Genomic DNA, 56,581 nt, shown 5'->3' with positions numbered 1-56,581 from the left:
TGTTCGATATACGCCGTGACGCAGTGATTGGCGTAAGTAATGCTACCACTGTTGGGGGATATCTGGTGGGTAAGTAACTTTAATAAAGTACTTTTACCACTGCCATTGTGGCCAATTAAACCGATGCGGTCGCCTTGTTGCAAGGTGAATGAAACATCTTTTAATAGCGTGTTGGTAGAAATGTCGTAATTTAATGATTTTACAGATAATAATGTGCTCATAGCTTACTCAAATTTTAGGCATAACAATGCCTTGGATAGTCATAACGACAACCCAGTAAGCTGAGGGAAGATCTCTTTGCGGCTTCGCTCAGGCAGGGTTATCGCAGTATAAAACTGTGAAAGCCTGAGCTCTGGCGATTACCAAAGAAGTGTGAGTATTCGATAAGATCACACAACAGCATAAATTAGCCTCCTTATTTTTCGTTAGGTTGAACAATGAGCGCATCATAACAAACTGAGTGGGGAGATCAAAACCCAGAAATGCGTTCTTTCATAATTCTTATCGTTATAAGTAAGAAAACAGGTATAAATCTCGCTTATATCATGTGGAGTCATATGAATTAAATTGCTAACTGTTGGGCGTTCAAGGTGCAAGGCATAATATTACCGCTCAAATAACAAGAGAGTCGCAAATGAACGTAGAAATAAAGCCAGCAACAGTGAAAGACGCTAAGTTGATTTTAGAGATGATAATTGAATTAGCAGAGTATGAAAAAGCCCGCCATGAAGTTAAGGCCAGCGTTACTGATATCGAAAATTCACTCTTTGGCGCAGATTCTAAAACAGAAGCCCTTATTTGTTATGTGGATGATAAACCCGCAGGGTATGCGGTTTTCTTTACTAGCTATTCAACTTGGTTAGGGAATAACGGTATTTATTTAGAAGATTTATATGTGTCTCCCGATTTTCGCGGTGCAGGTGCAGGAAAAAAACTGCTAAAACATATCGCTGTATTAGCCGTAGAAAGAAAATGCCAACGTCTTGAATGGAGTGTTTTAGACTGGAACCAACCCGCCATTGATTTTTATAAAAGTATCGGTGCGCAACCACAAGATGAGTGGGTTCGTTACCGTATGGATGAAAAAACCATCGCAGAGTTTGCTCGCTAATTGCAAATACAACGGATAGTTAAACGAATATAAATCTTATATGAAAAAAGTCAGTAATAAACTTACTGGCTTTGTTTTTATATTTTTTCATCTAAAGTTGTACAATTAATGCCTTATGGGAAATTTTGTTAATTTATTCTGTTTTTTTGTGATGCAAGGCAACTCCACTTAATCTAAATTTTGATAAACTTTTGTTAAATTAAATAGATAGCTAATGGTTGAACAGCAATTACACTGATTTAGCCTACTTTTAAAATATAATTTCCTTTTTTTGTATTTGGCCATATTTATTTCGCATATTAACAGTTATGTGGCTTTATTAATTTCATCAGGTTAATAAAAATAATTGTTGTTCATTGTTTTCTCATTTAATGGAAAAGGGATGGTATGAAAATAAATAAGCAGAAAATATCTTTTTACATCGTTTTAATATTCATTATTGTTGCTGGCGGCTTCTATTACTGGAGCGTGAATTCCGGTGGGTTACCCGCTGGATTTGCGCAAAGTAATGGGCGCATAGAAGCGACAGAGATTGATATTGCAACGAAAACTGCTGGTCGGATTGAAACCATTAATGTAAGAGAAGGGGATTTTGTTAAAGAAGGGCAAGAATTAGCCCGCATGGATACCCGGGCACTCCAAGAACAACTGCATGAAGTACAAGCTCAATTACGTCAAGCCATTAGTGCTGTGACCACCGCAGAGTCTGCACTTGCTCAACGTAAAAGTGAAAAAGTGGCAGCGCAAGCCGTGGTGCGCCAACGTGAAGCGGAGCTTGATGCCGCGCAAAAACGCCTTAATCGCTCAAGGGCATTGGTAAGAACCAAAGCTGTTTCTCAACAACAAGTTGATGATGATACTGCACAAATGCAGGGCTCACGTGCTGCGTTAGAAGCCTCAAAAGCACAAGTTGCAGCAGCAACATCTGCGATTGACTCGGCAAGTGCAGGTATTGTGCAAGCTAAAAACCGAGTTGATGCCGCAACTGCTACAGAGCGTCGCATCATGGCTGATTTAGATGACAGCATTTTAAAAGCACCTCGCAATGGGCGCATTCAATACCGCGTCGCAGAACCAGGTGAAGTCCTTGGGGCGGGCGGTCGTGTATTGAATATGGTGGATTTAAGCGATGTATACATGACTTTCTTCCTACCAACTGAAGATGCTGGGAAAGTGGCGCTGGGAAGCGATGTACATATTATTCTTGATGCCGCACCCAACATTGTTATTCCCGCAAAAACCACGTTTGTTGCCAGCGTTGCCCAGTTCACCCCCAAAACTGTTGAAACACAAAACGAACGCTTAAAACTGATGTTCCGCGTTCGTGCGCGTATCTCCCCTGAATTACTCGAGCAACACCTTGAATATGTGAAAACAGGTCTGCCAGGTAAAGCTTATGTGCGTTTAGACTCCAATGAATCTTGGCCAGCTGAACTTGAGGTGAGATTACCACAATGACCAATAAACTGATGGATGATGTGATCATTGATATACAGCATGTCAGCCAGCATTATGGTGATAATTGTGCATTGGATGACATTGTGCTTGCTATCCCAGCTCGCAAGATGGTGGGGTTGATAGGGCCAGATGGCGTGGGGAAATCCAGCTTAATTTCATTAATAGCGGGAGCGCGGGCTATTCAGCAAGGAAATGTGATTGTACTTGATGGTGATATGAATGATGTCGATCACCGCCGTGCGGTATGTCCTCGCATTGCCTACATGCCTCAAGGACTCGGTAAAAACCTCTACCATACGTTATCCGTTTATGAAAATGTGGACTTTTTTGGGCGCTTATTTGGGCAATCAAAGGCGGAAAGGGAGTATCGCATTCAAGATTTGCTCGAAAGCACGGGGTTAGCACCATTTAAAGATAGACCCGCAGGTAAGCTATCTGGTGGGATGAAACAAAAACTCGGGCTATGTTGTGCATTAATCCATGATCCTGATTTATTAATTCTTGATGAGCCCACTACAGGGGTTGACCCTTTATCTCGCGCCCAATTTTGGGACTTAATTGACCGTATTCGTCTGCGTCAAACCAACATGAGCGTACTGGTGGCAACCGCCTACATGGAAGAAGCGGAACGGTTTGATTGGCTAGTCGCGATGGATGATGGAAAAGTGCTAGCCACAGGCCATGCTTCGGAGTTAAAAGCGCAAACACAATGTGATGACCTTGAAGCGGCCTTTATCGAGTTACTACCAGAAGAAAAACGCAGTGGCCATAAGAAAGTTATCATTCCGCCGAGAGACACCTCGAAAGATGACGTTATCGCGATTGAAGCGCAGGATTTAACTATGCGTTTTGGTAACTTCGTTGCTGTTGATCACGTGAATTTTAAAATTCCAAAAGGGGAGATTTTTGGTTTCTTAGGCTCAAATGGATGTGGTAAATCAACAACCATGAAGATGCTGACCGGGCTGTTGCAGGCCAGTGAAGGTCAGGCTTGGTTATTTGGGCAGGAGATTGACCCGAAGGATATCGAAACGCGTAAACGTGTTGGATATATGTCACAAGCATTTTCACTGTACAGTGAATTAAGTGTGGAGCAAAACCTGGTGCTACACGCAAAACTGTTCCATATTCCAGAAAACAAAATTGCGCGTCGTGTTGATGACATGTGCCAACGGTTTGAGCTCGATGAAGTCAGGGATACCATGCCTGATGACTTACCATTAGGCATTCGCCAACGTTTATCCTTAGCGGTTGCCGTGATCCATGAACCTGAAATGCTGATACTGGATGAGCCAACATCGGGGGTTGACCCTGTTGCCAGAGACATGTTCTGGAATTTGATGGTGGATTTATCGAGACGTGACGGTGTCACAATTTTTATCTCCACACACTTTATGAACGAAGCGGAGCGTTGTGACCGGATATCGCTAATGCATGCAGGTAAAGTGCTAGATTGCGATACCCCTGCCAACCTCACCAAAAAGCGTGGTTTAGCGACACTTGAAGAAACGTTCATTGCTTATTTACAAGATGCAGTCGGTGATGCAGGGCAAGGAACGGAAACGGCGCCCGAGTTCCATGTTGATCCTGAACTCAAAGAGCAAGCCACGGAAGCATTAAAAAAACGTTTTAGTTTACGTCGCTTATTCAGTTATTCAATTCGTGAAGGGATGGAGTTACGGCGAGACCCTGTTCGTTCGACGCTTGCTTTACTGGGTACGGTGATCCTGATGTTTATTATGGGATACGGGATCAGTATGGACGTTGAAAACTTACGTTTTTCCGTGTTAGACCGTGACCAGACAGGTCTGAGCCAGGGTTATACGTTAAACCTTGCAGGCTCCCGTTATTTTATTGAACAACCACCTCTTCAAGATTATGACGAACTCGAAGAAGGTATGCGCAGCGGGCAAATTACGGTTGCTATTGAAATACCGCCGAATTTTGCTCGAGATATTGCCCGTGGTAATAATGTGAAAATCGGTGTTTGGATAGACGGCGCAATGCCAAACCGCGCAGAGACAGTTCGTGGTTATGTACAAGCAATGCACCTTGCATGGTTAAGTACCATGGCTGCGCGCCAACCTGTAGGTGTAGCAGGTATGCCTGCTATCGATATAGAAACACGGTACCGTTATAACCCTGATGTACGCAGCTTACCCGCGATTGTACCTGCTGTTATCCCATTGTTATTAATGATGATCCCAGCCATGTTAAGTGCACTAAGTGTGGTACGTGAAAAAGAGCTCGGTTCAATCATTAACCTTTATGTCACCCCGATCACCAAATTAGAGTTTTTACTGGGTAAACAGCTCCCCTATATTCTATTAGGGATGTTTAACTTCGTACTGCTTTGTATTTTGTCGGTGTATATTTTTGGCGTGGAATTCAAGGGCAGCTTTTTAACGTTAACCTTGGCTGCATTTTTGTACGTTAGTATTGCGACAGGGATTGGCTTGTTGATTTCTTGCTTTATGAAAAGCCAGATTGCCGCTATTTTTGGTACATCGATCATCACATTAATCCCTGCAACACAGTTTTCTGGAATGATTGACCCAGTGTCATCATTAGAGGGAATGGGGCGTTGGGTGGGCATGGTTTATCCGACCTCACACTTCCTCACTATTACGCGTGGGACCTTCTCTAAAGGCCTTAATTTGTTTGATTTACAGGCCTCATTTATCCCGTTGTTGATTACGGTTCCTCTCGTCATCGGGCTGAGCGTGTTGTTCCTGAAAAAACAGGAGTCCTAATGATGATACGTAAAATTCAAAATATCTTTAATTTAGGTGTCAAAGAGTTACGAAGTTTAGGGCGAGATAAAGCGATGCTGGCGTTGATTGTTTTCGCTTTTACGGTTTCGATTTATTCATCTGCAACGGTAACGCCAGGCTCATTGCACAATGCGCCGATTGCTATTGCAGACCAAGATAAATCGCAGTTATCCAACCGTATTATCAATAGCTTTTATGCTCCTTACTTTTTGCCACCTGCGGATATCACACCTGACCAAATAGATGGTTTGCTCAATCGGGGTTCATATACTTTTGCCTTAGATATTCCGCCTAATTTTCAACGGGATGTCTTGGCGGGTAGGAGCCCTGAAATTCAAGTGAATATTGATGCAACTCGCATGAGCCAAGCGTTTTTAGGGAACAGCTACATTCAAAATATTACCCTTGGTGAGGTTAATGAGTTCTTAGCAAAATACCGCAGCAATGCGAGCCTACCCGTTGATTTGGAAGTGCGGATGCGCTTTAACCCTAACTTAACGCAATCGTGGTTTGGTTCAGTGATGGCAATTATCAATAATATCACCATGTTATCGATTGTTTTAACTGGAGCTGCGTTGATCCGTGAACGAGAGCATGGCACGGTTGAGCACCTTATGGTGATGCCATTGACGCCTTTTGAGATCATGATGTCTAAAATATGGTCAATGGGATTGGTGGTGCTGATTGCTTCAGGGGTTTCATTGATGCTGGTGGTGAAAACACTGTTGCAAGTCCCAATCGAAGGCTCGATTTTGCTCTTTATGTGTGGTGTGGCATTAAGCCTTTTTGCGACAACGTCCATAGGTATTTTTATGGGGACAATCGCCCGTTCAATGCCACAGTTTGGGTTATTAATGATTTTAGTCTTATTGCCATTGAATATGCTTTCTGGTGGGATGACGGCGCGGGAAAGTATGCCACAATTAGTGCAAGATATTATGTTAACGATGCCGACTACCCACTTTGTGAGCCTTGCACAGGCTATTTTGTATCGTGGGGCAGGTTTTCAGATTGTTTGGTCCCAGTTTGCAATTTTACTGGTTATCGGAAGCGTGTTCTTTACCCTCGCCTTAATTCGTTTTCGCAAAACCATTGCCACAATGGCTTAATACCTTCCTAAATTGCTCGCTTAAAAATAAAACGCTTGCTGAATATCTCAGTAAGCGTTTTAATGCATCACCTATCAATTATTAATAAATGATTAGATTGTACCTATCAAATCGATAGCGCGTACTGATTGGATTAAGTCACTGCAAAACAGTAACTTAATAGGCAACCAAACAGGAGAACATCATATGTCATTAATTAATACTCAAATCAAACCATTTACAAACCAAGCATTTAAAGACGGCAAATTCATCGAAGTTTCTGAAAAAGACGTTGCAGGTAAATGGAGTGTTTTCTTCTTTTATCCAGCTGACTTTACGTTTGTTTGCCCAACTGAATTGGGTGACGTTGCAGACCATTACGAAGAATTCCAAAAATTAGGTGTTGAAATTTTCTCTGTTTCTACCGACACACATTTTACCCATAAAGCATGGCACGCAAGCTCAGACACTATCGGTAAAATCAAATATGCAATGATCGGTGACCCAACAGGCGCATTGACACGTAACTTTGAAAATATGCGTGAAGCTGAAGGCTTAGCAGACCGTGGTACATTCGTCGTTGACCCACAAGGCATCATCCAAGCGATTGAAATCACTGCTGAAGGTATCGGCCGTGATGCAGCAGATTTACTGCGTAAAGTGAAAGCTGCTCAATACGTTGCAAGCCACCCAGGTGAAGTTTGCCCAGCTAAATGGAAAGAAGGTGATGCAACATTGTCTCCATCTTTAGATTTAGTCGGCAAAATCTAATTAATCTTTTGATTGATTATTAGATGACTCGAGTTACAGGCGTTTAGTGCAATGATGCCTTGCCTGTAACTTGCAGTATGACGGGTATATGTACCCGATTTTATGATTAAAATTAAAGGGGATTACATGCTCGACAACAATTTACAGGCCCAATTAAAAGCCTATTTAGAACGTTTAACTAAACCCGTTGAATTAGTTGCCAATTTAGACGACAGCCAAAAATCAAACGAAATTAAGCAATTGCTCGACCAAATTGCATCGCTGTCTGACAAAGTGAGTGTGCGTGAAGAACGCAATAGTGCGATAAGAACGCCATCATTTTTAATTACTAACCCAGGTGTTGATAGCGGCTTGCGTTTTGCAGGGTCGCCACTGGGACACGAATTTACCTCTCTGGTGCTGGCGTTATTGCAAATTGGTGGTCATCCATCGAAAGAAGCGCAAGAGTTACTGGAACAAGTAAAAGGCCTAGAAGGCGAGTTCCAGTTCGAAACGTATTATTCATTATCTTGCCATAACTGCCCAGATGTTGTTCAGGCATTAAACTTAATGGCAGTTTTAAACCCTAACATCAGCCATACTGCAATTGATGGCGCGCTTTTCCAACATGAAATTGATGAGCGCAATGTGATGGGAGTTCCTGCGGTTTACTTAAATGGCAAAGAATTTGGCCAAGGCCGCATGACATTAAGTGAAATTGTTAGCAAAGTTGATACCAATGCCGATGCCCGTGCTGCTAAGTCATTAACGGAGCGCGAACCTTTTGAAGTATTAGTCATTGGTAGTGGGCCTGCGGGGGCATCCGCAGCAATTTACACTGCACGTAAAGGTATCCGCACTGGTGTTATCGGTGAACGCTTTGGTGGCCAAGTGATGGATACGGTTGATATTGAAAACTATATTTCCGTTATCAAAACAGAAGGTGCCATTTTTGCAGGTGCGTTGAAAAACCACGTTGATAGCTATGATGTTGATGTTATTGATGGCCAATCAGTTGCTAAATTAATTCCTGCCGCTGAAGCAGGGGGGTTACACCAAATCGAAACCGTTTCTGGTGGTATTTTAAAATCCCGCAGTATTATTATTTCGACAGGTGCGCGCTGGAGAAACATGGGCGTTCCGGGAGAGCAAGAGTATCGCACCAAAGGCGTCACATTCTGCCCACACTGTGACGGCCCATTATTTAAAGGTAAACGCGTTGCGGTTATTGGTGGCGGAAACTCAGGTATTGAAGCCGCGATTGATTTAGCGGGTGTGGTTGACCATGTAACGGTACTTGAATTTGCGCCAGAACTAAAAGCCGATTCTGTGTTACAGCAAAAAGCACGCAGCCTGAAAAATGTCGATATTATTGTGAATGCACAAACCCTTGAAGTTAAAGGGGATGGTAGCAAAATGACTAGTCTTGAATACAAAGACCGTACAGATGAAAGTGTGCATTCTTTAGAAGTTGCAGGTGCATTTGTACAAATCGGTTTATTGCCAAATACCAATTGGTTAGGCGATACAGTCGCAAGAAACCGTATGGGCGAGATTGAAATTGATGCACGTAATGAAACCAGCGTAAAAGGCATCTTTGCCGCAGGTGACTGTACAACAGTGCCTTACAAGCAAATTATCATTTCAGCCGGAGAAGGGGCCAAAGCCGCACTTAGCGCCTTTGATTACCTAATCCGCACAAGTACCAGAACCGCTGAATAGGTGTAATTTACTTTATATTCAGTGAGTTGTAGTCAAAAGGCACTCGGGGGCGAGTGCCTTTTTTTGTGCGTAAATTAAGTGTTATCCAAAGTGACTGGCCTTTAAAAACGAGCAATCCGCTAAACGTGCCGCCGCAGCCAAGTGGTCAAAATTACAAAGGGGCGTAGCAGAGTTTAATATCACTTTGGCTGAGGGGCGCGCAGACCTATACCCTGAAATTCCCGTCACGGTAACTGGCTTTAAACCGACCATTGATAGTCACCAGTGGGTGATTAGCCGAGTGACACACACCATTGATGGGAACGGGTTTATCACCCATTTGGAACTTGAAATAAAAATCAAAGACATTGATATGATGGATGAGGAGTAAAACAACGGATAATTGATTATAATAACGTCAGGTATACCCATAACCCAAGGTTATAAAATGGCGTTCAATTATCCAAAGTGTGGCGCTGTGACTTATACCAAAACCAGTAAATCCATGAGTAGTGAAACCCGTAGAAGCTATCACCAATGCCAAAATATGTTGTGTGGTTGTTCTTTTACGACAATAACCTCAGTGGAAATCTATCTAACAAAAACAATCCCACAAGAGTTGCCTGAGGGATTTGAAATCCCGATGGATAAGTTACCTAAATCACATCGGGGAGAGAAACAGATGGAGATGTTTCATAAGAATATTAATGAAAATCTAACTTAAGTTGTTTTTTAATTTTTAAACTATCTATATAATCAATAGGTAACTATAAAAATTAATTATATGTATTAAGAGGCTCCTGCAATAATAAATACAATATTGTTTTTTTCTCTATTGCATTCCTGATTATCTGGTGTATTTATATATAGATAATCAACAGTATGTTGAGGATGCTCTAAAGAGTTTTTAATACCCAAACAAAAATTTTTATTAACATCTAAAATGGAAGATTTTACCGCATATTTGCATGATTTATATTCCCCTATTTCAATTAATATTGAGTCAGTCCATTTCTTTTTTTTATTTTTATTTTCAATAAAGTCAACTAGTTTATTTTCATTTTCGCAAATTCCTTTTGTTTTACTTATTGTGAATATTGAATCAAGATACCCTGTTTTTTCTTCTTTCAGTGTGGATGTAATTGAGAAAAATTTATTTATTTTATGAGCTTGATTAAAAGCATCAATTGTTGAATCAGTAAGGCTAATATACTCTGTCCCCTTAAAAAAGGCATAGGTTATAAACACAGGATTTGCAAAAGTATTTATGGAAAATAACATGGAAGCTAATAGTAAAATCAATTTTTTCATAATATGTCCTTTAGTATTTAATACAACTTTATAAATCATTTATTTGGTCATTATCACAAAATATTTAAAACTTGACTTAAAATAGGGTTTTTATTGAGCAGTTATGATTTTCATGTGTTTTTAACTTATTAATGATAATGGTTTTTTTCCTGAGCTTTACTTGTTTTTGATTAAACATGGAAGTTTTGAAATCATCTCATGAGCTTTCATGAAAAACAAAATAATATTATATTTCATGTTAGTAGGTGATAACAAGGCATTATTTAAAATAATAAATTTTATAAAAATAAAAGTTTTCATCAAATGAAATAAAAAACCATTGAATATAACAAGTAAGCTATAATTAGTGGTTATAAAGTTAAATGCAGTATATTTGTTTGTTTGAGTTATTATTAAATTGTTTATAATTAACTGGTGTTATAGTTGATAGTAAAATCTTTAACCCCCAGTTTTAGTATAAGTGTGAATGTGAAAATATTTGAATGAGGAATGAAATGGAAAATTACGTTAGCCCAATTGAACAGCTTATACACAGTACTTTAAGAATTGAATCTTTAACTGATGAGGGAGTTTCCTCTGGAACTGGTTATTTTTTTGATTTTCTTGTGGATGGAGATTTTAGTGTCCCATGTATAGTGACAAATAAGCATGTTATTAATGGTTCAAAAGAAGGGAAATTTCATTTAACGTTGCAAAAAGATGATGGTTCAATAGATCTAGGTAACTATATGGCAATTTTGTTCAATAATTTTGAATCAATGTGGATTAAACATCCAGAGCTAGATGTTGACCTTGCTATTTTTCCTTTAGCACCTATTTTTCGCCAATTAGAAATGGATGGTAAAAAATTTTATAGTGTCCGCCTAAGAAAAGAGAATCTTGCAGATGATACTTTATTATCTACATTGAGTTCTATGGAAGATATAATTATGATTGGGTACCCTAATGGTATTTGGGACGAAAAACATAATTTACCAATAATCAGAAAAGGTATTACAGCAACCCACGCTAAGCTGCCATACAACGATAAATTTGAATTTATGATTGATGCCGCATGTTTCCCTGGTTCAAGTGGCTCTCCTGTATTTTTAGCTAATATAGGTAGTTTTATTGATAAAAATGGCAATCTTTGTGCAGGCTCAAGAATCGCTCTTTTAGGTACTCTCTATGCGGGGCCACAACATATAGCTACGGGAGAAGTCCGAGTTATAAATATTCCAATAGCAGATAAACCTATTGCGATTTCAACAATACCAAATAACTTAGGATTAGTGATTCAAGCTTCTAAACTAGAAGATTTCGAAGGTATTTTATTAGAAAAATTAGCTGAACAAAGATCGCATTGTTGAACCCTTGTTCTAACAATCTAAAAAACTCCTTCCACCCATTGAAAAATAAGCAAAATAAAAAGCCTCTCGTCAAAAGAGGCTTTATAAGTGTGGTCAATATGTGGACATTGACTATTGATTAAATCCTTTTATATCAATTATATAAATGCATTTTAGATCGCCGCACTTAGCGCCTTTGATTACCTAATCCGCACTAGTACCAGGACCGCTGAATAGGTGTAATTTACTTTATATTCAGTGAGTTGTAGTCAAAAGGCACTCGGGGGCGAGTGCCTTTTTTGGTGCATAAAATCTGAATACCGAAATATCAACCTAGGCTTCTTTGTCGCTAATCCTGACCAATAATTATGTTTAGCTCATCTTTTTGGCTTATACCTTTTTAATCTAAATTATGTGATACAGATCTAAATACCGCACAAAATCAGTCATACCAATGATCATGAATTTCATTCATGTTGTAGTGAAATTAAGTCGCTTTCACTCATTCAACAGCTCTGGCATAAATTAGATAACGCTAACAAATTAACTTATTTACAACATAAAGATTGATGAATGAGAAACAAAAACTTCTAAAAAATCAAGAAGTCAATTTAGTTTCCATCTTGGAACTTAGGGTGCGACAAGACGATGAACAAAAATTTTACATTTACGATTAAAAGTAGTCTTTTTGACGAAAATTATAATCCTTCTGAAAATACACGTATAACAACGAACTTTGCTAACTTAGCCAGAGGGAAAAATCGCCAAGAAAATTTGCGTAACACGCTTGTCATGATGAACAACCGTTTTAATACATTAGCCTATTGGGATAACCCGAAAAGTGACCGTTATTCAATCGAGTTGGAAATTATTTCTGTGGAAATGAGTGTTGAAAATAAAGCCAATACGTTCCCTGTGATTGAAATATTAAAAACGAACATTGTTGATAACAAAACGGGACAACGCACAGAGGGGATTGTTGGAAATAACTTTTCTTCTTATGTCCGAGACTATGATTTCAGTGTTTTATTGCTCGACCATAATAAAGACCAAGCAAACTTTAGTATTCCTGAAAAATTTGGCGATTTGCATGGGAATATCTTTAAATATTTTGTTAACTCGAACGAATACAAAGCGCACTTTAATAAGGCGCCAGTCATTTGTTTAAGTGTCTCAAATAAAGATGTTTATCATCGTACGGGTAATCAACACCCTGTATTAGGTATCGAATATCAGCAAAATGGGGCTTCATTAACGGATCAATACTTTAAAAAGATGGGGTTACAGGTCCGTTACTTTATGCCACAAAATAGTGTTGCGCCATTGGCCTTCTATTTTACAGGTGATTTACTGAGTGATTACAGCAATCTTGAACTGATTAGCACGATCAGTACGATGGAAACATTCCAAAAAATTTATCGCCCAGAAATTTATAATGCAAATTCTGTTGCAGGACAATGTTATCAACCAAGCTTAACGAATCAAGATTATTCGTTAACCAAAATTGTTTATGATCGCGAAGAACGTAGCCGATTGGCTATTGAGCAGGGGAAATATACAGAAGAGCATTTTATTGAGCCCTATAAACATATTCTAGAGCAATGGTCTGCTAGCTACGCACTCTAATTAATTATAAAAATTTAAGGTCAATTATTATGAAAACATTATTACCAACATCTACCGCTGGCAGTTTACCAAAGCCTTCTTGGCTGGCTCAGCCTGAGACCCTTTGGTCTCCTTGGAAGCTGCAAAATGAAGAATTAATTGAGGGAAAGCAAGATGCACTGCGTTTATCCCTCGAAGATCAGCTACGTGCTGGGATTGATATCGTGAGTGATGGCGAGCAAACCCGTCAACATTTTGTGACTACATTTATTGAACACCTCAGTGGTGTTGATTTTGAAAAACGTGAAGTGGTTAAAATCCGTGACCGTTATGATGCGAGCGTACCAACCGTCGTTGGAGCCGTTGAACGCCAACGACCTGTTTTTGTTGAAGATGCTAAATTTTTACGCAAGTTAACGAAACAGCCGATTAAATGGGCATTACCTGGCCCAATGACAATGATTGATACGCTGTATGATAACCATTATAAAAGCCGTGAAAAATTGGCATGGGAATTTGCGAAGATTTTGAATCAAGAAGCAAAAGAACTTGAAGCTGCCGGTGTTGATATCATTCAGTTTGATGAGCCGGCGTTTAATGTGTTTTTTGATGAGGTGAACGATTGGGGTGTGGCGGCGCTGGAAAGAGCGATTGAAGGCCTGAAATGTGAAACGGCAGTGCATATCTGTTATGGATACGGCATTAAAGCCAATACAGACTGGAAGAAGACGCTGGGTTCTGAGTGGCGCCAATATGAAGAAGCGTTCCCGAAACTGCAAACGTCGAATATCGATATTATTTCACTGGAATGTCATAACTCCCATGTTCCAATGGATTTGATTGAGCTTATCCGTGGCAAAAAAGTGATGGTTGGGGCGATTGATGTGGCAAGCAATATCATCGAAACGCCAGAAGAGGTCGCTAATACGTTACGTAAAGCACTACAATTTGTGGATGCAGATAAGCTGTACCCATCGACAAACTGTGGTATGGCACCATTGTCGCGCCAAGTTGCGACGGGCAAACTTAATGCCTTAAGTGCAGGGGCTGAGATTATTCGCAGAGAGTTGTTAAATAGGTAATATATCCAAATATTGGTAACCAAGAGAAACCCAGAATCAATATCTGGGTTTTTTATTGCCTTGAATTTCTTATTTCGTTCTAATGTGAGGTATATTAGGTGAATTATTATTAAATTACTTTTTTGAAATAGGAATGTCGGCAATGGCTCTGATCCCTAAAAACTATGCGCGCTTAGAAAGCGGCTATCGTGAAAAAGCCCTCAAAATTTATCCGTGGGTGTGTGGACGTTGCACTCGCGAGTTTGTGTACTCAAATTTACGCGAATTAACCGTTCACCATATCGACCATGATCATACCAATAACCCCGAAGATGGCAGCAATTGGGAACTATTATGTTTATTTTGCCATGACCATGAGCATTCAAAATACACAGAAGCAGACATGTATGGTACCAATGTAGTGGCAGGGGAAGATGCACAAGATGACATTGAAGCGGCAACGTATAACCCGTTTGCTGATTTGAAATCGATGTTAAACAAGAAAAAATAATCACAACATTAGCTTATCCAGAATACACTAAGCCACTTTGCGTATTAGTGGTGGCTCAGTGTATATTCTATTTCAGCGATTAATGAATATCTTCGTGGCTGCGGTAAATCAACGATAGTTCAGGGTGATTCCAAAGGCTTGCAGGAGTTACAGTGGTGCGCTCCCAAGGTATTTGTCCAATAAACCAGAGCTTCCAAAAATTTAACTTTGCATTCGGATTTTTTGTTAATAATTCTTCAAACGTTTCAATTTCGCCAATTTGTACTGATAAGGCAGATTGGTAGATATCAAAGACAAATTTAGAACAAAATTGCCTTGGTGAATCATAATTAAAGCCGGTGTGGTAAAACTTATTTAAACGCGCAGGGACTTGTGCAACTAAGGCATTTTTTTGATCTTGTGTTAATGTTTGAGCAAAACGGCGCACACTATAACGTTTATCTGCTGAACGAGCGATGAAACGCGAAAGTGTCGTGGTTGTCGATAAGGGCACACGGCTTTCAGCGATTAAATAATCGTCACCATCGTGCCCAATGATCATACCGACATGGTTGCTCCAACATAAAGAGGCTGAAGCAATTTGGCGAAATAATTCGGTACCAATACTAGTAAAAACAATATCACCCACTTCATATTCATAGGGGTAGTTTGTTTGCATCATTAAAATACCTCAACATAAATGAAAGAATGTCATTAAGGTATAGTTATAAAGCTTAACAAAAATCTGACTATCAGATAAAAGCGCAAAATCTTCTTTGTTTAGCTTGGGTATATCTTATTTATCTGCTCACTCAGTAACTTTACATTCTGCACAATATCGGTTTCTGTATGAGCGGCATAACCAAATAAAATGGCATTTTGTTTGTTGCTGTTAATGCAATATCGAGATAAAGGCTGAGCGCCAAAACCTAATAAGCGGCATTGTTCAAGTATGAGGTTAATATCGTATCCAGCTTTTATCCAACATACTGTGTGTATTCCCGAATCTGTCATTTGTACCTCAAATAAATGAGGAAGATACAGATTAACGGCATTGAAAAAAGCGTTCTGCCTATCATGGCATATTTTCCTGATTTTACGTACATGGCGAGCATAATGGCCTTCTTGAATAAATTGCGCTAAAGAGGCTTGCTCTAAGTATCCACAATGACTATCACTGTAATATTTCATCATGGTAAATGCCTCACTCAGAATTTCTGGCACAATTAAAAAACCTAAGCGAAACCCTGGGTACATCATTTTTGAAAATGTACCTGCATAAATGACACGTTGGTGATTATCTAACCCTTGCAAGGCTTGAATTGGCTTAGATAAAAAGCGAAATTCACTGTTATAGTCATCTTCAAAAATCCATGCGTTATTTTGCTGAGCCCAATCAAGTAATGCTAAACGACGCGCAAGGCTTAAGGTCGTACCAAGAGGAAATTGATGAGAAGGTGCTGTGTAGACTAATTTGGCATCTCCATGGTGTTTCGCACCATAGGCGATATCCATTCCTTCATGATCCGATGGAATTGGGGAAATTTCAGCTCCTGCTGCGGTTAAAATAGCGCGAGCACTGTCATATCCAGGATCATCCAGCCAAACTTTATCTCCTTGTTGCAACAGCACCTTCGCTGCTAAGTTAATTGCCTGTTGGGTTCCATTGACAATAATAATTTGTTTTTCTTTGCAGTGAACGCCGCGGGTAGAATGTACATAATCCACCAGTAATTTTTTTAGAGGTGTAAAACCATCAGGGTGGTTGAAATAAGGAATAGTTTGTTTCGATTTCCGCCAAACTCGGCCTAATAATCTTCCCCAAAGTTCATGGGGAAACTGATCAACACAACCAATACCAATATTGAACATTTGGTGTGATTGTGTTTTTGGTCGTGATTGATCCCACAGCTTCGTCAATGTTGCGACCTTGGGATTAAGATTAAGTGCAGAATATTCAGGCTGCTCACTCAATTGCAATGGGCTGACTGAGCGAACTAATTCATCAGGGATATTAGCTGATACATAAGTGCCAGAACCTTTTTTTGAATACAGATATCCCTCATCAATTAACCTCTCAAAACCCGCAATGACTGAGTTACGCGAGATAGACATCATTTCAGCCAAAGCGCGTGAAGAGGGGAGTTTAACACCTGATGCAATGCGCCCATCTAAGATTGCATTGCGAATAGTATGATAAACATTTTCTTTTATATACCCCTCATCAAGTAGGAGCAGTGGAAACTGAGCCTGTTGTTTACGTCGCATAAGTGGATCCTAAATAAATAACAAAAGTGTCTCTTATACAGCACCAGATAGAACTGTACTATAACCTCATTATGTAATATGTCTACAAATGGAAGGGTTATTATGAATAAAGCTACATTACCAGTTACGGTTGAATTTGTTGCCTCAGAACATTATCCAGAATGGCTAGTTTATTGGCTGGAATACCAAAAGTTTTACCAAGTTGAATTAAGTGAAGATGTCACATTAAAAGCGTGGGAACGTTTTTTTGACGACAATGAACCTATGCATTGCGCTGTCGCACTCGAAGGTGGCAAAGTGGTTGGTTTCGTCAATTATTTATTCCACCGTTCGACATGGGCAAAAAATGATTTTTGCTATTTAGAAGACCTGTATGTCACACCAGAAATGAGAGGGCGCCACGTAGGGAAGCAACTTATCGAGTTTGTACAAGCACAGGCGCAAGATAAACAATGCGGCCGTTTATATTGGCATACACAAGAAACCAATTTACGTGGACAAAAATTGTATAACTGGGTGGCAGAAAAGCCGGGGGTGATTGAATATAGAATGCCTTTGTAATTAATGCAGTAGCATATCCTACATTTCAGTGAATGACTGGCTGGCCCGTTGTTTGGCAACAACGGGTTTTTAGCAAAATAGGATTAAATGCAAGAAATGCTTTTAACTTGCCAATTGGGTGCGAACTTCCATTAATGCAAAACCTAAAAGGTTTAATCCTTTCCATGTGAGTGGGTTTTCGATGTTTTCAGCCTCTTCAGCGAGACCAATGCCCCATATTTTATCGACTGGGCTGGCTTCAACTAATACGCGTTCATTAGTAGAAAGCAAAAAGGCTTTCAGTGATTCATTTTGGCTAAACTTCGCCATATTCGCGGCAACAACAATGTCGAAACGGTTATCGTCCCAAATATCTTGTTTAAACCCTCGTACTTCTCGACCAAAGGCTTTCGCCGCTCCTGGGTTAGGTGCGTGAATAATTTTGTCTAATATTTCGAAATCACCAAATAAACGTGCTTTTTCTGCCATCATAAAATGTTCAGCGCTTGCAAATCGGTGCCCATCGACAATAAATGGAGCAGGGTACCACTGACTAAAGCAGCTTTTAGTGACTTGATGTTGTTTAGTTTGATGCCCCCAGAAAAAAACATATTTGAATTTTTTCCCTGAGCGATATTGTTTACAAAGACTTTTAATATCCATCGATTAAGCTTAATTAAATAATAATATTCTTAGCATACGGATAAATAAGACATGGGGCTATCAGAAAAGCCTGCTTATGGTGATAAGCAGGCGAGCAATTAGAGAACTTTACTTAAAAACTCCGCAGTACGAGGGTTTTTAGGGGCAGAAAACAGCTGCTCAGGCGTACCTTCTTCTTGAATAATACCCTGGTCTATAAACATAACGCGATCAGCAACTTCGCGGGCAAAGCCCATTTCATGGGTTACGATAACCATCGTCATGCCTTCAGTGGCTAATGTTTTCATAACAGACAACACTTCGCCAACTAATTCAGGATCCAATGCGGAGGTAGGTTCATCAAATAATAAGATGGAAGGTTGCATTGCGAGTGCTCGGGCAATGGCAACACGTTGCTGTTGACCACCGGAAAGGCTGGCAGGCCAAGCATCAATTTTATCTAATAAACCAACCTTGGTTAATAGTTGTTCAGCTTGTTTTAAGGCGTCTTCCTTTTTTAATCCTTTAACTAAAGTTGGTGCCATCATTAAATTTTCAAGCACAGTCATATGTGGAAATAAATTAAAACGTTGAAAAACCATGCCGACATTTTCACGCATTTTATTTAAATCAGTTTTAGGGTCATGGACATCGAACCCGTTGACTTTGATTTCCCCACCATCAGGGCGTTCGAGAGCATTTAAGCAGCGTAAAAATGTACTTTTACCTGAGCCAGAAGGGCCTATGACACAGATAACCTCTTGTGGATGAATTTCGCAAGAGATACCGCGCAAAACATGAGTTTCACCAAATTTTTTTTGCAAATCATTAACGTAAATCACTTCTGCCCAACCTTCTTTCCATATATTGCACTAACTGAGCGAGTATAAATGTCAGCATCCAATAGATAATTGATATTGTTAAGTAGGGTTCCCAATATGTGGCGTAGGCCCCTGAAACGGTGCGAGCTGCATAGGCGAGGTCGGCTAATCCAATCGCAGAGGCAAGTGATGAATCTTTAACAATTGCAATCGCGTTATTCCCCAAAGGAGGTAAGATTCGACGGAAAGCTTGAGGAAGGATCACTTTACGCATGGTTTTTGCCCAACTCATACCGAGTGCACGGGAGGCTTCCATTTGCCCTTTATCAATTGATTGAATACCAGCACGGAAAATTTCAGAAACATAAGCGCCTGAATTTAAAGTAATAGCAATGACGCAAGATAAAAAAGCACCATAGTCAGAGCGTAGCATTTTAGCGGTATCAACAGACATCAACCCAGAAGTCACGAATAAGCCATCTCGTGGGTTAATAAATAAGGGCACTAATGCAAAGTGAACAACCATTATTTGAACAAATAATGGCGTACCACGAAAAGCGCTGACGTAAAAACGCACCGGCCATTGCACGAAATAGTGCAAAATAGGCTTCCACACCCCTTGTTCCGCTTTGGCTGTTCTCCCCAGCCCTAACGTAAGTCCCCATAAAGAGCCTAGAATCACGCAAATAATGGTGGCCTTGATGGTCATCAGTGCGCCTTCAGCGAAGAGCGGGGCGTATTCTTCAATTATTTCCCAACGAAAAGCAGACATCGTAATTTCACCCTGATTTAAAACGAGAAAAAGCCATCCAAAGATGGCTTTAAACTAAATAAAACTATTGTTTTGGTAATTGAGGAACGTTCGCATCAAACCATTTTTGATAAATTTGGTTATAAGTTCCGTTTTCAACAATGGTATTTAAACCATTATTAATTTTTTGTTGTAACTCGCTATTACCTTTAGCAACGGCAATACCAAAATATTGTTTTTCAAAATGGTTGTCGTAAATTAATTTAAATTTTTTCTCTGGATGAGTTTTGATGTAGAACTTAATGACGCCTACGTCACCGACAGCAGCATCAATACCATCTTCATACAGTTCTTGTAACAGCAACGGTGTATTGTCAAAACGTTTAATGGAAGTGCTGTTTTTACCAATGACATCGGAGACGACAATATCCCCTGTGCTGGAATTAACAACACCAACGTTTAAATCTTTTAAGCTATTTAAATCGGTGACGTTGGATGATTCACTGATCACGATAGCTTGTTCCGCAGGAAAATAAGGGTTTGAAAAATCGACCATGTTTTTACGTTTATCGGTGATAGTGATACCTGAAATTAAAATATCTCTATCCCCAGAGGATAGCGTGGCAAAAATACCTTCCCACGGTGTGTTGACCAGTTTTACGTCAAACCCTTCAGCATCAGCAATTGCTTTAATAATATCAATATCAAAACCTTCAAGCTGCTTTTGGCTGTTTTCAAATTCAAATGGACGGTATGTTCCACCAGCACCTACGGTATAACTGTCTTTTGCGTAAACACTCCCTGAAAAAGCTGCCAGTGTTAAACAACCAGCAAAAACAAGTTTCTTCAACATTTTAAACCTCTTTAATTATGCATTTATAGTGAATAAAAATACATAAAATTAATCATGCAAGCAAATGATATTTTGAAATTGAGGTTAGATAATCATACTTGCTGGCTTAATAGGTCAGTACCGCAACAAAATTGATGAAAGTACAAGCGGAAAGAGTGTGAATAATTTTGTTGAGGTCAATTTTTTGTTAAACCAATCATAAAATTGGAAACATATAGAGGGTAAGAGCTTTTTTTACCTATCCGCTACAAAAAATTAACGTTAGACTCGTGATTATAAATATCTAATACACTGATAAAAATAGATTAAATTTTCATGGATAAAATTTTACTGGCGCTATGGCCATTATTTGCTCTGATTGCGATGGGTTTTGTATTGCGGCGAACTTCATTATTTTCCGCTGATTTTTGGCCGGGTGCGGAGAAATTAAACTACTTTATATTATTTCCTGCATTATTAATTAATAGCTTAGCCAGTGCGCCTTTAGATAATCCAAAATTATTCTACCTTGGCAGTGCGATATTCTGCATTTTAGCGGCAAGTTCATTATTAGTGCTGCTAAGTAAATATTTATTCAAAATAACCATCCCCCGTTTTGGCGCGTATATTCAAGGTATCACTCGTTTTAATACTTATCTCGGTTTGGCGATTGTGGTGGACTTGTTCGGTAAAGAAGGGATTGCTGTTGCCGCAGTCATTATGGCGATTTTAGTACCGAGCTGTAATGTCATTGCGGTGTTAGCGTTATCTTCAGGGAAACAAGTCTCGATAAAGCAGCTATTGCTACCAATCATTAAAAACCCATTGATTATTTCATGTGTTATCGGAATTTTATTAAACATATTACCCGTTGGCCTGCCTTTTGGTTCTGATCAATTATTAAAATTATTAGCCGCAGCAAGTTTACCGTTAGGGTTGATATGTATTGGTGGAGCACTGCAAACAGCGACATTGCGCAAAGAATTTAAGCCCATTATGGTGTCTACAATTTCGCGTTTACTTGCTATGCCTCTATTAGCGGTGCTCATCGCTAAGTTGTTTTCTTTACCTAATTTAGAAACGGTATTATTAGTCATATTTTTTGCTATTCCAACTGCACCAACTGCCTATATTTTGACTCGCCAACTGAATGGCGATAGTCAATTAATGGCAGGTATTATCACATTACAAACCATTATTGCTGTGGTCACATTACCCTTGGTATTGTCATTCGTAATGCATTAATAGTGATATGTTTTGCAACTGTCACATTGATACTCTATGTTATCAGGGGATTACTTCATCTGATGAGGAGTTGTGCGTGTCTTTGGAAAAATGCCAGAAAAATGAAAATTTATCTATTGAAGACGTGTTGGATAAACTGTCGTCTTTATATTCAAATGCAATTCAATCACTAAGAGATGCGATTGCTATTTATGTTACAGAAGGGCGTATACCGAATTCAGACGAAAGGGAAAATGGGTTATTTGCCTACCCTGAACTTTGTGTCACATGGGAAGGAAAAGTTGACCATTGTGAAAAAACACGCGCTTATGCACGGTTTGTGAAGAAAGGAAATTATTCCATCACAGTAACTCAACCCGAGTTATTTCGCAGCTATTTAACGGAACAGCTTTCTATTTTACAACAGGACTATGACGTATCTTTTGCCGTTCGTCCGTCTAAAACTGAAATTCCGTACCCGTTTGTCATTGATGGCTCTGATTTAGTGCTTGATAGAAGTATGAGTAGCAGCCTTGCCGCACATTTTCCTATCACGGATTTAGCCCATATTAGTGATGATATTACGGATGGCTTATACACGATTTCCGATGAAATGCCCTTGTCGCATTTCGATGCTTTACGCGTAGACTTTTCACTTGCACGCCTTAAACATTATACCGGCACGCCACCTGAACATGTGCAACCGTATATTTTATTTACCAATTATAACCGCTATGTGGATGAGTTTGTCAGCTGGGCTTGTGAACAAATTCGTGACCCAGATAGCCGTTATATCGCATTATCCTGTGTTGGTTATAATTACCTCACAGATGAAAATGCAGATCCGCAAATTGCTATTTCTGATATGACTTGGAAAAAATTCCAAATGCCTGCATATCATCTGATTGCCCGTGATGGTGCAGGAATAACATTAGTGAATATTGGTGTTGGGCCGTCAAATGCCAAAAACATTTGTGACCATCTAGCAGTATTAAGGCCACATGCTTGGTTAATGATTGGTCACTGTGGGGGTTTAAGGGAAAGCCAAAAAATAGGTGATTACGTGCTTGCTCATGCTTATTTGCGGGATGACCATATTTTGGATGATGTATTACCGCCAGATATTCCTATTCCAAGTATCGCAGAGGTTCAGCGGGCACTTTATGATGCCACTAAGCAAGTCAGTAATATGCCCGGGGAATTGGTTAAACAGCGTTTACGTACCGGAACTGTCGTCACAACGGATGATAGGAACTGGGAGCTGCGTTTCTTTGCTACTGCAAGGCGCTTTAGTTTAAGTCGTGCGGTTGCTGTTGATATGGAAAGCGCGACCATCGCAGCACAAGGTTACCGCTTTAGAGTGCCTTATGGCACACTTTTATGTGTATCAGATAAGCCATTACATGGGGAAATTAAATTACCAGGCCAAGCCAATAGCTTTTATGAGGGGGCTATCTCAGAACACCTACAAATAGGTATTCGTGCTATTGATTTATTACGCCAAGAAGGGGATAAATTACATTCTCGGAAGTTAAGAACCTTTGATGAACCCCCATTTAGATAGCAAGGAGAGGCAATCTATGGCTTTAATACCTGAAATAGAAACAGAAAGACTGATTTTATCCAAACATCAAGTGAGTGATTTTCCTGCTCTAACCAAATTGTGGGCAACAGAATCCATGGTTCGCCATATCGGTGGCATGCCATCGACAGAAAGAGAGTCGTGGATGAGAATGTTAGCTTATGGTGGGTTATGGCCATTACTCGGTTTTGGTTATTGGGCTGTGAGGGAAAAAGCAACGGGGCAATATGTTGGTGACCTTGGATTTGCTGATTTTCACCGAATGGTTGAACCGCAAGTGAAAGGAATTCCTGAGGCCGGCTGGGTCATTGCCCCTGAGTTTCAAGGGAAAGGGTATGCAACAGAGGCAATGCAAGCGGCATTAACTTGGTTGAAATCACAAAATAAATTTCAGCAAACAATCTGTTTTATTGAACCGAGGAATTTGCCGTCATTACGTGTTGCTGAAAAGCTCGGTTATGTCATTGACCGTGAGATTTTTATGAATGGCAATATTACCGTTTTGTTAAGGCAGAAACTAAAACCGACAGAGTGATAAGGTCAACGGGTTATTATTTTATGCATGATGAATTAGATATTTCACAAGTGAGTCAACTGTCAGGCTTAGCCGCCTCAACACTTCGTTTTTACGAAGAAAAGGGGTTAATAAAACCGATTGGCAGAAAAGGCTTAAAACGTATTTATCATGGTAAAGATGTAATAACCCGTTTGTCATTGATAAGCTTAGGGCAGCAAGCTAAGTTTACACTCGATGAAATTGCGCAAATGCTCAATCACCAAGATGGTCCAAATATAGAGCGATCTAGCCTGATGGCGAAAGCAGACGAAATTGAGCACACAATCCAAAATTTATTGGCGTTAAAAGATAGCATTATTCATATTGCTAACTGCCCTGAGGAAAATCATTTCTTGTGCCCAAACTTTCAAAAAATCTTGAATAACAGCCTAAAATTAAACCGCATTAGGAATAAATAGCCTGTTAATTATCCCATATTTGATATTAATAAATCCCATTTTCAACTATAGAGTGGGATAGCGTTGGTCGTTACACTCTTAAAATTGAATGAATAATTTTAAGGTTTATATGTCTACGCATTTTTTAGCTTTTGAAAAACCCATTGTTGAACTTAATGACAAAATTGAGGCGCTGGTTGCTTTCAAGCAGCAGGGGCACCCGAGTGAAATTAAGCTCGAAGAAGAAATCAAACTGTTAGAAAAAAAATCACATTCATTAACAAAAACAATTTTTTCCTCTCTTGGTGCATGGGAAATTGTACAGTTAGCAAGGCACCCACTAAGGCCATATCCCTTAGATTATATTCCTTTAATATTTACTGAGTTTCAGGAGCTGGCAGGAGATCGTGCATTTGCTGACGATAAAGCGCTGGTGGGGGGCCTGGCACGTCTCGCGGGGCGTCCAGTTATGGTGTTAGGACAACAAAAAGGACGAACAACCAAAGAAAAGGTGATGCGTAATTTTGGCATGCCATCACCCGAGGGTTACCGCAAGGCGTTACGCTTAATGCAAATGGCGGAGCGTTTTAAATTACCTGTCATTACACTGATTGACTCAGCAGGTGCCTACCCAGGCGTGGGCGCTGAAGAACGCGGACAGGCCGAGGCTATCGCAAAGAATATATTAGAAATGTCTCGACTCAAAACGCCGATTATTTGTGTTGTTACGGGGGAAGGCTGCTCTGGTGGTGCGTTAGGGATTGGTGTTGGTGACCGAATTAATATGCTTGAATACAGTACCTACGCAGCAATTTCCCCTGAAGGCTGTGCGTCGATTTTATGGAAAGATGCTCAAAAAGCGCAAATTGCTTCTGAAGTGATGGGGATGACCGCGCCTCGATTAAAAGAGCTAGGCATTATCGATACGATTATTCCTGAGCCATTAGGAGGAGCCCACCGAAATTATCAGTTAGCGGCCGAACATTTAAAACAACAGCTGATAACAGACTTAGCTGCATTAACGCAGCTCGATACGGACGCTTTATTATCAGAGCGTTACCAAAAAATTATGGCATTTGGTTACTGCTAGTGTTATTAGTTTAGCTCAATCATGTTGAATGAAAAGGAAACAGCCAAGGTGGTTGACCTAAATTTATTAAAGGTTTTTATTGCGGTTGCAACGCAAGGTAACTTTATTAATGCGGCAAAACAGCTTTCGATGCCATCATCCAATGTGAGCCGACAAATTAAGCAATTAGAAGAACAGCTAAATTGCCGTTTAATTGAAAGAACAACAAGGCAGATGCGCTTAACGGAAGCGGGTAATATTCTCTTTGAGCAAAGCCAAAAACGAGTCAGTGAATTGGAGGATATTGTCCAACAAATTAGTCACCCTCAATCTGTAACTGGCACATTACGCCTCACAATTCCCAGTGAAGCAGGGAGTGTATTGTTCGCTAATTTAATCGCAAAATTTGCGTTATTGCACCCACAGCTCAATATCCATTGTGATACACAGCTCACCCCCCTAGATGTTATCAGCGATGAAATTGATATATTGTTGACGTTTCACCGTGGAGAGCTTAAAGACAGCAGTTATCACTCAAGGCTGGTGAAATCATGGCAAAGTGTTGTGGTTGCTTCCCCTAAGCTCCTTAATCAAGTCGAAAAGCCAGAAAGCACAGCTGATTTAGCCAAGCTACCTTGCATATCAAGTCTGAGTGCCTTACAAGGTCAGCCATGGATTTTTATTGATAAGCAAGGTAAGCAACGCAATGTGATGATAAATAGCCGATATCGGGTAAATAGTGGCATGCTTGCCCATGCAGCCGCGGTTAATGGTGTGGGTTTTGCTATTTTGTCGTTAGAGGCTTGCCAGAAACAAATTATTTCAGGGGAACTTGAAGTTATTCAGTTGGTGGATGCAAACCCTGCACCGATAGAGTTAAGAGCAATTTATGCGAGTCGCAGTGCATTATCACCGAAAGTTGAGATCTTTTTAGACTATTTATTGCAAAATACTTAGTCAAGCTAGGTATTCAATTAACAAAATGAATATGAGCAATAACAAAGTACAGATGGTTATCCGGCACTCACCATTTATCTTTTAGTCAATGCCAGAACTGAGTAAAACGAGGTATTATTTGTCACCGCGTAAGCGTGTGGTTAGGCCTTTAAGAAAATAACGCAGAAGTTGATCCCCGCATTCACGGTAGTTTTTATGCCCTGGTTTACGGAAAACCGCATTGAGTTCAGGTTTTGATACACGGAAATCCGCCAATTGGAAAATTTCAATCATATCGGTATCTTTTAATTCAAAAGCGACACGCAGTTTTTTGAGAATAATATTGTTATTGAGGCGGCTTTCGATTTCTGGCGCAGGGCGGTCTTCATCTTTACCACGGCGATGATAAATTAAGCCATTTAAAAAATGCGCCGTTACGCTGTCGTTACATTCAACATATTCAGGTTCACTGTCTTTTTTGAGCCAGCATACCATCTCTTCTTTCGTCACATCTAAATCTGCAAGTTTTACGATTTTGACCATCTGAGCATCGCTCAAATCCAACATATAGCGAACACTGCGTAAAACATAATTATTAAGCATGTTTGTGTATTATCCATCATTTATAAAATTAGTGGCGCAATTTAAAAGCCAATGGATCACTGACTTTCAATAAGAAAGGGAGCAATTGAATAGGGTTGTATTGCGACGAAGTGCACTATTATGCGGGATTAGTGGGATAAAGCAAAGCGTTGTTACCTTACTTTATCCGATGTGTAGGGCATTAGCCGATGAAATAGATTAAAGAGTAGAAAAACACGAGGGTTAAACCTACAGTAAGCAGCATGTTTTTTAATAGTGAGGCGATGACAACACAGAATAATGCTCCCCACAAATATGGGTTATCGGGGAAATCCCTAACTTCGTGATTTTCTAGTAAAATAACAGGCGCACAAATGGCAGTTAATAAGCAAGGGGCGGAATAACCTAATGCTTGGCGAACAATCAAAGGTAGCCTAATCGGTAATTGTGGGATCAGAAATATATAGCGCAGTGTAAAAACAACAGCGGTTAGCGTGATAATCAAAAGCCAGATCATTTCCCCTCCTTCAATACACGTGAAACGATGACCGAGACAAACATTCCACCGACACCTGCGATAACAATGGCACTACTGATGGAATACATGGACAAGGTGATAGCCATGACAAGAGAAAAAATAACACCACATAACGTACTGATTTTTTTTGTTAAGGGAACAACGATGGCAAGCAAAGTCGCGACTACAGAAAAATCAAGGTGTAAGCGGCTTAAGTCGCCAACAATATTCGCCATAGCAATGCCACAGAGGCTAGTGATTAGCCAAACAAGATAAAAACTAAACCCTGCACCAAATAGGTATGGGAAGCTCAAGCTTTGGCGTTTTGCTGCACTGATAGCAAACAGTTCATCGGTGAGAAGAAAGCCAATACTAAGTCGCTGAGGAGTCGTAAAACCTTTAACTTCTGGTCGTAATGTTAGACCGTACAGTAAATGCTGGGACGTAATAAAGAACACTGAAATCACAATGGTCATAAAACCAGTGCCTGAATTGAGCAGCCCGAGCGTGACTAATTGGGCTGCACCAGCAAAGACCATCGCTGACATTGCTACACTTTGCCAAAAATCTAACCCTGTCTCAACGGCCATGGAGCCTGCCAATACTCCCCAAGGGATCACGGCAAGGTTAAGTGGGGCGGAATGAGCTGCGCCATCCATCATGGCTTTTTGCCAGCTGCGATTTTGCTTTGAATCCATGTTAACTAATACCTATTTAAATCATGAGTCTGTAACGTGTCATTCATATTAAAGATATGAACTGGCAGCAGATAGAATAAAATTGCTCTTTTTAAGTAATTAGATGACGCACAAAGTTACCCGGTGTGACGCCTAATGATTGTTTAAAATGGCGTGTAAAATGGCTTTGATCAGAAAAACCACATAAATTCGAAACATCAGCAGGGGAATTGCCTGCTAATAACAGTTTTTTGGCTTTATGCAAACGAGCTTGAACCAAAAAGACATGAGGTGTTGTACCTGTTTGCAGTTTAAATTGCCTTAGAAAGTGCCATTGACTAAAGCCCGCTATTTGCGCTAATTCCGCTAAAGAATGTTCTTGCTCGCAGGTATTTATCATCAACTCGCAAATTTGTTCTATACACTGCTTTGCAGGGGTAATTTTAGTTAACTCTGTTTTAGTGCGGTTGTAGCGCAGAGTTAACCAACTTAAGGTAGAGAGCAGTAAGGTTTCTTTGAACAAGAGGTTTCCGGGTTGTAATAACAAATTGAAAAGTAACCGTAATTGGGTTGCCAGCCCCGCATCCTGTACGACAGCGACAGGAAACCAAGGTACGAGTCCTTGATTTTCAATTTTTAAATCAGTGGTAAGCTGAGAAAACATGTCAGGTGTAGGGTAAATTGCTTGATATGACCAACCATTTTCCATTGCAGACGAACCTGTGTGTATTTCATCAGCATTAACCAAAATAATATCACCTTTCGGTGCGTAGTGATTTTCACCTGTCCGAAAGAATTGTTGGGCACCATCTTCGATGACGCCAATACAGAAACCTTCGTGGCTATGACGAGAAAATTTCTGTTGGTGATATCGAGCTTTTATCATCTCAAGGCCATTTAGCTCTTGTAAATGAAAGTAGTTAGCGCTTTCCATGAGTTCCCTAAAAATGATTAAAGATAAAGTACTTTTTGTTTTAATTATCTAAAGTTTGTTAATTAAATGTGAGTTTAATATATTCATTACAATTGCTAAAAAATATCTAAGCTAAATTATTATTGTTGTTTGTTACCCTGTTTGGGGCACTAATAAGCTCTTATGTTATAACGCGAAATGAGAATCAAATCACCATCAACCTTTTTAATTAAAAACCTCCGTGTAATGCTTGTTTTTGTGTTTTTGTTAGAATATAACTCTATTAGGTGTGGTGTTTTTAGTTTGCTACTGACTTAGTGGTTTCGAGTGAATTTTAATTCTGAAATTGCAACTCAAAACAAGGTACATCAACTGGCATCTTATAAAAAATAAGAATATAAATCCATATATTGATATATTATCTAGTGATATCTTTTATAAAAAAATAAAACCTGTATCATAATCACTATCAGGAATTAATGTGAATTTTTTGTTATAACTTTTATTGAGTTAGCGGGTTTCCTATGCTTGAAAATCTCGGTATTACAAACTTATGGACTTATCTTATCGGTGTGATTTTTATTACACTGGTACCAGGCCCTAATTCTTTATTTGTTTTAACTAGTAGTGCAAAGTATGGTGTAAAAAATGGTTATAAAGCCGCATTAGGGGTATTTACAGGGGATGCTATATTGATTTTCCTATCCTTTCTTGGTGTTGCTTCATTAGTCAAAACATCACCAATCTTTTTTAGTGTGATTAAATACGCAGGTGCGGCTTATTTATTTTATTTAGGAATAAAAACACTGTATAGCGTGTTGCACAAAAAAGAAGGTGCACATGATGTTGATAGTATAATTTTAGAAACCAAAGGGACTTATAAAAAAGCAGTCTTTTTGAGTCTTCTAAACCCTAAAATGATTATTTTTTATGTATCGTTTTTTATACAGTTTATCGACCCTGCATACCCAAGCGCTGGCGTGCCATTCTTTATTCTTGGTGTGATTTTAGAAACGTGCAGTATGATTTATCTATCATTGTTGATTTTCGGCGCAGTGGCCGTGACAAACATGGTAAAACACAACAAGAAACTGTCAAAATTATCCAATAGCTGTATTGGGGCCGTGTTTTTAATGTTTGGGGCAAAATTAGCGTTAACCGCTTAAAAGAAAAACATTCAAATATTAAATAGCCAGTGAGTTACTGGCTATTTTTTTATCTGTCTCAATGCGTAATGAACAATACCATTTTAACGCTTCATCACTGTCACTAGCTCATCATTTACTTCGCGCAGCTCCACGTCTTGCCATCCCATTTTTCGATAAAGCGCCTGCATATCTGGAGTGTATAGGTAAAGGCTTTCGTTTGTGAATTGGCGATAGTGCTGATAAAGCACCTCTATAAGCTGGCTTCCTATCTTTTTTCCTCGAGCAGATGGTACCGTTAAGACTTCCCCTAACCACCAAGTCGCTTGTTGAACATCCGGGAGTTCATGGAGAATTGTGCTGGCAGTTGCCAGTAATTGACCATCGTTGTCGATAAAACAAGAGAGAATTTGCGGCTTCTCGGCCATGCTTCGTTTAAGCAATCTTTGTTTTATCAGACCTATGTCGGCCCATGGTGTTAAATCAGCCCACTCTTGGTTCAATGCATGGCTAATTTGTTCAATTAATTGAGTATCCTGCTCAGTCACAATGACAAAACGCATGTTTTTAGCTCTCTCGTAACAGTAAATTGGGTAGTAGAGTATCTAGTTGCGTAAAAATCCGATGATAAATATCTCTAATCACCGCATTTTTGTTATCGTTATATTCTTTGATATTGCTGGCATCTACTACAGCAGCTAATTTAGCATTTGCATATTTTTCTCTATCGCAGGGGTGCTCAATTAACCAATCACGAAACAGTGAATGGCGAAAATGTTCAGGGCAATTAGGAGCAAAAATGTGTAAATTCACTTGTGGATCGCGCAATTTAAGCATGCGATGCTGATACCAAGAGGGCTCACGTACAGTAAGCTCAAAGCCAAGCTCTTCAAGGATTGGAATATAGCTTTTTTCGTCTGCTGGATCTGCCACAATCAGGTCTATATCGATAATCGGTTTGGCCGCTAAGTTAGGAACAGCTGTCGACCCTACATGGGAAATTTTAAGTGCTTTATCTTGTAGTGCTGAACAAATATGTTTTTGTTGCTGTTGATAAAGTGCAGCCCATTTCGGGTCATAAGGTACAACCTGAATTTGACTAGGAGCGGACTTTCCTTTCACCCACGGGTTTTCATTTGGGTCACCCTCACTAAAGTGCATGATTTGTTGTTTATAATCCGCTAAAGAGGAGGGCATAGTTTGTTCCTATTTAATTCATTCGTGCGATAAATAATAAAGTAATTTCCTATCGCGATCGCGCTTTGAGTGCTTGCTTTGAACTTCAATTCTAGCGGGCGAATTTTTTTGAGGCAGCGACACAAAAAATAACCCCACAGGTTGATGCAATCATAAATGCATTAACGGTTTCATTGAGCAACCAAGCAGAAAGGAGCAAAGCAATAAATGGTTGTAATAGTTGTAATTGACCTACACCGGCAATACCCCCTTCAGCAAGACCTCGATACCAAAAAAAGAAACCGATTAGCATACTAAAGAGCGAAACATACACTAAGCCTAACCATGCTTTTGTTGGTACGTTTGAGAGGTTGTCTGGCCATAAGAACGCACACAGCAGTAGCATAATGGGTAATGAGATCACTAAAGCCCAGCAAATAACCTGCCAACTACCTAATTTTTTGGATAAAACAGCACCTTCAGCATAACCAAGCCCACATAGAAGTATCGCGGCTATCATATATAAATCGCCAACAAGTGTGCTTTTGCCACCTTGAAACAATGCGAAGCCGATTACAAATAAACTTCCTATTACAGAAAATAACCAAAACAGTTTGCGAGGCCGCTCGCGAGCTCGTAAAACAGCAAAAAATGCAGTTGCGAGGGGAAGCAATCCTATGAATACAATGGAATGCGCGGAACTGACATATTGCAAAGCAAGGGCAGACAGAAGCGGAAAACCAATCACTCCGCCAATGGCGACAATGAGCAATGGGATAAAATGTGTTTTATGCGGTATCTTTTGGCGTAAAAAAAGAAAAATAATTAATGAAAGCATACCTGCAATTACGGCACGAGCAGCGGTTAAAAAATCCGGCGAAAACCCTTCAATGGCAATTTTTGTTGCAGGTAAAGAACCACTAAAGATGACAACACCAATAAAGCCATTGACCCACCCTCGTGTTGTATTAGGCAGTGTTGTAATTGTTTGTTCCATAGGTTTCCTTAAAATTGATAAATAAGCGCCTTGAGTAAGAGAAAATTAATGTAGATAATCATGACAATCAAAAAATTGTCATAGGTACAATTTCATGTCACAGCCTCGTTACCAAAAGTACGTTGATAAAATTGCTGAAAAAATAATCAGCGGTGAGCTAAAACCTGGTACTCGCTTAGCGCCACATAGAATCTTTGCCAAGCAAGAGGGGATTTCATTAGTCACGGCATCTCGGGTTTACCGTGAGCTGATTGATAAAGGTTTAGTGAGCGGGGAAACGGGGCGAGGGACGTTTGTTCGTGACATTCAATTATTACCCACATTAAGCATTCAACATGATGTTGTGCCTGAAATGTTAGATTTAAATTTCAGTTACCCCATCGCTAAGGAACAAACAAAAATACTGCGAGAGTCATTAAGGGAATTGGCGGTTGGGGGGGATTTAGAGGGAATTCTCTATTACCAGCAGCATACGGGTAGGCATCATGAGCGGGTAATAGCCGCTAACTATTTAATGCAACAAGGGTTTAGTAATGTATCACCTGAAACACTCACTTTTGTAAGCGGAGCGCAGCATGGTTTAGCAACGATTGTTTTAGGTATGTTTAGTCCGGGGGATATTGTGGCGGTAGATGCCTTAACCTATCCAGGGTTTAAAGCATTAGCCAAACTGTATCACATTGATCTAGTGGCTATTCCAGCATTAAATGACGGGCCCGATCTAAACGCGTTAGATTTACTTTGCCAGAATCGAAAAGTTCGCGCGTATTACACCATGCCGACTCTGCATAACCCGCTGGGCTGGGTCATGCCATTATCATCGCGAAAAATATTATCAGGTATGGCGAAAAAACATGATTTTTTGCTAATTGAAGATGGTTCGTATGCATTTTTACATCGACCTGTCATTACTCCGTTGGCCATGTTAGCCCCAGAAAGAACCTTTTACATTGCGGGTTTCTCCAAAAATGTGGCGACAGGGTTACGAGTAGGAATTGTTTTATCGCCTAAGCAATATATTGATAATATTGAGAAAATAATACGTATAACCACATGGAATACACCAGCATTAACAACTGCAATTATTTGTGATTGGCTAGTGAAAGGCGAAGTAGCAAAAATAGAACGCAATAAACGTCAAGACGCAAAAAATAGGCAAAAAATAGTCAGGCAGGTTTTTGGTGACTTTCCTTACATAGCACATCCAAATAGCTATTTTATTTGGATTCCATTACCTGAAGGTTTACGCTCTGAAGCGGTTGTTAGTCAGCTCAGCAAACATAATATTGCAGTCAGCAGCGCTGGGTCTTATTCCACTTCAATTGCTGTTCCCCAAGCGATACGTGTTGCGGTAAGTACGGTTCCATATGAAGATCTCGCGGCGGCGTTAGAAACCATAAAATCGGTAATATTGTATATGATAGATTTAGAGTAGAGCACAATAATATTAATAGTTTTTATTATGTTAGCGTTTAATTAAGGTATTCAATTAGCATGAAGAGAGGGTAATTATGTTAAAACATCTCGTTGATATTGCGAAACAATATGCAAAGCCAGCGACATTTAATGGATACGTAGAGAGCGGGCATGTTGCTGCAGCGTTAGAAACAGATGACGGCAAAATTTATAGCGGCGTGAGTATCGATTCCGCATGCTCGTTGGGGTTTTGTGCAGAGCATGCGGCGGTTGCTGACATGCTAAAAGAAGGGCGTTCAGTCATCAAGGCGATTGTCGCTGTTGATGCATCGGGTTGCATTGTACCGCCTTGTGGGCGTTGTCGTGAGCTATTGAGCCAGTTATCAGAGCAAAATAAAAAAACGCTCGTTGGTGTAGATGAGAATACCCAAGTGACACTTGCTGAGCTGATGCCATATGACTGGAAAGCATCGCGTTGTTAAATATTGAAAAGAGTTATTATTGTATGAGTCATGAGATAAAACACTTTACGGCTACCGCAATGATCCGTAATGAAAAAGGTGAGTTTCTGCTCCATGAACATCCCAAACTGGGTTTCTGGTTACCACCGGGTGGGCATATTGAAGAAAATGAAGAACCCCAAGATGCGTTATACCGTGAGGTACTAGAGGAAACTGGGTTATCTTGCAAAATTCTTAGCTGTGGTTACCCCTTTAAGACCTTAGTTGCCAATTCATCTCATACTCAATCATTACCATTGCCCATGGCTATCCTCAAAGAATTCATTGCGGATAAGAAAAAAGGCGACCATTGGCATATTGATATGGTGTATTTATGCGAATTAACGGCACCAGAACAGCCTCCTTTTTCGCCATTTAGTTGGGTGCCTTTTCAACAATTGACTGACTTAAATATTCCAAAAGATGTGATTGAATTGGCTCAAATGGTAAATGAATATTATCAGGTCATTGATAAGGTCTAATTCACATTAAAGAATAATAGGGATAGCCCCAATATTATGAGTAATGCCCCGATAATTTTATCCATTACGGCTTGATAACTCAGTACCTTATTGCGTACTGAGGGGGAGGCGAAAAATAACGCGATTAAGCTAAACCAAATTAAGTGCACCAATGAGATAAACACCCCATAGCCAAGGTTGAGCCAAGTTGAATTTCCAGCTTGAATAACTTGGCTGTAGACAGAAACGACGAAAAACATCGTTTTTGGGTTAAGCGCATTGGTTAAAAAGCCTATTTTGAATGCGTTAAAATGTGAAATTGGCTGCGAAGTTGTGCTATCAGTGCCTATTTTTGTTTTATTAATAAATGACTTAATACCGATATAAACCAAATAAAAAACGCCCATTAACTTAACCGCTAAAAATAATGTACTTGAGCTCATAATTATTAGCGTGATACCAAAAATGGTGTAGAACACATGCACTTGGACGCCAATTGCAATGCCTAATGCGCATAATAAACCCGTTTTTATGCCATAGGTGTAGCTTTGCCGAGTCACCATCGCAAAGTCAGGCCCTGGGCTAATTACGGCAAGGATTGTAATCGTTGCTACCGCAAGAATTTCATTCATTTAAGTATCCTAAAGAGTTATAAAAACTGACAGTAATGGCTATGGTTATGATTATTCTGAACTGTTTAATATTTTTATTATCAATAGATTGCATGAAGTTAAAAAGCGATTTATTCTGACTTAAACCTGTTACTTTTCGTTACCTATATGAAACTACCTCCGTTATCGACATTACGCTTCTTTGATATCGCAGCTAAAGCAGGCAGCTTTGTTAAAGCCGCACAAGAATTGAACGTCACGCACAGCGCCATCAGCCGGCAAATTCGCCTATTGGAAGAGTACCTTGGCGTGGAATTGTTTGAGCGGCGAAATCGTGCCGTTTTTTTAACACCAGAAGGCCAACTGCTTCTACAGACGACCCGTGGGATGTTTGAGCAATTAAGCGCAGTGGTTGAGCAGATAAAAACAAACGCAGCACCCGATGTGGTGAGCTTGTCTTGTGAGCCAACGATTGCCATGAAGTGGTTAATCCCGCGTTTAACCGACTTTTATCAACGATATCCCCACATTACGGTTCATCTTGTTGCGGCTGGAGGTGCCATTGATTTTGCGAAGACACACGTTGATCTCGCACTAAGGCGTAATGATTTTTCATGGGGCGGGCAAATACATGCCATGAAGGTATGTTCAGAGCAAATGGGGGCAGTATCACTGCGTTCAGGTAGTTCGATGATGCTACCACTATTGGTAAGTGTATCGCGTCCTGATGCATGGAAAACATGGCAGCAGAAAAGCGGGGTGGATTTAACAGGCTGCAAATATGTGACTTATGAACACTTCTATTTATGTATTCAAGCGGCATTGGCGGGGCAAGGTACAGCGTTAGCATCATTTCTTATGGTAATCGATGAAATTCAATCTGGGCAGCTTCAGCCCTCGGAGGGCTTTATTCCCGATGGTTCAGCGTATTATTTACTTTCGCCAAAGCCCCTCGAAACACACCGTGCAGCCGCAATTTTTGCAGATTGGCTGATTGAGCAAATCAATATCAGTATTGATTACATTAATAACAGATAGGGTTTTCATCAAAAATCTAATGATTGTTCATTAATACAGCGAACTTCACTGTAATATAAAGATTTTATGACATAACTTTCTCCGTGCGTGCTATATTTCTCTGCTAGGTATGGTGTCTTACGTTGGAGCAGATAATGAGCAAAGTACGGGTAGGTGTAATTTTTGGTGGGAAATCGACAGAGCATGAAGTTTCTCTGCAATCAGCTAAAAATATTATAAATGGCCTCGATAGGCATAAGTTTGATGTATGCCTTTTCGGTATCAATAAAGAAGGTCAATGGCACGAATATAATGAAGCCGATTTTCTGATACATGGGGACGACCCATCTCGCATTGCACTCAATACACCCAAACGTAGTATTGCACTTGTTCCGGGAAGAACCCACGAACAATTTATCTCCCTAGAAGATGCAAAACCATTGCCACAAATTGATGTTATTTTCCCTATTGTTCACGGTAACTTAGGTGAGGATGGCTCGTTACAAGGTTTATTGCGCATGGCGAATTTACCGTTTGTAGGGCCGGGAGTGTTAGGTTCGTCGGCCTGTATGGATAAAGACGTAACTAAACGATTACTTAGAGATGCAGGCTTAAATATTGCCCCATTTATTACCGTATTCAAGAATCAACGTGCGACAACAGAATATGAAGCAACAGTCGCTCTCCTAGGCTTACCACTGTTTATTAAACCTGCTAACCAAGGCTCATCGGTTGGGATCAGCAAAGTTAATAATGCATCAGAATTTGAAGCTGCATTAGACTTTGCTTTCTTATTCGATACTAAAGTTCTGATTGAAAGCGCAGTAAAAGGGCGTGAGATTGAGTGTGCGGTATTGGGTAACGACGAGCCGCTTGCCAGCCCTTGTGGTGAAATTGTTCTGCACGATAGCTTTTATGCATACCACACCAAGTATATTGATGAAAATGGTGCTTCTGTTGTGGCACCAGCACAGTTAGATGAAGCGGTAAGTGACAAGATCCGTGAGATAGCATTATCTGCATACCGTGCATTAAATTGTAGCGGTATGTCCCGTGTTGATGTCTTTCTAACAGAAAATGATGATGTAGTTATTAACGAAATCAATACATTGCCTGGTTTCACGAACATCAGTATGTATCCAAAACTGTGGCAACAAGGCGGTATGACATACCAACAGCTAATCAGCCGCTTAATTGAATTAGGGATTGAAAAATACCAACAAACCGCCATGCTGAAAACGGCATGTGATGAAATTTAGTGACTAAGTCATTGTATCTCGGTAGCCTTTATGGCTACTGAGATTATCTTTCACCACCATAAATAAACTTATCCTTTAGCCGCAACCTGCGCTTTCATCTGCTGTAAAAATAAATGCATTTCTTTTGGTGATGTAAGTCGAACGAATTGAATATGGCGTAAGTTGATATTTGCCATATGTTTTAGGTTTCTTTCCTTATTTGGATAGTAAGTCTTCAGTAACCACAAAATAATCGAATTACGACTGAAAAAGGAATTTTTCCAGCTTTCTTTATTACCCGTATTTTCCCACAGCTCTTGCCCTGAACGAATGCGAGACACCGTACGCACAACAGATTGGTATAAGGTTCGAGGCAACGAATAATCCAACCAAATAACCATATCGACATCTTTCCATTTGATGGGTTGTGTCCGCGTGTAGTTTCCATCAAGCACCCACCCAGATACAGCATCAGTTAATGCTGTATTGAGCTTTTGGTTAAGCGCCTCATCAGTAGAACCTTGCCAATTTGCTAGCCAATATAGGCTATCCAACTCAATAGCTGGTACGTTTAGCAGTAATGCAAGTCGCCGACAGAGTGTGCTTTTACCACTGCCGCTGGTACCAATAATATTAATTTTCATATGCTAACTGTCAGATATATTTGTGATAAATACGCAGAGATGGTCGACTTAATGGCGCTGATAATTGCCACCCACAGCGGATGAGTAAACTATCCGCCACGGTAGTCGCACAGAAAATATGGGGGTATTGCCGTTTATCAATAATCAACTCAAGTTGTTCAAATAAATATTGTCCAAGACCTTGATTGCGTTTCTCAGGAATAACAAAAGCGGCACCAACCCATGGGAATGCGGGATTATTTGGTAAAAAACGTTCACTTTTCAGCGCAATAAAACCACAGGGTTGATTGTTTTCAAAGGCGACGATCCCCATACCAACCCCTGCGCGCTGGCGATATGCAGCAATATCTTGCCAAACATCGCCATTACCTGAATAGCCATAGTGAGAAGGCCACTCCTGCAGGAACCATTGTGCAATTAATGGTTCCAATTCAGGGATATCGTGCAAATAACGCCAGTGACGTAAATTATTTACACCAGACATAATTGATATAGCGGAATAAGGGTTCAAAACCAAATTTTTTGTATAAATCAAACCCAGCTTCAGATGCATCTAAGAAACAGTGCTCGACACCTTGCTGGCGGCAAAATGCTAGCGCATAATCAATGAGTTGCGAAGCATAGCCATGACCTTGGTGACGAGGTTCGGTACCAATATCATCAAAACGCGCAAGGGTTCCTTCAATTGTGACTGTCATGGAGGTTGCGGGTTCACCATTGACGAGTAACACAAGGTGAAATTGGGGAGCGCCTTGCTGTAGTGCATCTTCATGATAACGCACATATTCCTGGATAACCTGATCGTGTTCTTCAGACAGGTAGAATGCAGAAACCAGTGGCTTTGCCCACAATGACAAATCATGGTTGGCTAAAACAATGTCCACTTGGTTATCAGGTAGTGCAACTTCATTTTGCTTCGCTAAAGTTAACGCCATAGCAGTCGTGACACTGTCACGTTTATACCCTAATGATTCAGCCTCATTAACCACCTGAGGGAGCATTTCTTCAGGGATCACTAACGTATGATTTTTCTTCTGCGAAACAAACAGGTTGTGAGCCTGCATAAATGCGTGGCTAGTAGAGTCAGGTTGCAAATAGATGAAGTTAAACGCCGGCGAGTTAAGTGGCGTTAAATAACAAATTGTATGTTGTGCAATCTGGATACTATGTTCACAAATAGATGTCCAAAACGTTTTTTCAATCGATTGATAATGTCTTAAATAGTACAACGGAATATTCATTTGTCAGTTACCTGATGCAAAACGAGTTAATCGATATGGGCTAAGTGTAGCTTGTTCTATTCCATGCAAAATTTCATCTTGAGCCAATTGGCATATCAACGGCGCTAGTGTAATCGCAGCGTGCATACTGATAATATATAAACCTTCGAAATCAGCAACTTTTCCGACAATTGGCATCTCATCTTTAGGCATAGGTCTCATTCCGATGAAAGCTTTTTCAAGATTTAACGTATCACTACCTATAAATGAATTTTTGATAACGGTAAGGGCGTTTTGTGCGATACAGTCTGCACTGTGTTCCGGTTTATCACTAATGTAATCTTCAGCACACAGTATTTTGCTTGCAGAAACAGGGCGTAGTTCCATTTCTGGGGTTGATATGATGTGTTGCACCAATTGTTCGCCATTTGGAGCATTAATGTGCACAATAATGGACGGTGAAGCGCTAACTGGGAGCTCGACACCAACTGAACCGATGAGTGTGGTGGCATCAACGCCAGCGGTAATCACTGTTTGATCGGCTAAAAATGTGCCGTGATTGGATATGACACCTAAAATTCGGCGACCTTCTTGGATGAGGGAAAGCACTTCGTGTTCGGGTAAGTAGGTAACGCCTTGCTCAATAGCCAGTTTCAGCAGCGTTTGTGTACCGTAAACAGGATCTATACTTCCCTCATCAGGGCAAAAAGCAGCAAGGGTTGGGAGCGACCGCAAATTTGGCTCCATTTCCTGTAATGCATCTTTATCTAACGCCTTGACATTAAAATTATTTTTCTGATGGTCATCAATAAATGATGCTGTCGCTGCTTCGCTATCTTGCCAACTAATTGCACCAGACCATTGGATATTTAACTGGCCTTGCGTGTATTCGTCGAGAGAACGCCATTCGGCGAGTGCTTGCTTACGAAGCAGGCTATACGCATCAGGGCGGCCGTAAGATACGTTTAGCCAAGCAAATGCGTGTTGGGTAACACCTTGGCCAGCATGGTTTTTGTCTAATAAAATAACGCGTTGATTTGTATGCTTGGATAAATACCACGCAAGAGTGGTGCCAACAAAACCTGCGCCCACGATAATAATCGTTTTTTTCGTTGTCAAATCCATGGGTTACCTGTCTAAGAATATCAATTACAATGACTATCTTAATGTGTTATGACATTTATATACACAAACATTATTGGTTAGCGCATTATTATTCCTATAGTAAATATATGAAGTCACAATTTAGAGGGAAAAATGAAGTATATTTTTGAGCAAGTGAATGTTTTTTCAGCAACAAAATTAGATGGCAACCCACTGGCTGTTGTCGTAGGGGCTGATAACCTGACGGATGCTCAAATGAGTAAATTCGCAAAATGGACCAATTTAAGCGAAACCGTTTTTCTACTACAGCCAACAACACCAGAAGCAGACTACCGTGTGAGAATTTTTACGGTAGAAGGTGAGTTACCTTTTGCAGGACACCCAACATTGGGGAGTTGTTTTGTGTGGCAACAAACTTACGGCCAGCAGCAGAAAACATCGATAGTTCAAGAATGCAAAGCAGGGTTAATTGCGATTAAAAAGGTGAATGACCGATTGGCATTTAAGGCGCCACCGCTTATTCGTAGTGGTGAAATTGAGCAAAATGACAAAATAAAGGTGTTTAAAGGACTGGGTATTACGGAAGACGATGTTGTAGACAGTAATTGGGTCGCAAATGGCCCTAATTGGATGGGGATCCAGCTCAAATCGGTCGATAAATTATTGAGTATTAAACCCGACTATTTTCAACTTAAGGGCTATGATATTGGCCTGTGTGCAATTTACCCTGAAGGTAAAGATAAGCAGCTCGAAGTAAGGGTTTTTTGTGGCACAAGTGCAGTTGAAGACCCTGTGACAGGGAGCTTTAACGCAGGTGCAGCACAGTGGTTGATCCCACAAGGGAAGTTGCCAAAGCAATACATTGTTGGCCAAGGGCAGTGTGTATATGGCGAAGGGCGAGTGTATGTGAGTGCGGATGATGAGGGCATTTGGATTGCAGGAGATGTGATCAACTGCATTAGTGGGACTATTGAATTATAGCTATTCGATAATCATAAGGTTGCTAATAAAATGCAACCTTATGATGTTGATGAAATTAAACGCGAATAAAACGGGTAACGAATGCAATAAACACTAATAATGCGGAAATCATTAAAAGTGCAGTCGCTAACGTTAATTGGAAAGCCACAAAGCCAATGACCGCAGGTCCCGCTAAGATCCCTAAGTAACCCAATGTTGAAATCGCAGGCACAGCCAAGGCTTCTGGCATTGTGTTCTGTTTGCCAACCGCAGAAAACATCACGGGAACGATATTCGATGAACCCGCACCCACTAACGCGAAACCAACAATGGCAAGGACTAGTGAAGGGGAAAGAACCGCGATGACAAAACCAAGGCAAGCCAGTAACGCGCCTAAAAAGACCACGCGAGCAGAGCCTACCCGCATCACAATTTTATCGCCTAATAATCGGCCAATGGTCATCGTTGTCGCGAAAGCCGCAAAGCCAAGACCACCCAGCGTTTCTTTGAGACCGTGGTGCTCGATTAAGAATACGGCACCCCAATCCAGCACGGCGCCTTCCGCTAGGAACACCGCAAAACAGACAATACCAATCACCAAAACAATCCCTTTGGGAATGGCAATCAGTGGGCCTGTTGGGGCATTTGCATAAGTAATTAAACCGTTATAGCAGATGGCTAATAAAACTAACGCAATAACGGACACAAAAATAGACGCTAAAGTGGCTGATACCCCTAAGAGCAGAACAAAGCTCATGGTGCCAGCACCGGCAATTCCCCCCACACTGTAGAACCCGTGAAAGCCTGACATAATGGGTTTGTCCGAGGACTTTTCGACAATCACGGCTTGCACATTCATTGCACAGTCAGTCAGGCCAATAAAAATACCGAACAACAATAAGCCTGCAATCAAAAAACTGATGCTAGAAAGTGACGATAAAACAGGGAAAAGCAAGCAAAAACCAATGGTTGCAATAACCATCAAGCGACGACAACCATACTTGGCGGCTAACGCACCTGTCACTGGCATGGCCACAAGCGCACCGCCACCAAAGCAAAGTAGTAACATACCAAGTGTTGCATCATTCGCCCCTGTATTGACTTTGACATAGGGAACGATAGCAGCCCAAGCTGCGGTAACAAAACCAGCAATAAAAAAGATAATGCGCGTAGATACTTGCTCCCTTTTTGCAGGCGCTAAGTGAATATTCGCATTGAGTTGTTGAGTAGATTGCATTTTTTATAATACTTTTTTAAATGATAAATTAACTACCTGAATTTAAGATAGCCAGAACGCGCTCATGAAGGATTGGGCAACCCGTTGCGACGACAGCTCCACCTGATTCTGCGCGCCTTCCTTCAAGTGTGGTGACCATTCCACCCGCTTGCTCTATAATAGGGATTAATGGAACAATATCATAAGGTTCCAGTGCGAATTCGACACAAATATCAATTCTTCCTGCTGCGAGCATGGCCATTCCATAACATTCTCCCCCATAACGCGTCATTAAAACACGTTCATCAAGTGCCTTAAAGTGAATATCAGGCCGAGCGGATATTGGCTCTGGAGATGTCGTATGTAATATAGCATGTTCTAATTTAACGTTTTTTCGAGTGGCTAAACGAAAATGCCCATGTGGACTACTCGTCCAACTGCCATGTTGATCTGCCCAAAAGCGTTCCCCAATAAAAGGTTGGCTCATGATACCCATCACCGCTTTTCCGTGTTCCGTTAGGCCAATTAAGTTAGCCCAAAGGGGGATACCGCAGAGAAAAGGGCGAGTGCCATCTATCGGGTCGAGCACCCACTGAATATCGCCTTCCCCCGTAATGCCATACTCTTCACCCATAATAGAGTGAGTTGGATAGGTTTGGGTGATGTGTTCGCGCATTGCTTGTTCAGCCAGCTTGTCTGCTTGTGTGACAGGGTCAAAACGATAATTATCCTTTGGCTTGTTTTCAACCACACTGAGCTCATTAGTGCGGTAATAATCGAGAGAGATTTTCCCCGCAATATTTGCGAGTTCATGTAAAAAGAAGCTGTCAGGTAGGGGTAAGTTGTTCATATCTTCTTCCTTATTACGTTATAACGAGGGTATTGACATAATATCGTGCTCGATTATGATCATTTAAAAATAATTATGAGGTACTACATGCTCGATTATGCCGCTTTTCCAGAGCAAAGACAAAATAAAATTCGCCAATTGTTATGTGAGCAAGGGCGAGTGATTTGCACTATTCTTGCCCGTGACATGCAGGTTTCTGAACATACAATTCGTAGGGATTTAAATGAATTAGCACAAGAAGGCGTTTGCCGTCGAGTTCACGGCGGGGCAGTGAGTATGTTAGATGAGCTTGGCTCGTTCGAGCAAAGAATCGAGCAGAATCAAGCGGAAAAAATCAAAATCGCACAGGCCTGTAGTTTATTAATTAAACAAGGTGCATGTGTGTTTATTGATACCGGTTCGACGAATTTAGAAATTGCTCGCAATTTACCTGCACATATTGCGTTTACGGTGGTGACAAATTCCCCTTCCATTGCGCTTGAATCCATGAAGAGGCCTCTTTGCGAAGTGATTTTAATTGGTGGAAAGTTGAATCGTGAAATTGGTGCCAGTATTGATACGTCTGCTGCTAATCAAATTAACCATATTCATTTTGACCAATGTTTTATTGGTGGCTGCGCCTTAGATCCGCAAATGGGCGTGACTATCTTTGATTATGAAGAGGCGGAGTTTAAAAAAGTACTTATTCAGCGCAGTAACCAAGTCATTATGGGGGGTACCGCAGATAAGTTACCGGGGGTTGCCCGTTACACAATTGCAAGCTGCGATCAAATATCTATTTTGGTGATGGATAAAAATTTGAATCCAAATATCGTTGAATTATTTGCAGATACTTCGCTAAAAATAGTGATGGCCAGCTAGCCAATGAAGCATTATACGCACCAACTTAATCACCTTGTTTAATATAATGACGAATAAAAATAACCCATGGCTTTCCCTATGACAATTAAACTGACTGCACTTTTAATTTCTTTATGTTCATTTGGTGTACTCGCTGAATCTACCCCATATAAAAAACAAACTCTGCTCAATGATGGTAAAGAAATTGATTATTATGTCATTCAAAAAGGTGACAAAAAATCGCAGGATTTGCTGGTCTTATTACAGGGCTCAGATTGTAAAAGTGTGGTCAATAACCCTAACATGGTGAAAAACTTTGGGGCTGTTTTTCCCAATAACGATATTTTGTTGGTTGAAAAAACAGGGCTAAATAGCGAAGTCGGCGCAGATGGTGAAGAAGCGTCAGAGGAAGAATGCCCTGTGGCGTATATGTCACAAGATTCCCCAATTGAGCGAGCTGATAATTATGCTGCGGTTTTAAAACAACTCAAAAAAGATTACCAACATATTGTCTTATTAGGTGGCAGTGAAGGGGCATTAATTACCCATTTAATTGCAGCTAAAGGTGATTTTATTTCCGCATCTATTGCGTTGAATGTGGGGGGACAATATTTTATTGATGATGTACTTTATAGCATCAAAAATAATACCCCAACTGACGAAGTCGCTAATTCATTAGAGGGCTTTAATCAATTTGCACAAGCCGCGAAACAAAAACAATTAAATAATGACCAGTTTATCAGTGGACATGGGCCACGTTGGTGGTATGAAATGCTGACGATTGATAACTTGAAGTTAGTGCAGGCAATTAAAACGCCACATTTGGTTATTCAAACGATGGCTGATACGAATGTTGATGCTTACAGCACAGAAAGAATGATGAGCCAAACGAATAACCCATCAGTGAGTTTTAAAAAATATGAAAATCTGGATCATTTCTTTAAAGATAATCAAGGGAAAATGCACACTGAGATGATTGTGAAAGATATTCAAAACTGGTACAGCAATGCGGAATTAAAATAGATAACTGAATACAAGGTTTTTGCCTGTGGATATACTGGGTTTTATGGTGACATTGCTTCCAATCATTGTTTCTCCAGGAGCAAGCTTTGCAATCGCCCTGAATAGTACGTTAACACAAGGAATGAAAGGGCTACTTATTCCAATTATTGGGACTGGGTTAGGGATAATGACGCATGGTTTATTAGTTGGTATTGGCTTGACTAAAATCCTCGCCTCTTATCCATGGGTAATGCGTTCAATCGGCATTTTAGGAACTTTATATTTAGTCTATTTGTCTATCACATTAATCAATACAGGGTTAAAGGCGGGGAAAAGTACAGCAAATAACACGATGAGAACAGTTACGGTTAAAGATGCTTATTTAGCTAATTTGCTAAACCCTAAGGCAATTATTTTATATTTAGTGGTAGTCTCTAACTTTGTCGGTAAAGCTCCGTCCTTAATGAGCTTTCTTGCCTTATCCAGCATTCATGTATTAATGATGGCGGCTTGGTTGGCAATATCATGTGGAAGCCTTATCTTCTTTTCCTCATCTATTCAAATTAACACACTGAGAAAATATATTAATATTGGTGGGGGCATATTGCTGTTGATAATTACACTTGTGCCTTACTTGTTTTAGATAGCGTGTACCTTATGGCTTAGATACACGCTAAATATTTATTCAGCAATAAAACTAAAGTAGCTAAAAATAGGTTCAAACCCCAGTTTTTTGTAGATTGAAAGCCCATCAGATGAGGCTTCTAATACACACTGTTCAATACCTTGCTGATTGCAAACAGTTAATGCGTACCTGATAAGTTTTGTCGCAAAACCTTTTCCCTGAAACTGAATGTCTGTGCCAATATCATCCAGCCGCGCATTTTTATTATTTATTGTTAAAGTTAAGGTCGATACAGGTTGTTCATCGGTATATAAGACAAAATGCATCATATTGACGTGTTTATCCAAAGCTCTTTGATGGTAACGAACATATTCATTAATGACGGTGTTGTCTTCTTCCTCAATATCTGAATCTACAGGAAATGCGGTAATCAATGGTTGTGCCCAATCATTCAGCTGCTTATCACATTGTTTAATTTGATAGCCAACTTCAGGTGACAATGGTTCTTTAAATAAAGATAGCGCTGAGGTTGGTAAAATCATGGCCGTTGATTCACCGTCCGCAATTAAACCCCGTTTCTTGATTTCGCGTTCAAAATGGTTTAATTCGTGTTGATGAACAACTAATACATAAGGTTTAGATTGCTGCTTAAAGACAGTTTCCGCTTGTTCAAATTCGCTTAGACTAGCGCCCTGATGAAGATAAATAAAATTAAAAATAGGTAAGTTGAGTTCAGAAAAATAGGCGATAGTATTTTCACTCACCTTTAAAACCTCTGAACAAATAGCAGACCAAAAATGGCCTTCTTGTTGATAAAATAGGGCTTCGTTATTATTCATTATTGATATCCAATTGGGTTTTAATCATATCCAAGCATGATTGTATAGAAAAAATTTCTACAACAGTAGAATGGCGATAAATGACAGCACGAAAACAACCATTTGGTTGCATTTTGACGACGTTATAAGAAAATGTGTTTATAAATAGACGTTTTAACAAAACTAGGGACAAATTATGAACGATGCACCAGATACAATTACGTTTTTTGAGCGGTTGCTGCCTTTAGTGGTGTCCGGGAAAAAAGTGATCACAATTCGTGATAAAAGCGAAAGTCACTACGTACCGGGTTCGACAGTTAAGGTCTATGCCCTTGAAACAGGGAAATATTACACCGAAATTGAAATACTTTCTGTGGAGCCTATTTTCTATGATGATATTTCTGAGTATCACGCAGAACAAGAAGCAATGACATTAGATACCTTGAAAAAGTTAATCAAAGAAATTTACCCGACTGAGCAATCTTTATATGTGATTACTTATCGGTTGGTAAATTAACCATACATTCTTTTAGCAATTTGAATAAATGCCTTTGTGGCAGGTGACAGCTGGCTTTCATCATTAACAGCAAAGGCAATATTTCTTTTAACGGGGGGATTTAGCGGTTTGACCACAATATTTTGAATGTAATCAGGAATAGCCAGTTGCGCGACAATTGAAACAGCGTCGCCTCGAGCGACTAAAGCAAATGTGCTCAGTAATTGCCGTGTTTTAAATTGTATTTTAGGCGTCAGCTTTTGTGCATGAAATAAATCTAACACTAATTTTCCTGATCCAGCCTGCGTTAAATTAAACGGGTATTCACATAATTCTTTCAATGAAATACTTGGCTGATTTGCCAATGGATGGTCTAGAGGGAGAATTGCTACCATTTGGTCATCTTTTACTTTAAAGGTATCAAACCGTTCATCAGGTAACACAATCACACCAATATCAATACGTTTTTCCTGTAACCACTGAGTCACCGTTTCGTCATCGCCCTCATCAACCACAATATTAATCAACGGATATTTTTCACGAAATTGAGCTAAAATGGGGGGCAACAAATTTAAAGATGACCCAGGCCCAAAAGAACCTATTCTTAAAATACCCGCTTTTAATCCATTCGATGCCAGAGCCTCTTGTTTCATAGATTCTTGGATATTCAACATATGGTGTGAACGCAACAACAATGTTTTGCCTATTTCAGTTAAGGTTGTTTGATTTTGTTCACGAGTAAATAACATGACGTTGAGGTCTTTTTCTAATGATTTTATTGCATGAGAAACCGCTGACTGGGAAATATTCAATTTCATCGCCGCTAATGTAAAGCTTCTTAATTCAGCCACGGTGGTAAAGACTTCAAGTTGTGTGAGTGTCATGAGTAAAAGCTCATTAGTGTATGATATTGAATTAGCCTTAGCTTATCAGTGAGACGGTAATTAACAAGGTTTTTATCTTTATCACTGAGAAAACAAAATGCAAAACACAGTAACAATAACCAAAAAGAGACCACTGAATATTATCATCATGCAAATGGTGCTTGTTTCCGTTATTTGGGGCGGTACATTTATTGCAGGCAGGGTCATTCAACCTGAAATTCCCCCCTTATTGTCAGCGACATTACGCTTTCTTTTTGCCAGCTTCTCATTAATTTTAGTGCTGTTTTTGGGGCGTATTGGCTGGAAATGTATTTCAATGAAGCAGTTATACCAAATTATGGTATTAGGTGGGAGTGGGGTATTTATTTATCAAATTTTATTTTTCTATGGTTTACAAATTATACCCGCGTCACGTGCAGCTTTATTAGTCGCGATTAACCCTGCGATGATTGCCTTAATTTCATTTATTTTATGGAAAGAGAAAATTTCAATTAAAAAAGGCTGTGGGATAAGTTTGTGTGTGATAGGTGCGGTTATTTTGCTATCAGATAAAGCGCCAAATACAGATGATTTTATGGTCAATAAAGGTGATTTAGCTATCTTAGGTTGTGTGATTAGCTGGGGGATATATACGGTCGCAGGTAAAAATGTGATCCAAGAAATAGGGGCATTACACACAGTAACGTATGCGGTTTTATTTGGCACTATATTGTTAATTTTCACTTCTATTTATGCAGAAGAAATCAATTTTGAGGCACTATCTTTGTTATCAGTGGGTGACTTAGTCAGTTTAAGTTATTTAGGTATCTTAGGGTCGGCTATTGCTTATGTATGGTATTACCAAGGTGTTTCGCAGTTAGGAGTTGCGGGAGCTGGATCATTTATTGCACTTAATCCGTTAAGTGCAGTTATTATTGGAACGATTTTTCTGAATGAAAAAATGAGCTCAATGATCATTTTGGGAGGGGGACTTATTATCCTAGGGATCATGATAACGAATAAGAAACAGACACAGCAAAATAGCGCTTAGTGATATATTATTTTATAAGCCACCCTAAAGGGTTTTGTACATAATGTATTCAATGGTTTGTTGTGACTCGGTTTTAAATAAAATCTCCTTGAGGATTTTTAACCCATTAGATTGATACAACTGGATAGCTCGCGAATTGCTGGCGAGCACGTCCAACCAGAGTATATCTGAGCTTTTATTGATGGCGATGTCTTCAATCAGTTTAAAGGTTAACTTCCCATAACCTTTTCCTGTCGCTGCAGGCAAGAAATAGAGCTTATTTAACAATGTGCCAGCCATCTGGGTATCGGGTATCTCTTCTTGGTGTGTCAATTTCACTAACCCGACAGGGAACTCTGATTCAATAACATACCACTCTATGTTTGGCTGACTTATATCATGGATGATTTTATCGGTACTATATTCCTGATTTAGGTATTCAAATAATTCATCTTTACTATTCCAAAGTGCAGCAAAGTGGTGCATATAACTCTGCATACCAATTTCATAAAGTGCTAATGCATCTTGTTCACGAGCTAATCTGAGAGTGATTGGTATTGATGTCATTATGTTATCGCCTCTTTGTGCCAATGTATCGATTCGGTGGGTTGATACCCATAATATAAAAATGTTATCAGCGTATTTTTGATACAACAAATATAATGAAAATAGTTGGCAAAAGAAAAGGGCAAAAATGCCCTTTATAGAAGATAAACGGGATTGATTAAATTGTTTGGCTAATATCTGAATAAGCAAATAAGGCTTGTGCGCCGCCCGTATGGATAAATAGCACTGGCGTTTTTTCAGCTGAGTTTTCTAAGTAGTCGATTAAGCCCGCCATTGCTTTTCCTGTATAAACGGGATCCAGTAAAATACCTTCTTGCTGAGCAAGAAGCTTTATGGCAGCAAGGCCTTGCTGGTTAGGCATACCATACATAGGCGCAAAAAAATTATCCCATAATATGACGTCAGGCACTTGATGCAATTTTAATAATTGGGCTAATTCATTCTGTAATTTTTCAACTTTAGGGGCTTGGTCTTGTTGTTTTCGTGAGACGGTTACGCCAATAAGCTGGCTTTGCGGTAACAATTCTTGTAAACCAATAGCCAGACCTGCATGAGTACCTGCACTACCTGAAGCAACAATAATTTTATCAAACTCAATGTGTTCTGGTTTCTGCTCGGCAATTTCTACCGCGCATTGGATATACCCCAAAGCACCTAAAGCGTTTGATCCACCCACAGGGACGATATAGGCATCATGCAGTGACAGCGATTCAATCAGTGCTTCCATTTGGGCTTGCGGGTCGGTTAGTTCTTCACACATAACACAGCGCGCCCCAAATAAATCTGTCAGTAATTTATTACCATTATGCAGAAAATTTGTGTCATTGCTTTGGATTGGGTTTTCTAATAAAGCAACACATTCTAAGCCATACATGGCAGCAACGGCGGCAGTTTGCCTAACATGATTTGACTGGATTGCGCCAGCTGTAACAATAATCTTTGCATTTTTTGCTAATGCATCAGACATTAGAAATTCAAGTTTACGTAACTTATTCCCACCCATTGCCAGAGGTGTCATGTCATCGCGCTTAATATAAATTTCGCGGCCAAATTTTTTTGACAAGTTATTAAGCCGGTGAAGTGGTGTTGAGGTTTTTAATAAATCAACTTTTTCGAATTGGCGTAATGTTTGTTGAATTGACATTTAAACTCTCTTCTTATTAATAGGTAAAACCAAGATACAGGTAAATAGCAAGCACCACACTGGCGGTTACGAGTGCATATGGCATTTGCGTGCGAATATGTTCAATATGCTCACAATCGGTTGCCATTGAGGCCACAATAGCATCGGCAGATATAGGAGAGGTCATATCACCAAATATTGAGCCCGATATTGCAGCACCAATCATATACTCTACAGGCATTCCTACCGATAAACCTAATTGCACACCAATGGGGATCATAATTGCAAATGTTCCCCAAGATGTTCCCGTTGCTAAAGACATAATGGCGCTAATAATAAAGATAAAACCAATGGAAAAACCAGGAGCCATAACGCCTTGAGTAACTTCGGCAATATAAGCACCAGTATTGAGCTCCGCGGAAACGTCGCCCATTAAAAATGCCAAAATCATGATAGAGCTTATTTTTAGCATATTGGCATAACCGATAAATAGCTCTTTAAAAAAGCTATCGATATTTAGTAGGCGGCGACCAATAAACCAACAAAATGATACAGCAGTACCGAACATAACCCCCCAGTAAACAGAGGTTGAGCCGCTGCCTTTACTAAAATCACCGTCGCCAGTGATATAGAGTGCAACAGGAACCATTAAAACGGTAGATAAAATAGGAATAAAGAAGTTTAACGAAGAATGTGCATTCGGATGATCAATGATGTCTTCTTCATTGTCTTGAGTGTTTGATGTAGAAATATTTCCAGCAATAAACGCTTGTTGATATTTATCTTCCGCTTTTTTCATCGGCCCCCATGAAAAGTTAGTGAAGACGTAAATTAAAATCGTACCAAGGGATAACCAAGCCATCAGGTTATAACCAATCGAGGTAATTAAAATATCAAAAGGCTCACCAGTAATTAGCCCTTGGGATATTTGTACGCCAATTAACCCCATAATGACGGCTCCCCAACCATTAATAATGGCGGAAGAACAAACTGAAACGCATGCGGTTTGAATTAAATAGGACATTTTTTCAGGTGCGACGCCATATTGACGTGCCAAATTTTTGGTAGAAGCACCTGCAACTAATTGGTTAATAGAGCTTTCAATAAAAATAAGTGAGGTAATAACGATAGCCAATAATTGTGTCGCAGTACGGTTTTTAATTAACTGAGTTTTATTGGTTAATAATTGAACAAGGGCTCGAACCCCTCCAGTTACAACAACTAACCGCATAATTCCGCCAATCATCACCATAAAAACAATGGTGCGAGTATTCCCTGCGGATGAAAACGTATTAATAATGCCATCAACGGTGCCTTTCACACCTAATAGAACATTGTGATCGTTAATAACCGTAAAACCCACAAGTATTCCTAACATGAGAGAAAGCATTACTTGGCGGGTAAGTATTGCCAATATAATCGTCACAATAGGGGTGATTATTGTCCAAATACCATAGTCGTGCATGTGTTTACCTGTTAATCCTATATAAAATTTTGATTTTTTGACTTTATAATTATCGAAAAATCATAGCATTAATTGGTAAGTGGTAGAATATGTTTGTTCGTATTAGAAATGCATTGTGACAAAAAAATGATTAAGGCCATCAATGAGATGGCCTTAATTTTCTTCAGAATTACTGCAATGAAATCCATTCTTGCTTTGTGAGTCGGCTTATTTCTTCAGTTTTTGTCTCACCTATCAACTCAATGAATTGTGGTTCCAAAGTTTTGTAATATTTAAAACTACACTTTTCTTGTGCAATTTTTGATTGTTCATTACCTTGAAAATAGCCACACCATAAATTATCTAGTTTTAGATCTACAAATCCATGACGAATAATTTCTTTAATAGATTCAGGAATTAATCCTTTGCCCCAAAATGGTACGCCTATCCAATAGCTGACTTCAGCATCATTATCACCAATCGGGAAATTACTTTCGTGGCATAAAGAGAGTCCGATTAGGCCAATTGCGCGATTGTCTTCTTTTAATGTCACGGCATAAATCTCGTCGCGCATGAAAATCTCCTTAATAATCATGCGACTTTCTTCAACGCTTTGGTGAGCAGGCCAGCCAGCAATTGGGCCTATTCTTTCGTCTTTTGCATAAAAATATAAATCCTCAGCATCTGTTTCTTGCCACGGGCGTAAAATTAGTCGTTCTGTATAAAGTACCATCTGTTTTCCTCTCAATGATGGAAGTCACTAATGCGTGTATTTTAGGTATTAATGGGTAATATTTAAGAGGTGAAATTGTCCATTTTAGGTACTTATGACAACTGTGGTAGATTAGGATGTGTTTATCAAGAAGGAAAAACGTGATGTTAAGCATACAAACACATTTGGTTGATATTCCAGAAGCGATCCGTATTGGAGTGACTAATATGGATAAAATACAGAAAAAACAATTGTCTTCATCATACGTAGCGGTGTGTATATGTTTGCAAGGCTGCGCGATTTTCAATATTAATTTTAGGCAACATCGGGTACGAAAAAATGACCTGATTGTTTTATATGATGATACTTTTGCCATGCTGCAAGCAAAATCACGGTGTTTTAACCTTGAATATTTGTTAATTGATAAAAAACTCGCTACCTCTATTGCTTATTCATTACCTCAACAATTATTTGCATTTTTTAATGACCATCCCGTTATTGAAATCCCTACAGAAAAACATGAGCTATTTGATTATTGGAAAAAAATCATGTTCTCAATAGCGATTGAACGTGGGGAACATTGGCAGTTACAATTGAAAAACCATTTGCAAAATTTGTTTCTGGAAATCAGTAATGATGCTAAGAATATTTTAGCTAAACCTGAAAAACGCAACCGGCAAGAGCAACTTTGTTGGCGTTTTTGGGACTTGATCACACGGCATTGTAAACAGCATAAAGAGGTTAAATTTTACGCTGAAAAATTATCAATATCGTCATTTTACTTATCAAAAATTAGCCAAGGTTTTTTTAATGATCCACCAAAAGCATTAATTGATAGGCAAGTTGTTTTAGAAATAAAAGCATTACTAGAGGTCGGTGAATTATCAATAAAAGAAATAGCTAATGAAGTGAATTTCGAGGATACCTCGTATTTATGCCGTTATTTTAAACGGCATACTGGAATAACACTGACAGAATTTAAGAAAGGAGTGAAATTAAAGGCAGGAAAAAGCTAGAGTGGCTCTATTTTGGTTGAATATTTTTTTATAAAATCGATAAAACACCGTAAGCGAGGTGATACCGTTTGGTTTCGGTAATAAACAGCATTAATGGGCTGACGAATAACGATAGTTTCTTTTTCTAAAACTTGCACTAATTGACCACTTGCAAATGCATCCATGGTGACAAAATCGGCTGAGCATAAAATCCCAGCGCCTTGCACAGCGAGGTGAAATAAGACTTCGCCACTTGCTCCCGTAATATTGGGTTTGATTTTAAGTAAATCGTCACTCGTATTTTTTACGGGCCAAATATTTAGGGAATCTGGTTGAGTAAAACCCAGTAAACAATGTTTTTTTAATTCGTTAATATTTTGTGGAGTTCCATATTTCGCTAAGTAAGCAGGGCTAGCCACTAATCGTTTTTGACTAAAACCTAATAAGGTGGCATTGAGTGATGAGTCTTTGAGTACGCCAATGCGAAAAGCCACATCAATTCTATTTTCTAATAAACTTGTCACTCCCTCATAATTATGAATTTCAAGTTCAACTTGCGGATAACGTTCATGAAATAATGGGATCAGTGGGGCAATAACGTGTGTCAAAAATGGGGTTGATGCATCAATACGCAACTTGCCAGAAGGAATGGCTTGGCGGGCAGATAGCATTTCTTCTGCTTCGTGAGCAAGATCAACAATCTCTCGCGCTTTTTGCAAAAATGCAGCACCTTCATCACTAAGCTTGATTGAACGTGTTGTTCGATAAAGCAATGTCGTGTCCATTTTTTCTTCAAGCCGAAGCAGTGCACGGCTTACCGTTGAAATGGTCATGTTTAATTGCTCTGCGGCTGAAGTTATAGAACCGCAGTCAACGACACTGATAAAAGCTTGAAGTTCTTCAAAAGTTATTTTCATTATTGCATTTCCAGCAAAAGTTATTTTCACCTTAACGTCTTTTTCATTGGCGTTCAATGTGGAAAAATTCAGGCCATTAAGAAATGTTAATAATTTATTTCAATAAGGCTGAAAAAATGAGAATTAACACTGCACTGCTGGCATTAGCGATCGGGGCTTTCGCCATTGGAGCAACTGAATTTTCCCCAATGGGCATGTTACCCTATATTGCTGATAATATTCAGGTTGATATTCCATCAGTGGGAACAATCGTTGTTATTTATGCACTTGGTGTGATGATTGGAGCGCCGATCATGACATTATTACTGGTAAAGAGAAAACCGAAGGTAGCATTGGTATTCTTAATGTCTATTTTTACGGTAGGAAATTTACTTTCCGCAATGTCGCCAGATTTAGTGACTTTATCAATTTCACGTTTTATTACCAGTTTAAACCATGGTGCATTTTTCGGTTTAGGTGCCATTGTGGCGGCCAGTGTTGTGCCACCTAGTAAGCAAGCAAGCGCAATTGCAGCCATGTTTATGGGATTAACTATTGCCAATATTGGTGGTGTTCCACTCATGACCAAATTAACTCAAGTCGTAGGATGGCGTGAAGCATTTTATTTAATTGCGGCACTTGGGTTATTAACCATTGTGAGTTTAATTTGGGCGTTGCCTAATAACCTGCAAGGGCGAGATGTTAATGTTAAAAATGAATTGCGTATTTTACGTCGCCCACAGGTCATGTTAGGCATGTTATCAACAGTATTAGGGGCAAGTGCCATGTTTACCCTATATACCTATATTACGCCGATGCTGATGAATTTCATCAATGCATCTGACCAAATGATTACCGTCATGTTAGTGATTATTGGCGTTGGTTTTACTATTGGTAATTATCTTGGTGGCTTATTTGCGGATAAATCATTATTTGGCACGTTAATCATCTTTTTCTCAATGCTAGCATTAAGTATGGCAATATTCCCATTTATAGCGACTAATGCAGTAGGTGCAGGGTTTGGTTTATTATTCTGGAGTATTTTTAGCTTTGGTATTGTTCCGCCAATACAAATTTTAGTGATGAATGCGGCAACAGGCGCGCAGGCACTGGCTTCTTCTGTCAATATTGGTGCTTTTAATTTAGGTAATGCTATCGGTGCGGCTATTGGTGGTGCGGTGTTATCTTATGGTTATAGCTATTCAATGATTAGCTTTATGGGTACGCTTGTTGCTGTTTTAGGTATTGCGGTCATTATGGTTATTTTCCGCAAAAAATCTGATACGAAAGTAGAGACTGAAATTGTTTGTGGCTAATTGAAAAGCAATAAACGGAAAGTCAAAATATAAGGCCTTTCTTTAATGTAGAAGGAAATCTTCAACAGGTAAGAAAGGCCAAACATGAATTCAGGTAAAATTTTTAGCAAAGTTGCTTATTCAAATTTATTTGCTCAAATGTCAGAGCAAATTGCCTTAGCTGTAACACCTCTCGTTGCTGTACTGATCCTCAATGCATCTGCCAGTGATACTGCTTGGCTGCAAATGTTGCAGACATTGCCTTTTCTTATCGTGTCGCCATTTATTGGGATTGTTGCGGATAGATATAGTGCTCGTAACCTAATGATATACTC

At 39.7% G+C, this 56,581-nt stretch carries 62 protein-coding genes and 1 pseudogene (2 of these 63 only partly in view); 34 read left to right on the top strand and 29 right to left on the bottom strand.

What is annotated here, in order from left to right; all coding sequences use genetic code 11:
• Nucleotides 1–221, bottom strand: the 5' portion of a protein-coding gene (locus AC4IFT_RS02250; RefSeq protein WP_490732583.1) for an ABC-F family ATP-binding cassette domain-containing protein. Its footprint begins 1,522 nt before the window's first position; only the first 221 of its 1,743 coding nucleotides appear in the window; its start codon is at nt 219–221; its stop codon lies off the left edge, out of view.
• Nucleotides 222–634: 413 nt separating this feature from the next.
• Between AC4IFT_RS02250 and AC4IFT_RS02245 the strand changes: the two genes are divergently transcribed.
• The 8 genes and pseudogenes from AC4IFT_RS02245 (at nt 635) to AC4IFT_RS02210 (ending at nt 9,606) form a co-directional block, all read left to right on the top strand.
• The gene (locus tag AC4IFT_RS02245) at nt 635–1,111 is read left to right on the top strand and encodes a GNAT family N-acetyltransferase (RefSeq protein ID WP_490732585.1); all 477 of its coding nucleotides are present in this window, start codon (nt 635–637) and stop codon (nt 1,109–1,111) included.
• Nucleotides 1,112–1,498: 387 nt separating this feature from the next.
• The gene (locus tag AC4IFT_RS02240) at nt 1,499–2,569 is read left to right on the top strand and encodes an HlyD family secretion protein (RefSeq protein ID WP_490732587.1); all 1,071 of its coding nucleotides are present in this window, start codon (nt 1,499–1,501) and stop codon (nt 2,567–2,569) included.
• A complete protein-coding gene (rbbA, locus tag AC4IFT_RS02235; RefSeq protein ID WP_490750527.1) occupies nt 2,566–5,322 on the top strand; it encodes a ribosome-associated ATPase/putative transporter RbbA in 2,757 nt (918 codons plus the stop codon). The genes AC4IFT_RS02240 and rbbA overlap by 4 nt, the downstream gene beginning before the upstream one ends.
• A gap of 5 nt (nt 5,323–5,327) precedes the next feature.
• Nucleotides 5,328–6,452: an ABC transporter permease gene (locus AC4IFT_RS02230; protein ID WP_219249430.1), complete on the top strand. Its 1,125-nt coding sequence runs from the start codon at nt 5,328–5,330 to the stop codon at nt 6,450–6,452.
• A gap of 186 nt (nt 6,453–6,638) precedes the next feature.
• On the top strand, nt 6,639–7,202 hold the full coding sequence (gene ahpC / locus AC4IFT_RS02225) for an alkyl hydroperoxide reductase subunit C (RefSeq protein ID WP_206084249.1): 564 nt from the start codon (nt 6,639–6,641) through the stop codon (nt 7,200–7,202).
• Nucleotides 7,203–7,328: 126 nt separating this feature from the next.
• On the top strand, nt 7,329–8,903 hold the full coding sequence (gene ahpF, locus AC4IFT_RS02220) for an alkyl hydroperoxide reductase subunit F (protein ID WP_490750526.1): 1,575 nt from the start codon (nt 7,329–7,331) through the stop codon (nt 8,901–8,903).
• Nucleotides 8,904–9,003: 100 nt separating this feature from the next.
• A pseudogene (locus AC4IFT_RS02215) lies at nt 9,004–9,273 on the top strand (phage late control D family protein); the annotation flags it as partial.
• 57 nt (nt 9,274–9,330) lie between these two features.
• Complete coding sequence (locus AC4IFT_RS02210; RefSeq protein ID WP_490750525.1) at nt 9,331–9,606, top strand: Ogr/Delta-like zinc finger protein; 276 nt, start codon at nt 9,331–9,333, stop codon at nt 9,604–9,606.
• A gap of 65 nt (nt 9,607–9,671) precedes the next feature.
• On the opposite strand, the gene AC4IFT_RS02205 is transcribed toward AC4IFT_RS02210, so the two are convergent.
• A complete protein-coding gene (locus AC4IFT_RS02205; RefSeq protein ID WP_490750524.1) occupies nt 9,672–10,193 on the bottom strand; it encodes a hypothetical protein in 522 nt (173 codons plus the stop codon).
• Nucleotides 10,194–10,687: 494 nt separating this feature from the next.
• Here AC4IFT_RS02205 and AC4IFT_RS02200 point away from each other — a divergent pair, with 494 nt between their 5' ends.
• The 4 genes from AC4IFT_RS02200 to yajD all read left to right on the top strand — a co-directional run bounded on the left by AC4IFT_RS02200 (nt 10,688) and on the right by yajD (nt 14,698).
• Complete coding sequence (locus AC4IFT_RS02200) at nt 10,688–11,542, top strand: S1 family peptidase (protein WP_279169241.1); 855 nt, start codon at nt 10,688–10,690, stop codon at nt 11,540–11,542.
• 627 nt (nt 11,543–12,169) lie between these two features.
• Nucleotides 12,170–13,147 (top strand): DUF1852 domain-containing protein, encoded by a 978-nt coding sequence (locus tag AC4IFT_RS02195; protein WP_490732600.1) that lies wholly within the window; start codon nt 12,170–12,172, stop codon nt 13,145–13,147.
• A 29-nt stretch (nt 13,148–13,176) separates the two neighbouring features.
• The gene (locus tag AC4IFT_RS02190; protein WP_490732602.1) at nt 13,177–14,208 is read left to right on the top strand and encodes a methionine synthase; all 1,032 of its coding nucleotides are present in this window, start codon (nt 13,177–13,179) and stop codon (nt 14,206–14,208) included.
• A gap of 142 nt (nt 14,209–14,350) precedes the next feature.
• A complete protein-coding gene (gene yajD, locus AC4IFT_RS02185) occupies nt 14,351–14,698 on the top strand; it encodes an HNH nuclease YajD (protein ID WP_219248137.1) in 348 nt (115 codons plus the stop codon).
• A gap of 79 nt (nt 14,699–14,777) precedes the next feature.
• On the opposite strand, the gene AC4IFT_RS02180 is transcribed toward yajD, so the two are convergent.
• Both AC4IFT_RS02180 and pdxR read right to left on the bottom strand, forming a co-directional pair.
• Nucleotides 14,778–15,356, bottom strand: a complete 579-nt coding sequence (locus AC4IFT_RS02180; RefSeq protein WP_490732843.1) for a YebB family permuted papain-like enzyme — start codon at nt 15,354–15,356, stop codon at nt 14,778–14,780.
• A 101-nt stretch (nt 15,357–15,457) separates the two neighbouring features.
• Nucleotides 15,458–16,945 (bottom strand): MocR-like pyridoxine biosynthesis transcription factor PdxR, encoded by a 1,488-nt coding sequence (pdxR, locus tag AC4IFT_RS02175; protein ID WP_490732604.1) that lies wholly within the window; start codon nt 16,943–16,945, stop codon nt 15,458–15,460.
• Nucleotides 16,946–17,047: 102 nt separating this feature from the next.
• On the opposite strand from pdxR, the gene AC4IFT_RS02170 reads away from it, so the two are divergent.
• Complete coding sequence (locus AC4IFT_RS02170) at nt 17,048–17,506, top strand: GNAT family N-acetyltransferase (RefSeq protein WP_490732606.1); 459 nt, start codon at nt 17,048–17,050, stop codon at nt 17,504–17,506.
• A gap of 102 nt (nt 17,507–17,608) precedes the next feature.
• On the opposite strand, the gene ybiA is transcribed toward AC4IFT_RS02170, so the two are convergent.
• The 4 genes from ybiA to AC4IFT_RS02150 all read right to left on the bottom strand — a co-directional run bounded on the left by ybiA (nt 17,609) and on the right by AC4IFT_RS02150 (nt 20,552).
• Nucleotides 17,609–18,148: a riboflavin biosynthesis intermediates N-glycosidase gene (gene ybiA / locus AC4IFT_RS02165; protein WP_490732608.1), complete on the bottom strand. Its 540-nt coding sequence runs from the start codon at nt 18,146–18,148 to the stop codon at nt 17,609–17,611.
• A gap of 98 nt (nt 18,149–18,246) precedes the next feature.
• Nucleotides 18,247–18,969, bottom strand: a complete 723-nt coding sequence (locus AC4IFT_RS02160; protein ID WP_273838912.1) for an amino acid ABC transporter ATP-binding protein — start codon at nt 18,967–18,969, stop codon at nt 18,247–18,249.
• The gene (locus AC4IFT_RS02155; protein WP_219248123.1) at nt 18,956–19,720 is read right to left on the bottom strand and encodes an amino acid ABC transporter permease; all 765 of its coding nucleotides are present in this window, start codon (nt 19,718–19,720) and stop codon (nt 18,956–18,958) included. The genes AC4IFT_RS02160 and AC4IFT_RS02155 overlap by 14 nt, the downstream gene beginning before the upstream one ends.
• 64 nt (nt 19,721–19,784) lie before the next feature.
• Nucleotides 19,785–20,552 carry a basic amino acid ABC transporter substrate-binding protein gene (locus AC4IFT_RS02150; RefSeq protein ID WP_490732613.1) on the bottom strand — a complete coding sequence of 256 codons (768 nt, stop codon included), beginning with the start codon at nt 20,550–20,552 and terminating at the stop codon, nt 19,785–19,787.
• A 315-nt stretch (nt 20,553–20,867) separates the two neighbouring features.
• Between AC4IFT_RS02150 and AC4IFT_RS02145 the strand changes: the two genes are divergently transcribed.
• The 6 genes from AC4IFT_RS02145 (at nt 20,868) to AC4IFT_RS02120 (ending at nt 26,317) form a co-directional block, all read left to right on the top strand.
• Nucleotides 20,868–21,776 (top strand): AEC family transporter, encoded by a 909-nt coding sequence (locus tag AC4IFT_RS02145; protein ID WP_490750522.1) that lies wholly within the window; start codon nt 20,868–20,870, stop codon nt 21,774–21,776.
• A gap of 82 nt (nt 21,777–21,858) precedes the next feature.
• Entirely contained in the window at nt 21,859–23,319 is a 1,461-nt protein-coding gene (locus tag AC4IFT_RS02140) for an AMP nucleosidase (RefSeq protein WP_490732844.1), read from the top strand.
• Complete coding sequence (locus tag AC4IFT_RS02135) at nt 23,300–23,872, top strand: GNAT family N-acetyltransferase (protein ID WP_490732617.1); 573 nt, start codon at nt 23,300–23,302, stop codon at nt 23,870–23,872. The genes AC4IFT_RS02140 and AC4IFT_RS02135 overlap by 20 nt, the downstream gene beginning before the upstream one ends.
• A gap of 23 nt (nt 23,873–23,895) precedes the next feature.
• Nucleotides 23,896–24,312 (top strand): helix-turn-helix domain-containing protein, encoded by a 417-nt coding sequence (locus AC4IFT_RS02130; RefSeq protein WP_490732619.1) that lies wholly within the window; start codon nt 23,896–23,898, stop codon nt 24,310–24,312.
• Nucleotides 24,313–24,421: 109 nt separating this feature from the next.
• Complete coding sequence (accA, locus tag AC4IFT_RS02125) at nt 24,422–25,381, top strand: acetyl-CoA carboxylase carboxyl transferase subunit alpha (RefSeq protein ID WP_490750521.1); 960 nt, start codon at nt 24,422–24,424, stop codon at nt 25,379–25,381.
• Between the two features lie 48 nt (nt 25,382–25,429).
• A complete protein-coding gene (locus AC4IFT_RS02120; RefSeq protein ID WP_490750520.1) occupies nt 25,430–26,317 on the top strand; it encodes a LysR family transcriptional regulator in 888 nt (295 codons plus the stop codon).
• Nucleotides 26,318–26,431: 114 nt separating this feature from the next.
• On the opposite strand, the gene AC4IFT_RS02115 is transcribed toward AC4IFT_RS02120, so the two are convergent.
• The 4 genes from AC4IFT_RS02115 to AC4IFT_RS02100 form a co-directional block, all read right to left on the bottom strand.
• A complete protein-coding gene (locus AC4IFT_RS02115; RefSeq protein ID WP_490732626.1) occupies nt 26,432–26,899 on the bottom strand; it encodes a YehS family protein in 468 nt (155 codons plus the stop codon).
• A gap of 181 nt (nt 26,900–27,080) precedes the next feature.
• Nucleotides 27,081–27,395, bottom strand: coding sequence for an AzlD domain-containing protein (locus AC4IFT_RS02110; RefSeq protein ID WP_490732628.1), 315 nt, complete (start codon nt 27,393–27,395; stop codon nt 27,081–27,083).
• Nucleotides 27,392–28,093 carry an AzlC family ABC transporter permease gene (locus AC4IFT_RS02105; protein ID WP_490732630.1) on the bottom strand — a complete coding sequence of 234 codons (702 nt, stop codon included), beginning with the start codon at nt 28,091–28,093 and terminating at the stop codon, nt 27,392–27,394. Before AC4IFT_RS02105 ends, AC4IFT_RS02110 begins: the two co-directional genes overlap by 4 nt.
• Nucleotides 28,094–28,184: 91 nt before the next feature.
• Nucleotides 28,185–29,006, bottom strand: coding sequence for an AraC family ligand binding domain-containing protein (locus AC4IFT_RS02100; protein ID WP_490750519.1), 822 nt, complete (start codon nt 29,004–29,006; stop codon nt 28,185–28,187).
• A 503-nt stretch (nt 29,007–29,509) separates the two neighbouring features.
• On the opposite strand from AC4IFT_RS02100, the gene leuE reads away from it, so the two are divergent.
• Nucleotides 29,510–30,151, top strand: a complete 642-nt coding sequence (leuE, locus tag AC4IFT_RS02095) for a leucine efflux protein LeuE (RefSeq protein WP_490732634.1) — start codon at nt 29,510–29,512, stop codon at nt 30,149–30,151.
• 83 nt (nt 30,152–30,234) lie between these two features.
• On the opposite strand, the gene AC4IFT_RS02090 is transcribed toward leuE, so the two are convergent.
• The 3 genes from AC4IFT_RS02090 to AC4IFT_RS02080 all read right to left on the bottom strand — a co-directional run bounded on the left by AC4IFT_RS02090 (nt 30,235) and on the right by AC4IFT_RS02080 (nt 32,303).
• Entirely contained in the window at nt 30,235–30,693 is a 459-nt protein-coding gene (locus tag AC4IFT_RS02090) for a GNAT family N-acetyltransferase (RefSeq protein WP_490750518.1), read from the bottom strand.
• A gap of 4 nt (nt 30,694–30,697) precedes the next feature.
• Entirely contained in the window at nt 30,698–31,327 is a 630-nt protein-coding gene (locus AC4IFT_RS02085) for a GrpB family protein (protein WP_490732638.1), read from the bottom strand.
• Between the two features lie 91 nt (nt 31,328–31,418).
• On the bottom strand, nt 31,419–32,303 hold the full coding sequence (locus AC4IFT_RS02080; RefSeq protein WP_490732640.1) for a DMT family transporter: 885 nt from the start codon (nt 32,301–32,303) through the stop codon (nt 31,419–31,421).
• A gap of 94 nt (nt 32,304–32,397) precedes the next feature.
• Between AC4IFT_RS02080 and AC4IFT_RS02075 the strand changes: the two genes are divergently transcribed.
• From AC4IFT_RS02075 to AC4IFT_RS02065, 3 genes are all read left to right on the top strand, one after another.
• Complete coding sequence (locus AC4IFT_RS02075; RefSeq protein WP_490750517.1) at nt 32,398–33,738, top strand: aminotransferase-like domain-containing protein; 1,341 nt, start codon at nt 32,398–32,400, stop codon at nt 33,736–33,738.
• A gap of 76 nt (nt 33,739–33,814) precedes the next feature.
• Nucleotides 33,815–34,201, top strand: coding sequence for a cytidine deaminase family protein (locus tag AC4IFT_RS02070; RefSeq protein ID WP_490732644.1), 387 nt, complete (start codon nt 33,815–33,817; stop codon nt 34,199–34,201).
• A gap of 23 nt (nt 34,202–34,224) precedes the next feature.
• Complete coding sequence (locus tag AC4IFT_RS02065) at nt 34,225–34,701, top strand: NUDIX hydrolase (protein WP_490750516.1); 477 nt, start codon at nt 34,225–34,227, stop codon at nt 34,699–34,701.
• Here the strand turns inward: AC4IFT_RS02065 and AC4IFT_RS02060 are convergent.
• On the bottom strand, nt 34,698–35,312 hold the full coding sequence (locus tag AC4IFT_RS02060; protein ID WP_490750514.1) for a LysE family translocator: 615 nt from the start codon (nt 35,310–35,312) through the stop codon (nt 34,698–34,700). The two genes, AC4IFT_RS02065 and AC4IFT_RS02060, sit on opposite strands and share 4 nt — an antisense overlap.
• Before the next feature lie 147 nt (nt 35,313–35,459).
• On the opposite strand from AC4IFT_RS02060, the gene AC4IFT_RS02055 reads away from it, so the two are divergent.
• Both AC4IFT_RS02055 and ddlA read left to right on the top strand, forming a co-directional pair.
• Entirely contained in the window at nt 35,460–36,329 is an 870-nt protein-coding gene (locus AC4IFT_RS02055) for a LysR family transcriptional regulator (RefSeq protein WP_490750513.1), read from the top strand.
• A 134-nt stretch (nt 36,330–36,463) separates the two neighbouring features.
• On the top strand, nt 36,464–37,567 hold the full coding sequence (gene ddlA / locus AC4IFT_RS02050) for a D-alanine--D-alanine ligase (protein WP_490750512.1): 1,104 nt from the start codon (nt 36,464–36,466) through the stop codon (nt 37,565–37,567).
• Between the two features lie 68 nt (nt 37,568–37,635).
• Here the strand turns inward: ddlA and AC4IFT_RS02045 are convergent, their stop codons facing one another.
• From AC4IFT_RS02045 to AC4IFT_RS02030, 4 genes are read right to left on the bottom strand one after another with little or no spacing between them, the layout of a single operon-like run.
• On the bottom strand, nt 37,636–38,190 hold the full coding sequence (locus tag AC4IFT_RS02045; protein WP_490732652.1) for a P-loop NTPase family protein: 555 nt from the start codon (nt 38,188–38,190) through the stop codon (nt 37,636–37,638).
• Between the two features lie 10 nt (nt 38,191–38,200).
• Complete coding sequence (locus AC4IFT_RS02040) at nt 38,201–38,674, bottom strand: GNAT family N-acetyltransferase (RefSeq protein WP_490732654.1); 474 nt, start codon at nt 38,672–38,674, stop codon at nt 38,201–38,203.
• Complete coding sequence (locus AC4IFT_RS02035; RefSeq protein ID WP_490732656.1) at nt 38,658–39,431, bottom strand: GNAT family N-acetyltransferase; 774 nt, start codon at nt 39,429–39,431, stop codon at nt 38,658–38,660. Before AC4IFT_RS02035 ends, AC4IFT_RS02040 begins: the two co-directional genes overlap by 17 nt.
• A gap of 3 nt (nt 39,432–39,434) precedes the next feature.
• Complete coding sequence (locus tag AC4IFT_RS02030) at nt 39,435–40,535, bottom strand: NAD(P)/FAD-dependent oxidoreductase (protein ID WP_490732658.1); 1,101 nt, start codon at nt 40,533–40,535, stop codon at nt 39,435–39,437.
• A 132-nt stretch (nt 40,536–40,667) separates the two neighbouring features.
• On the opposite strand from AC4IFT_RS02030, the gene AC4IFT_RS02025 reads away from it, so the two are divergent.
• Nucleotides 40,668–41,495: a PhzF family phenazine biosynthesis protein gene (locus tag AC4IFT_RS02025; RefSeq protein ID WP_490750511.1), complete on the top strand. Its 828-nt coding sequence runs from the start codon at nt 40,668–40,670 to the stop codon at nt 41,493–41,495.
• Nucleotides 41,496–41,550: 55 nt separating this feature from the next.
• Here the strand turns inward: AC4IFT_RS02025 and AC4IFT_RS02020 are convergent, their stop codons facing one another.
• Nucleotides 41,551–42,711 (bottom strand): MFS transporter, encoded by a 1,161-nt coding sequence (locus tag AC4IFT_RS02020; protein ID WP_490750510.1) that lies wholly within the window; start codon nt 42,709–42,711, stop codon nt 41,551–41,553.
• Between the two features lie 28 nt (nt 42,712–42,739).
• Complete coding sequence (locus AC4IFT_RS02015) at nt 42,740–43,540, bottom strand: inositol monophosphatase family protein (RefSeq protein WP_490750509.1); 801 nt, start codon at nt 43,538–43,540, stop codon at nt 42,740–42,742.
• Between the two features lie 87 nt (nt 43,541–43,627).
• On the opposite strand from AC4IFT_RS02015, the gene AC4IFT_RS02010 reads away from it, so the two are divergent.
• The 3 genes from AC4IFT_RS02010 to AC4IFT_RS02000 all read left to right on the top strand — a co-directional run bounded on the left by AC4IFT_RS02010 (nt 43,628) and on the right by AC4IFT_RS02000 (nt 46,025).
• Nucleotides 43,628–44,401 carry a DeoR/GlpR family DNA-binding transcription regulator gene (locus tag AC4IFT_RS02010; RefSeq protein WP_490750508.1) on the top strand — a complete coding sequence of 258 codons (774 nt, stop codon included), beginning with the start codon at nt 43,628–43,630 and terminating at the stop codon, nt 44,399–44,401.
• A 78-nt stretch (nt 44,402–44,479) separates the two neighbouring features.
• Entirely contained in the window at nt 44,480–45,403 is a 924-nt protein-coding gene (locus AC4IFT_RS02005; RefSeq protein ID WP_490750507.1) for an alpha/beta hydrolase family protein, read from the top strand.
• Nucleotides 45,404–45,428: 25 nt separating this feature from the next.
• Entirely contained in the window at nt 45,429–46,025 is a 597-nt protein-coding gene (locus AC4IFT_RS02000) for a LysE family translocator (protein WP_490750505.1), read from the top strand.
• Between the two features lie 38 nt (nt 46,026–46,063).
• On the opposite strand, the gene AC4IFT_RS01995 is transcribed toward AC4IFT_RS02000, so the two are convergent.
• Entirely contained in the window at nt 46,064–46,846 is a 783-nt protein-coding gene (locus AC4IFT_RS01995) for a GNAT family N-acetyltransferase (protein ID WP_490750504.1), read from the bottom strand.
• A gap of 175 nt (nt 46,847–47,021) precedes the next feature.
• Here AC4IFT_RS01995 and yqfB point away from each other — a divergent pair, with 175 nt between their 5' ends.
• Nucleotides 47,022–47,342 (top strand): N(4)-acetylcytidine aminohydrolase, encoded by a 321-nt coding sequence (yqfB, locus tag AC4IFT_RS01990; protein WP_490732674.1) that lies wholly within the window; start codon nt 47,022–47,024, stop codon nt 47,340–47,342.
• Here the strand turns inward: yqfB and AC4IFT_RS01985 are convergent.
• A complete protein-coding gene (locus AC4IFT_RS01985; RefSeq protein ID WP_490750503.1) occupies nt 47,339–48,205 on the bottom strand; it encodes a LysR family transcriptional regulator in 867 nt (288 codons plus the stop codon). The genes yqfB and AC4IFT_RS01985 overlap by 4 nt on opposite strands.
• A 97-nt stretch (nt 48,206–48,302) precedes the next feature.
• Here AC4IFT_RS01985 and AC4IFT_RS01980 point away from each other — a divergent pair, with 97 nt between their 5' ends.
• Entirely contained in the window at nt 48,303–49,235 is a 933-nt protein-coding gene (locus tag AC4IFT_RS01980) for a DMT family transporter (protein ID WP_490732678.1), read from the top strand.
• Between the two features lie 24 nt (nt 49,236–49,259).
• Here AC4IFT_RS01980 and AC4IFT_RS01975 read toward each other — a convergent pair whose 3' ends face one another.
• From AC4IFT_RS01975 to AC4IFT_RS01960, 4 genes are all read right to left on the bottom strand, one after another.
• Nucleotides 49,260–49,781, bottom strand: a complete 522-nt coding sequence (locus tag AC4IFT_RS01975; protein WP_490732680.1) for a GNAT family N-acetyltransferase — start codon at nt 49,779–49,781, stop codon at nt 49,260–49,262.
• Between the two features lie 157 nt (nt 49,782–49,938).
• Entirely contained in the window at nt 49,939–50,925 is a 987-nt protein-coding gene (locus AC4IFT_RS01970) for a D-cysteine desulfhydrase (protein WP_490750502.1), read from the bottom strand.
• Between the two features lie 16 nt (nt 50,926–50,941).
• Nucleotides 50,942–52,369 carry a Na+/H+ antiporter NhaC family protein gene (locus AC4IFT_RS01965; RefSeq protein ID WP_490750500.1) on the bottom strand — a complete coding sequence of 476 codons (1,428 nt, stop codon included), beginning with the start codon at nt 52,367–52,369 and terminating at the stop codon, nt 50,942–50,944.
• Nucleotides 52,370–52,538: 169 nt separating this feature from the next.
• Nucleotides 52,539–53,081 carry a GNAT family N-acetyltransferase gene (locus tag AC4IFT_RS01960; RefSeq protein ID WP_490750499.1) on the bottom strand — a complete coding sequence of 181 codons (543 nt, stop codon included), beginning with the start codon at nt 53,079–53,081 and terminating at the stop codon, nt 52,539–52,541.
• Nucleotides 53,082–53,224: 143 nt separating this feature from the next.
• On the opposite strand from AC4IFT_RS01960, the gene AC4IFT_RS01955 reads away from it, so the two are divergent.
• The gene (locus AC4IFT_RS01955; RefSeq protein WP_490750498.1) at nt 53,225–54,076 is read left to right on the top strand and encodes an AraC family transcriptional regulator; all 852 of its coding nucleotides are present in this window, start codon (nt 53,225–53,227) and stop codon (nt 54,074–54,076) included.
• Here the strand turns inward: AC4IFT_RS01955 and AC4IFT_RS01950 are convergent.
• Nucleotides 54,073–54,972: a LysR substrate-binding domain-containing protein gene (locus AC4IFT_RS01950; protein WP_490750497.1), complete on the bottom strand. Its 900-nt coding sequence runs from the start codon at nt 54,970–54,972 to the stop codon at nt 54,073–54,075. The genes AC4IFT_RS01955 and AC4IFT_RS01950 overlap by 4 nt on opposite strands.
• A gap of 116 nt (nt 54,973–55,088) precedes the next feature.
• Between AC4IFT_RS01950 and AC4IFT_RS01945 the strand changes: the two genes are divergently transcribed.
• Nucleotides 55,089–56,267 (top strand): MFS transporter, encoded by a 1,179-nt coding sequence (locus AC4IFT_RS01945; protein WP_490732692.1) that lies wholly within the window; start codon nt 55,089–55,091, stop codon nt 56,265–56,267.
• A gap of 84 nt (nt 56,268–56,351) precedes the next feature.
• Nucleotides 56,352–56,581: the beginning of an MFS transporter gene (locus AC4IFT_RS01940; protein ID WP_490750496.1), read on the top strand. 985 nt of this gene lie beyond the right edge of the window; only the first 230 of its 1,215 coding nucleotides appear in the window; the start codon lies at nt 56,352–56,354; its stop codon lies beyond the right edge, outside the window.

Source organism: Providencia sp. UF-183 (assembly GCF_058246155.1).
This window is presented reverse-complemented; position numbering and strand designations above follow the sequence as displayed.

Excerpts from the sequence above, each read along its gene's own strand:
- AC4IFT_RS02245 (WP_490732585.1), top strand. The coding sequence starts at position 635 with ATGAACGTAGAAATAAAGCCAGCAACAGTGAAAGACGCTAAGTTGATT.
- AC4IFT_RS02240 (WP_490732587.1), top strand. The coding sequence starts at position 1,499 with ATGAAAATAAATAAGCAGAAAATATCTTTTTACATCGTTTTAATATTC.
- rbbA (WP_490750527.1), top strand. The coding sequence starts at position 2,566 with ATGACCAATAAACTGATGGATGATGTGATCATTGATATACAGCATGTC.
- ahpC (WP_206084249.1), top strand. The coding sequence starts at position 6,639 with ATGTCATTAATTAATACTCAAATCAAACCATTTACAAACCAAGCATTT.
- ahpF (WP_490750526.1), top strand. The coding sequence starts at position 7,329 with ATGCTCGACAACAATTTACAGGCCCAATTAAAAGCCTATTTAGAACGT.
- AC4IFT_RS02210 (WP_490750525.1), top strand. The coding sequence starts at position 9,331 with ATGGCGTTCAATTATCCAAAGTGTGGCGCTGTGACTTATACCAAAACC.
- AC4IFT_RS02205 (WP_490750524.1), bottom strand. The coding sequence starts at position 10,193 with ATGAAAAAATTGATTTTACTATTAGCTTCCATGTTATTTTCCATAAAT.
- AC4IFT_RS02200 (WP_279169241.1), top strand. The coding sequence starts at position 10,688 with ATGGAAAATTACGTTAGCCCAATTGAACAGCTTATACACAGTACTTTA.
- AC4IFT_RS02195 (WP_490732600.1), top strand. The coding sequence starts at position 12,170 with ATGAACAAAAATTTTACATTTACGATTAAAAGTAGTCTTTTTGACGAA.
- AC4IFT_RS02190 (WP_490732602.1), top strand. The coding sequence starts at position 13,177 with ATGAAAACATTATTACCAACATCTACCGCTGGCAGTTTACCAAAGCCT.
- yajD (WP_219248137.1), top strand. The coding sequence starts at position 14,351 with ATGGCTCTGATCCCTAAAAACTATGCGCGCTTAGAAAGCGGCTATCGT.
- AC4IFT_RS02180 (WP_490732843.1), bottom strand. The coding sequence starts at position 15,356 with ATGCAAACAAACTACCCCTATGAATATGAAGTGGGTGATATTGTTTTT.
- pdxR (WP_490732604.1), bottom strand. The coding sequence starts at position 16,945 with ATGCGACGTAAACAACAGGCTCAGTTTCCACTGCTCCTACTTGATGAG.
- AC4IFT_RS02170 (WP_490732606.1), top strand. The coding sequence starts at position 17,048 with ATGAATAAAGCTACATTACCAGTTACGGTTGAATTTGTTGCCTCAGAA.
- ybiA (WP_490732608.1), bottom strand. The coding sequence starts at position 18,148 with ATGGATATTAAAAGTCTTTGTAAACAATATCGCTCAGGGAAAAAATTC.
- AC4IFT_RS02155 (WP_219248123.1), bottom strand. The coding sequence starts at position 19,720 with ATGTCTGCTTTTCGTTGGGAAATAATTGAAGAATACGCCCCGCTCTTC.
- AC4IFT_RS02150 (WP_490732613.1), bottom strand. The coding sequence starts at position 20,552 with ATGTTGAAGAAACTTGTTTTTGCTGGTTGTTTAACACTGGCAGCTTTT.
- AC4IFT_RS02145 (WP_490750522.1), top strand. The coding sequence starts at position 20,868 with ATGGATAAAATTTTACTGGCGCTATGGCCATTATTTGCTCTGATTGCG.
- AC4IFT_RS02135 (WP_490732617.1), top strand. The coding sequence starts at position 23,300 with ATGAACCCCCATTTAGATAGCAAGGAGAGGCAATCTATGGCTTTAATA.
- AC4IFT_RS02130 (WP_490732619.1), top strand. The coding sequence starts at position 23,896 with ATGCATGATGAATTAGATATTTCACAAGTGAGTCAACTGTCAGGCTTA.
- accA (WP_490750521.1), top strand. The coding sequence starts at position 24,422 with ATGTCTACGCATTTTTTAGCTTTTGAAAAACCCATTGTTGAACTTAAT.
- AC4IFT_RS02115 (WP_490732626.1), bottom strand. The coding sequence starts at position 26,899 with ATGCTTAATAATTATGTTTTACGCAGTGTTCGCTATATGTTGGATTTG.
- AC4IFT_RS02110 (WP_490732628.1), bottom strand. The coding sequence starts at position 27,395 with ATGATCTGGCTTTTGATTATCACGCTAACCGCTGTTGTTTTTACACTG.
- AC4IFT_RS02105 (WP_490732630.1), bottom strand. The coding sequence starts at position 28,093 with ATGGATTCAAAGCAAAATCGCAGCTGGCAAAAAGCCATGATGGATGGC.
- AC4IFT_RS02100 (WP_490750519.1), bottom strand. The coding sequence starts at position 29,006 with ATGGAAAGCGCTAACTACTTTCATTTACAAGAGCTAAATGGCCTTGAG.
- leuE (WP_490732634.1), top strand. The coding sequence starts at position 29,510 with ATGCTTGAAAATCTCGGTATTACAAACTTATGGACTTATCTTATCGGT.
- AC4IFT_RS02090 (WP_490750518.1), bottom strand. The coding sequence starts at position 30,693 with ATGCGTTTTGTCATTGTGACTGAGCAGGATACTCAATTAATTGAACAA.
- AC4IFT_RS02085 (WP_490732638.1), bottom strand. The coding sequence starts at position 31,327 with ATGCCCTCCTCTTTAGCGGATTATAAACAACAAATCATGCACTTTAGT.
- AC4IFT_RS02080 (WP_490732640.1), bottom strand. The coding sequence starts at position 32,303 with ATGGAACAAACAATTACAACACTGCCTAATACAACACGAGGGTGGGTC.
- AC4IFT_RS02075 (WP_490750517.1), top strand. The coding sequence starts at position 32,398 with ATGTCACAGCCTCGTTACCAAAAGTACGTTGATAAAATTGCTGAAAAA.
- AC4IFT_RS02070 (WP_490732644.1), top strand. The coding sequence starts at position 33,815 with ATGTTAAAACATCTCGTTGATATTGCGAAACAATATGCAAAGCCAGCG.
- AC4IFT_RS02065 (WP_490750516.1), top strand. The coding sequence starts at position 34,225 with ATGAGTCATGAGATAAAACACTTTACGGCTACCGCAATGATCCGTAAT.
- AC4IFT_RS02060 (WP_490750514.1), bottom strand. The coding sequence starts at position 35,312 with ATGAATGAAATTCTTGCGGTAGCAACGATTACAATCCTTGCCGTAATT.
- AC4IFT_RS02055 (WP_490750513.1), top strand. The coding sequence starts at position 35,460 with ATGAAACTACCTCCGTTATCGACATTACGCTTCTTTGATATCGCAGCT.
- ddlA (WP_490750512.1), top strand. The coding sequence starts at position 36,464 with ATGAGCAAAGTACGGGTAGGTGTAATTTTTGGTGGGAAATCGACAGAG.
- AC4IFT_RS02045 (WP_490732652.1), bottom strand. The coding sequence starts at position 38,190 with ATGAAAATTAATATTATTGGTACCAGCGGCAGTGGTAAAAGCACACTC.
- AC4IFT_RS02040 (WP_490732654.1), bottom strand. The coding sequence starts at position 38,674 with ATGTCTGGTGTAAATAATTTACGTCACTGGCGTTATTTGCACGATATC.
- AC4IFT_RS02035 (WP_490732656.1), bottom strand. The coding sequence starts at position 39,431 with ATGAATATTCCGTTGTACTATTTAAGACATTATCAATCGATTGAAAAA.
- AC4IFT_RS02030 (WP_490732658.1), bottom strand. The coding sequence starts at position 40,535 with ATGGATTTGACAACGAAAAAAACGATTATTATCGTGGGCGCAGGTTTT.
- AC4IFT_RS02025 (WP_490750511.1), top strand. The coding sequence starts at position 40,668 with ATGAAGTATATTTTTGAGCAAGTGAATGTTTTTTCAGCAACAAAATTA.
- AC4IFT_RS02020 (WP_490750510.1), bottom strand. The coding sequence starts at position 42,711 with ATGCAATCTACTCAACAACTCAATGCGAATATTCACTTAGCGCCTGCA.
- AC4IFT_RS02015 (WP_490750509.1), bottom strand. The coding sequence starts at position 43,540 with ATGAACAACTTACCCCTACCTGACAGCTTCTTTTTACATGAACTCGCA.
- AC4IFT_RS02010 (WP_490750508.1), top strand. The coding sequence starts at position 43,628 with ATGCTCGATTATGCCGCTTTTCCAGAGCAAAGACAAAATAAAATTCGC.
- AC4IFT_RS02005 (WP_490750507.1), top strand. The coding sequence starts at position 44,480 with ATGACAATTAAACTGACTGCACTTTTAATTTCTTTATGTTCATTTGGT.
- AC4IFT_RS01995 (WP_490750504.1), bottom strand. The coding sequence starts at position 46,846 with ATGAATAATAACGAAGCCCTATTTTATCAACAAGAAGGCCATTTTTGG.
- yqfB (WP_490732674.1), top strand. The coding sequence starts at position 47,022 with ATGAACGATGCACCAGATACAATTACGTTTTTTGAGCGGTTGCTGCCT.
- AC4IFT_RS01985 (WP_490750503.1), bottom strand. The coding sequence starts at position 48,205 with ATGACACTCACACAACTTGAAGTCTTTACCACCGTGGCTGAATTAAGA.
- AC4IFT_RS01980 (WP_490732678.1), top strand. The coding sequence starts at position 48,303 with ATGCAAAACACAGTAACAATAACCAAAAAGAGACCACTGAATATTATC.
- AC4IFT_RS01975 (WP_490732680.1), bottom strand. The coding sequence starts at position 49,781 with ATGACATCAATACCAATCACTCTCAGATTAGCTCGTGAACAAGATGCA.
- AC4IFT_RS01970 (WP_490750502.1), bottom strand. The coding sequence starts at position 50,925 with ATGTCAATTCAACAAACATTACGCCAATTCGAAAAAGTTGATTTATTA.
- AC4IFT_RS01965 (WP_490750500.1), bottom strand. The coding sequence starts at position 52,369 with ATGCACGACTATGGTATTTGGACAATAATCACCCCTATTGTGACGATT.
- AC4IFT_RS01960 (WP_490750499.1), bottom strand. The coding sequence starts at position 53,081 with ATGGTACTTTATACAGAACGACTAATTTTACGCCCGTGGCAAGAAACA.
- AC4IFT_RS01955 (WP_490750498.1), top strand. The coding sequence starts at position 53,225 with ATGTTAAGCATACAAACACATTTGGTTGATATTCCAGAAGCGATCCGT.
- AC4IFT_RS01950 (WP_490750497.1), bottom strand. The coding sequence starts at position 54,972 with ATGAAAATAACTTTTGAAGAACTTCAAGCTTTTATCAGTGTCGTTGAC.
- AC4IFT_RS01945 (WP_490732692.1), top strand. The coding sequence starts at position 55,089 with ATGAGAATTAACACTGCACTGCTGGCATTAGCGATCGGGGCTTTCGCC.